Origin of the sequence: Sorangium sp. So ce295 (assembly GCF_051527405.1) — a bacterium.
In the GTDB taxonomy this organism is placed as follows: domain Bacteria; phylum Myxococcota_A; class Polyangia; order Polyangiales; family Polyangiaceae; genus Sorangium; species Sorangium cellulosum_B.
Genome location: NZ_CP150324.1, coordinates 7,161,204 through 7,217,795, shown reverse-complemented (window position 1 = coordinate 7,217,795; position 56,592 = coordinate 7,161,204). Strand labels below are relative to the sequence as shown.

General features: G+C 71.6%; 49 protein-coding genes (2 of these 49 running past the window's edge). 34 read left to right on the top strand and 15 right to left on the bottom strand.

Annotation, left to right across the window (positions count from 1 at the left end):
• The 4 genes from WMF11_RS27400 to WMF11_RS27385 all read right to left on the bottom strand — a co-directional run.
• Positions 1-685, bottom strand: the 5' end (the start) of a protein-coding gene (locus WMF11_RS27400; protein WP_437972808.1) for an RHS repeat-associated core domain-containing protein. It extends 5,051 nt beyond the left edge of the window; the window shows 685 of its 5,736 coding nt (coding positions 1-685); the start codon lies at positions 683-685; its stop codon lies off the left edge, out of view.
• A gap of 175 nt (positions 686-860) precedes the next feature.
• Positions 861-5,297 (bottom strand): hypothetical protein, encoded by a 4,437-nt coding sequence (locus WMF11_RS27395; protein ID WP_437972807.1) that lies wholly within the window; start codon positions 5,295-5,297, stop codon positions 861-863.
• 391 nt (positions 5,298-5,688) lie between these two features.
• A complete protein-coding gene (locus tag WMF11_RS27390; RefSeq protein ID WP_437972806.1) occupies positions 5,689-7,047 on the bottom strand; it encodes an ATP-binding protein in 1,359 nt (452 codons plus the stop codon).
• Between the two features lie 25 nt (positions 7,048-7,072).
• Complete coding sequence (locus WMF11_RS27385; protein WP_437902239.1) at positions 7,073-7,801, bottom strand: response regulator transcription factor; 729 nt, start codon at positions 7,799-7,801, stop codon at positions 7,073-7,075.
• A gap of 116 nt (positions 7,802-7,917) precedes the next feature.
• Here WMF11_RS27385 and WMF11_RS27380 point away from each other — a divergent pair, with 116 nt between their 5' ends.
• From WMF11_RS27380 to WMF11_RS27320, 13 genes are all read left to right on the top strand, one after another.
• Complete coding sequence (locus WMF11_RS27380; protein WP_437972805.1) at positions 7,918-9,435, top strand: TolC family protein; 1,518 nt, start codon at positions 7,918-7,920, stop codon at positions 9,433-9,435.
• A complete protein-coding gene (locus WMF11_RS27375; protein WP_437902237.1) occupies positions 9,432-10,688 on the top strand; it encodes an efflux RND transporter periplasmic adaptor subunit in 1,257 nt (418 codons plus the stop codon). Before WMF11_RS27380 ends, WMF11_RS27375 begins: the two co-directional genes overlap by 4 nt.
• A gap of 1 nt (position 10,689) precedes the next feature.
• Positions 10,690-11,421 (top strand): ABC transporter ATP-binding protein, encoded by a 732-nt coding sequence (locus WMF11_RS27370; protein ID WP_437972804.1) that lies wholly within the window; start codon positions 10,690-10,692, stop codon positions 11,419-11,421.
• Positions 11,415-12,617 (top strand): ABC transporter permease, encoded by a 1,203-nt coding sequence (locus WMF11_RS27365; RefSeq protein ID WP_437972803.1) that lies wholly within the window; start codon positions 11,415-11,417, stop codon positions 12,615-12,617. The genes WMF11_RS27370 and WMF11_RS27365 overlap by 7 nt, the downstream gene beginning before the upstream one ends.
• A gap of 327 nt (positions 12,618-12,944) precedes the next feature.
• On the top strand, positions 12,945-13,433 hold the full coding sequence (locus tag WMF11_RS27360; protein WP_437972802.1) for a hypothetical protein: 489 nt from the start codon (positions 12,945-12,947) through the stop codon (positions 13,431-13,433).
• Positions 13,434-13,536: 103 nt separating this feature from the next.
• A complete protein-coding gene (locus WMF11_RS27355) occupies positions 13,537-14,262 on the top strand; it encodes a zf-TFIIB domain-containing protein (RefSeq protein WP_437972801.1) in 726 nt (241 codons plus the stop codon).
• An 87-nt stretch (positions 14,263-14,349) separates the two neighbouring features.
• Positions 14,350-15,498 (top strand): PAS domain-containing protein, encoded by a 1,149-nt coding sequence (locus WMF11_RS27350; RefSeq protein WP_437972800.1) that lies wholly within the window; start codon positions 14,350-14,352, stop codon positions 15,496-15,498.
• Positions 15,499-15,606: 108 nt separating this feature from the next.
• Positions 15,607-16,314, top strand: a complete 708-nt coding sequence (locus tag WMF11_RS27345) for an SDR family NAD(P)-dependent oxidoreductase (protein ID WP_437541049.1) — start codon at positions 15,607-15,609, stop codon at positions 16,312-16,314.
• A gap of 111 nt (positions 16,315-16,425) precedes the next feature.
• Positions 16,426-17,073 carry a hypothetical protein gene (locus tag WMF11_RS27340; RefSeq protein ID WP_437972799.1) on the top strand — a complete coding sequence of 216 codons (648 nt, stop codon included), beginning with the start codon at positions 16,426-16,428 and terminating at the stop codon, positions 17,071-17,073.
• Between the two features lie 358 nt (positions 17,074-17,431).
• Positions 17,432-18,724 carry a pectate lyase family protein gene (locus WMF11_RS27335; RefSeq protein ID WP_437972798.1) on the top strand — a complete coding sequence of 431 codons (1,293 nt, stop codon included), beginning with the start codon at positions 17,432-17,434 and terminating at the stop codon, positions 18,722-18,724.
• 104 nt (positions 18,725-18,828) lie between these two features.
• Entirely contained in the window at positions 18,829-19,158 is a 330-nt protein-coding gene (locus tag WMF11_RS27330) for a hypothetical protein (RefSeq protein WP_437972797.1), read from the top strand.
• The gene (locus WMF11_RS27325) at positions 19,155-19,493 is read left to right on the top strand and encodes a hypothetical protein (protein ID WP_437972796.1); all 339 of its coding nucleotides are present in this window, start codon (positions 19,155-19,157) and stop codon (positions 19,491-19,493) included. Before WMF11_RS27330 ends, WMF11_RS27325 begins: the two co-directional genes overlap by 4 nt.
• A 161-nt stretch (positions 19,494-19,654) precedes the next feature.
• Complete coding sequence (locus WMF11_RS27320) at positions 19,655-20,143, top strand: FHA domain-containing protein (protein ID WP_437707369.1); 489 nt, start codon at positions 19,655-19,657, stop codon at positions 20,141-20,143.
• Positions 20,144-20,224: 81 nt separating this feature from the next.
• Here WMF11_RS27320 and WMF11_RS27315 read toward each other — a convergent pair whose 3' ends face one another.
• Complete coding sequence (locus WMF11_RS27315; RefSeq protein ID WP_437972795.1) at positions 20,225-21,268, bottom strand: hypothetical protein; 1,044 nt, start codon at positions 21,266-21,268, stop codon at positions 20,225-20,227.
• Between the two features lie 472 nt (positions 21,269-21,740).
• Here WMF11_RS27315 and WMF11_RS27310 point away from each other — a divergent pair, with 472 nt between their 5' ends.
• Both WMF11_RS27310 and WMF11_RS27305 read left to right on the top strand, forming a co-directional pair.
• The gene (locus WMF11_RS27310; protein ID WP_437972794.1) at positions 21,741-22,418 is read left to right on the top strand and encodes a hypothetical protein; all 678 of its coding nucleotides are present in this window, start codon (positions 21,741-21,743) and stop codon (positions 22,416-22,418) included.
• Between the two features lie 14 nt (positions 22,419-22,432).
• Positions 22,433-23,893: a hypothetical protein gene (locus WMF11_RS27305; protein WP_437972793.1), complete on the top strand. Its 1,461-nt coding sequence runs from the start codon at positions 22,433-22,435 to the stop codon at positions 23,891-23,893.
• Here WMF11_RS27305 and WMF11_RS27300 read toward each other — a convergent pair.
• Entirely contained in the window at positions 23,854-25,488 is a 1,635-nt protein-coding gene (locus WMF11_RS27300) for a ferritin-like domain-containing protein (protein ID WP_437972792.1), read from the bottom strand. The genes WMF11_RS27305 and WMF11_RS27300 overlap by 40 nt on opposite strands.
• Positions 25,489-25,589: 101 nt before the next feature.
• On the opposite strand from WMF11_RS27300, the gene WMF11_RS27295 reads away from it, so the two are divergent.
• The 3 genes from WMF11_RS27295 (at position 25,590) to WMF11_RS27285 (ending at position 29,915) form a co-directional block, all read left to right on the top strand.
• Positions 25,590-26,888, top strand: a complete 1,299-nt coding sequence (locus tag WMF11_RS27295; protein ID WP_437972791.1) for a flavin-dependent oxidoreductase — start codon at positions 25,590-25,592, stop codon at positions 26,886-26,888.
• A gap of 557 nt (positions 26,889-27,445) precedes the next feature.
• Complete coding sequence (locus WMF11_RS27290; RefSeq protein WP_437972790.1) at positions 27,446-28,624, top strand: cytochrome P450; 1,179 nt, start codon at positions 27,446-27,448, stop codon at positions 28,622-28,624.
• A gap of 370 nt (positions 28,625-28,994) precedes the next feature.
• Positions 28,995-29,915 (top strand): transposase, encoded by a 921-nt coding sequence (locus tag WMF11_RS27285; protein ID WP_437902223.1) that lies wholly within the window; start codon positions 28,995-28,997, stop codon positions 29,913-29,915.
• Positions 29,916-30,228: 313 nt separating this feature from the next.
• Here the strand turns inward: WMF11_RS27285 and WMF11_RS27280 are convergent, their stop codons facing one another.
• On the bottom strand, positions 30,229-31,461 hold the full coding sequence (locus WMF11_RS27280; RefSeq protein WP_437972789.1) for a hypothetical protein: 1,233 nt from the start codon (positions 31,459-31,461) through the stop codon (positions 30,229-30,231).
• Between the two features lie 184 nt (positions 31,462-31,645).
• Here WMF11_RS27280 and mazG point away from each other — a divergent pair, with 184 nt between their 5' ends.
• Both mazG and WMF11_RS27270 read left to right on the top strand, forming a co-directional pair.
• On the top strand, positions 31,646-32,500 hold the full coding sequence (mazG, locus tag WMF11_RS27275; protein WP_437972788.1) for a nucleoside triphosphate pyrophosphohydrolase: 855 nt from the start codon (positions 31,646-31,648) through the stop codon (positions 32,498-32,500).
• Between the two features lie 449 nt (positions 32,501-32,949).
• Complete coding sequence (locus WMF11_RS27270) at positions 32,950-33,345, top strand: hypothetical protein (protein WP_437972787.1); 396 nt, start codon at positions 32,950-32,952, stop codon at positions 33,343-33,345.
• A 135-nt stretch (positions 33,346-33,480) separates the two neighbouring features.
• Here WMF11_RS27270 and WMF11_RS27265 read toward each other — a convergent pair whose 3' ends face one another.
• Complete coding sequence (locus WMF11_RS27265; protein WP_437972786.1) at positions 33,481-34,161, bottom strand: hypothetical protein; 681 nt, start codon at positions 34,159-34,161, stop codon at positions 33,481-33,483.
• A 78-nt stretch (positions 34,162-34,239) separates the two neighbouring features.
• Complete coding sequence (locus tag WMF11_RS27260) at positions 34,240-36,012, bottom strand: phosphoenolpyruvate carboxykinase (GTP) (RefSeq protein WP_437972785.1); 1,773 nt, start codon at positions 36,010-36,012, stop codon at positions 34,240-34,242.
• On the opposite strand from WMF11_RS27260, the gene WMF11_RS27255 reads away from it, so the two are divergent.
• Both WMF11_RS27255 and WMF11_RS27250 read left to right on the top strand, forming a co-directional pair.
• A complete protein-coding gene (locus WMF11_RS27255; protein ID WP_437972784.1) occupies positions 36,011-36,244 on the top strand; it encodes a hypothetical protein in 234 nt (77 codons plus the stop codon). The two genes, WMF11_RS27260 and WMF11_RS27255, sit on opposite strands and share 2 nt — an antisense overlap.
• Positions 36,245-36,263: 19 nt before the next feature.
• Positions 36,264-37,256 (top strand): sigma-54 interaction domain-containing protein, encoded by a 993-nt coding sequence (locus tag WMF11_RS27250; RefSeq protein WP_437541006.1) that lies wholly within the window; start codon positions 36,264-36,266, stop codon positions 37,254-37,256.
• Between the two features lie 97 nt (positions 37,257-37,353).
• Here the strand turns inward: WMF11_RS27250 and WMF11_RS27245 are convergent, their stop codons facing one another.
• Complete coding sequence (locus tag WMF11_RS27245; protein ID WP_437972783.1) at positions 37,354-37,962, bottom strand: hypothetical protein; 609 nt, start codon at positions 37,960-37,962, stop codon at positions 37,354-37,356.
• Positions 37,959-38,546 (bottom strand): RNA polymerase sigma factor, encoded by a 588-nt coding sequence (locus tag WMF11_RS27240; protein WP_437972782.1) that lies wholly within the window; start codon positions 38,544-38,546, stop codon positions 37,959-37,961. The genes WMF11_RS27245 and WMF11_RS27240 overlap by 4 nt, the downstream gene beginning before the upstream one ends.
• Positions 38,547-38,833: 287 nt before the next feature.
• On the opposite strand from WMF11_RS27240, the gene WMF11_RS27235 reads away from it, so the two are divergent.
• The 4 genes from WMF11_RS27235 (at position 38,834) to WMF11_RS27220 (ending at position 46,579) form a co-directional block, all read left to right on the top strand.
• Positions 38,834-40,474 carry a SulP family inorganic anion transporter gene (locus tag WMF11_RS27235; RefSeq protein WP_437972781.1) on the top strand — a complete coding sequence of 547 codons (1,641 nt, stop codon included), beginning with the start codon at positions 38,834-38,836 and terminating at the stop codon, positions 40,472-40,474.
• A 78-nt stretch (positions 40,475-40,552) separates the two neighbouring features.
• Complete coding sequence (locus WMF11_RS27230; protein WP_437972780.1) at positions 40,553-43,612, top strand: YbcC family protein; 3,060 nt, start codon at positions 40,553-40,555, stop codon at positions 43,610-43,612.
• Positions 43,602-45,035: a proton-conducting transporter transmembrane domain-containing protein gene (locus WMF11_RS27225; RefSeq protein ID WP_437972779.1), complete on the top strand. Its 1,434-nt coding sequence runs from the start codon at positions 43,602-43,604 to the stop codon at positions 45,033-45,035. Before WMF11_RS27230 ends, WMF11_RS27225 begins: the two co-directional genes overlap by 11 nt.
• A complete protein-coding gene (locus WMF11_RS27220) occupies positions 45,032-46,579 on the top strand; it encodes a complex I subunit 4 family protein (RefSeq protein WP_437972778.1) in 1,548 nt (515 codons plus the stop codon). Before WMF11_RS27225 ends, WMF11_RS27220 begins: the two co-directional genes overlap by 4 nt.
• 50 nt (positions 46,580-46,629) lie before the next feature.
• On the opposite strand, the gene cysK is transcribed toward WMF11_RS27220, so the two are convergent.
• Together cysK and WMF11_RS27210 are read right to left on the bottom strand one after the other, a co-directional pair.
• The gene (gene cysK / locus WMF11_RS27215; RefSeq protein WP_437911032.1) at positions 46,630-47,520 is read right to left on the bottom strand and encodes a cysteine synthase A; all 891 of its coding nucleotides are present in this window, start codon (positions 47,518-47,520) and stop codon (positions 46,630-46,632) included.
• 184 nt (positions 47,521-47,704) lie between these two features.
• Positions 47,705-48,565 carry an endonuclease/exonuclease/phosphatase family protein gene (locus WMF11_RS27210; protein WP_437540995.1) on the bottom strand — a complete coding sequence of 287 codons (861 nt, stop codon included), beginning with the start codon at positions 48,563-48,565 and terminating at the stop codon, positions 47,705-47,707.
• Between the two features lie 179 nt (positions 48,566-48,744).
• On the opposite strand from WMF11_RS27210, the gene WMF11_RS27205 reads away from it, so the two are divergent.
• The 3 genes from WMF11_RS27205 to WMF11_RS27195 all read left to right on the top strand — a co-directional run bounded on the left by WMF11_RS27205 (position 48,745) and on the right by WMF11_RS27195 (position 51,501).
• Positions 48,745-49,107 carry a hypothetical protein gene (locus WMF11_RS27205; protein ID WP_437540993.1) on the top strand — a complete coding sequence of 121 codons (363 nt, stop codon included), beginning with the start codon at positions 48,745-48,747 and terminating at the stop codon, positions 49,105-49,107.
• A gap of 172 nt (positions 49,108-49,279) precedes the next feature.
• Positions 49,280-50,278, top strand: a complete 999-nt coding sequence (locus WMF11_RS27200) for an SDR family NAD(P)-dependent oxidoreductase (protein ID WP_437972777.1) — start codon at positions 49,280-49,282, stop codon at positions 50,276-50,278.
• Between the two features lie 77 nt (positions 50,279-50,355).
• The gene (locus tag WMF11_RS27195; protein WP_437902200.1) at positions 50,356-51,501 is read left to right on the top strand and encodes a DegT/DnrJ/EryC1/StrS family aminotransferase; all 1,146 of its coding nucleotides are present in this window, start codon (positions 50,356-50,358) and stop codon (positions 51,499-51,501) included.
• Here WMF11_RS27195 and WMF11_RS27190 read toward each other — a convergent pair.
• Positions 51,490-52,200, bottom strand: a complete 711-nt coding sequence (locus tag WMF11_RS27190) for a nucleotidyltransferase family protein (protein WP_437540988.1) — start codon at positions 52,198-52,200, stop codon at positions 51,490-51,492. The two genes, WMF11_RS27195 and WMF11_RS27190, sit on opposite strands and share 12 nt — an antisense overlap.
• A gap of 189 nt (positions 52,201-52,389) precedes the next feature.
• Here WMF11_RS27190 and WMF11_RS27185 point away from each other — a divergent pair, with 189 nt between their 5' ends.
• Together WMF11_RS27185 and WMF11_RS27180 are read left to right on the top strand one after the other, a co-directional pair.
• Positions 52,390-52,740, top strand: coding sequence for a hypothetical protein (locus WMF11_RS27185; protein ID WP_437902199.1), 351 nt, complete (start codon positions 52,390-52,392; stop codon positions 52,738-52,740).
• 10 nt (positions 52,741-52,750) lie between these two features.
• Positions 52,751-53,119 carry a hypothetical protein gene (locus tag WMF11_RS27180; RefSeq protein WP_437540984.1) on the top strand — a complete coding sequence of 123 codons (369 nt, stop codon included), beginning with the start codon at positions 52,751-52,753 and terminating at the stop codon, positions 53,117-53,119.
• Positions 53,120-53,146: 27 nt separating this feature from the next.
• On the opposite strand, the gene WMF11_RS27175 is transcribed toward WMF11_RS27180, so the two are convergent.
• The gene (locus WMF11_RS27175) at positions 53,147-53,884 is read right to left on the bottom strand and encodes a tetratricopeptide repeat protein (RefSeq protein WP_437972776.1); all 738 of its coding nucleotides are present in this window, start codon (positions 53,882-53,884) and stop codon (positions 53,147-53,149) included.
• Positions 53,885-54,056: 172 nt separating this feature from the next.
• Here WMF11_RS27175 and WMF11_RS27170 point away from each other — a divergent pair, with 172 nt between their 5' ends.
• From WMF11_RS27170 to WMF11_RS27160, 3 genes are all read left to right on the top strand, one after another.
• Complete coding sequence (locus WMF11_RS27170; protein ID WP_437972775.1) at positions 54,057-54,473, top strand: tellurite resistance TerB family protein; 417 nt, start codon at positions 54,057-54,059, stop codon at positions 54,471-54,473.
• Positions 54,474-54,594: 121 nt separating this feature from the next.
• Positions 54,595-55,452, top strand: coding sequence for a serine/threonine protein kinase (locus WMF11_RS27165; RefSeq protein ID WP_437540980.1), 858 nt, complete (start codon positions 54,595-54,597; stop codon positions 55,450-55,452).
• A gap of 48 nt (positions 55,453-55,500) precedes the next feature.
• Positions 55,501-56,592, top strand: the 5' portion of a protein-coding gene (locus tag WMF11_RS27160; protein ID WP_437972774.1) for a pyridoxal-phosphate-dependent aminotransferase family protein. The gene runs 24 nt beyond the window's last position; only the first 1,092 of its 1,116 coding nucleotides appear in the window; its start codon is at positions 55,501-55,503; its stop codon lies beyond the right edge, outside the window.

Below are 56,592 nucleotides of genomic sequence, written 5' to 3'. Positions count from 1 at the left end.
TCCGGTACTGGTTCCCGTCGAAGCGGCCGCCCCAGCGGACCTCGGAGAGGAACGCCCGCCCCGTATCGTTGTGAGTCCAGGTCAAGGTCGTCGAGTCGCCGAAGAGGGTCTCCACGCGGCTCAGGTTCCAGGAGTAGGTGCCGTCCGGCGTGACGCTGGCGTCCGCGGCGTCGAAGCGATGACGCGTGCCGTCCGAGGTCGTCGCCACCCACCCCTCGTCGCTGAGGCGGAGGCGCACCATGCTGCGCAGGCCGGCCGGGTAGTAGGCGCCGTCGTCGCCCTCGACCAGCCGGCCCCACGGGCTCGTGAAGGAGTCGCCCGCCGTGAAATCGATCTCGCCGACGACCCGGTGCCGCCGGATGGTCAGGTCGGTCTGCCAGCCGACGCCCCACTCGCCGACCCCGCCCTCGGCGGAATACGAGGGCACGACCGAGGCGAGGAGGCCGCCTCTCTCCGCCGGCGCGTCGATCGGCAAGGGCAGCGAATACGCGCCTCGCGCGAGCGCCGACGGTCCGAACGCCAGCCGCGAGAGGCTGCCGGCGATCGAGCCGCGCTCGGGCTGTGCGATGCTGGGCGGCTGCACCAGCTGGTCCTTGAACGGCCCCGCGGCCGCGGCCTCGTGGGCCCCGAGAGCGGCGGCGAGGCCCGCTGTCGCAGGCAAAGCATGACGTAACCAGTTCATCATGGGCTCCTGAAGGTGAGATGGAAAGGGTGTTGACGAACAACGCGTCCCCGCCGGAGGCGGGCGCAAAGGAGGACCGGTCGAGGGGCGCGCGCGCGCGGCCCGCGCGGGGGGGTCGCCCCGGGCGACCCAGCCACCGCGCGGTCCGCTCGCGCCCGCGCCCCCTCTGCGCTCGTGTCTAGAGCTCTTCCGGCGGCAGCTGCGGCGGCAGCTCTTCGATCAGGCCGCCTCCGGCGAGGTTCACGCTGTTCTGGCAGACGGCGGGCACGAAGCTGAGGCCGGTGTTCACGCGGCGTTCGACCTCGAGCACCAGCAGCACCGCGAGCGTCTCGTCGATGAAGGTCGCCGGCGGATCGGTGTAGAAGCTCGTGAAGTCGACCGAGAAGGTCGTGAACGGCGAGATGCCCGCGCCCGCGCCGAGCTCGTTGCTGGCCCCGAAGTCGCTGAGCACGTCGCCGCCTGGCCCGTTGATGACAGGCAGGCTGAGCGGGACGCCCGCCTCGGTGTCGGCCGTGAGCTCGAGGACGCCGCCGACGCGCGGGAACGAGAAGCGCGCGGCGCCCGCGCCTGCGACGGCGGGCAGCTCGCGGCCGAGCGCCGTGAAGTCGATCGACGTGTTCACGGGGTTCAGCATGTAGACCGACGCCCGGCGCACGACCGGCGCGACGTCGTGGCACGACAGGCGCGCGTTGCCGCCCGAGAACGCGTAGAGGTCAGCGGCCTGCACCGCGAGCTCGGCGACGTGCCCGTCCTGCTCGATGCCGCGCCACGCCCGCTCCGACGCCTGCTCCGAGGCGCTCCGGAACTCGTCGCACAGGCCCTGGCACGCCCCGGGATCGCGCGGAAACGCCACCACGACCGTCCGGCGCGCGTCGCTCGGCAGCTCGAACTGCGCCGCCACCAGGCTGTTGCGGGCGCGGACCGCGAAGCGGCGCAGATCGTCCGCGACCTCGTCGAGCGGGGCGGCGAAGCTCACGCCGAGCAGCGCCGCGAGCTGCCCGGCCGCGGAGGCGCGGAGGCCGCCGAGGCCCGCGGGATCGCGCAGCTGGAAGATCGGCGCCGCGTAGTCCGAGAGGATCTCCCGGAGCGACTCGATCGCGGGGCGGAGCTCCACGCCGGCGAGGTCGCGCAGGCGCCAGCGCGGGATGAGGCGCAAGAGGCGCGACTCGGCCTCCGTGTTGCTCAGCTCGTGCTCGAGCGCGAGCAGGTCGAGGCCGATGCGCACGATGTCGTGCTGGACGCGGTGGATCTCGCCGCGCCGGCCGAGGCTCGCGATCTCCTTCTCGATCCACGCTTCGTAGAGGTTCTTCAGCTCGACCGGCAGGCCTTGCAGGCCGTTGCCCTGCGCGGCGAGCAGGAGGGTGAGCCGGGACCACGCGTCCGCGCGCAGCGCGCCAGCGTCCTGGCTCGTCATGCCGCCCTGGGCGAGGATGTCCGAGGCCTGCGCCTCGATCGCGTCGATCGTCCGGGCCATCCCTGCGCCCAGCGAGCGCGCGACGAGCCCGACGGGCGTGATCACCCGCATGCTCAGCAGGAGGGAGTCGGCGGTCGGGCGCGCGCAGGCGCCCGTGACGTCGTTGACGAGGAAGTGGACGTCGATCTCCGTCTCCATGGCCGGGTCGACCGCCGGCGCCTGGATCGCGTCGCGCGGGTTGACGACGCGCACGTCGAGGATGACGTCCGGCTGGTCGTGCAGGGTCAGCACGGCAAGGAGGCTCCCGACCGGCGCCGCGGGCACCGGCACGATGGGCAGCCGCAGCCCGCCGTTGAAGCTGGCGCTCATGCGCGCGTCGGTGCCGAGCGTGTGCGAGGTCCCGTACGAATCGGTCGTACCCCAGCTCTCGCTCGTGCAGCGCCGCTCGGTGGTCGAGGCCACGAGGGGCGAGCTGGGCAGGTCCGGGATGCTCGGCGGCCAGGAGGCGCTGAAGCCGGTGCACCGCTCGAACATCTCCAGGCTCGATTCGATCTGCGTGTGGCTCTGGTTCACGCCGTCAGCCTCGTAGTGCGTGTTCGACCACGTGATGTAGTAGCCCTCGGGGCCGGCGACGGCGCCGAGCACGTCGATGTCCGCGGCGGCGCCGGTGGGCGAGGCGATCTGGGAGAGGTCGAGCGCGCACGTGGGCGTCCACGTCCGGTCGGGCATGTCGACGTCGAGGATCTCGCCGGGCAAGAGGGTCACCACGGCAGCGTGCATCGAGGGCAGGTCGAGCTCGCCGCCGACGGGGAAGCGCGCGTCGTCCGGGCTGATCTCGACGGGCGGCAGCGTGTCGACCTGGTAGGCGGTGTCGGCGTCGAAGGCGCCCGACGCGATCACGGCCTCGAACGCGCTCATGAAGTCGCCGATCGCGGCGTGCTCTGACGCCTCGCGGGAGCGCAGGCCGTCGAGCCGGCCGAGGAGCGCGCGGGCCTCGTGCACCTGCGACGCCACGCGGTCGAGGACGCTCCGGGTCTCGCCCGCCGCGCGCGTCTGCGCGAGCAGGTCGTTCGTCGTGGCGAGCCGGGCGGCGGCGAAGTCGTCGGCCGCGCCGTCGACCGCGCTGACGCCGTAGTCGATGTACCCGACGAGCTGCTCGCGCTTGAGCACGGCCGAGCTGAGGCGCGCGGGCGACGCGGCGATCAGGCCGGTGGCGGCGTAGCTCGTGGCGGCGCCGCGCGCGGCGCGCACGAGCGCGGCCAGGCCCTCGGCCTCGATCGGCACCTCGGCGTTCGGGTCGGCGAGCGCGGCCAGGGACGAGCCGCCGGCCCTGCTCCAGGCCTCGGCGAGCGCCGCGTGCTGCTGGACCAAGGCCGCGAGGGCGGCGACGAGCGCGGGCTGCTGGCTGCCGAGCGCGCCGGCGTGGGCGAGCACGTCGGCGAGCGCCCCCGCGTCGTCGATGGCGGCGAGGGCGCGCCACGCCTCGGAGGCCGGCGTCGCGAGCGGCGCGCCGCCCGGCGCTGTGGGCGCGCACCCGGCGAACCTGCAGGCGACGTCGTGGATCGGGCTCACCTGCTGGAGGCGATCGAGCGTGCCGCGCAGCGCGTCGCCGACGATGAACAGGAGCGGCGGCGAGGCGATCGGCTTCGAGGGGTGGAACGCGGCGCGGAGCATCGCCCAGTCGACGGCGAGGCCCGAGGCGGCGACGTCGGCGAGGAGCGCGGCCGCGGCGGCGTCGCTGCCGGCGTTCGCGGGCAAGGGCTCGGCCGCCTCGTGGGCTCGCTCCCAGATGCGGCCGGCGAGGGCGCCGCTCTGCGCGCGCACCCAGCCGGGATCCCCGATCGCGGCGACGGCGCTGTACCAGGCATCGAGGTGGCGGAGGCTCTCGAGCAGATCGTCCTCCAGTCCGCCCGCCGCGCTGTACGTCGACGTCGTGCGCTCGATCAGGGTCGCGACGATCTCCGCGCCGACAGCGAGCAACGTCTCGCGGCAGGCGCTCTCGGGCAGCTCGGGCAGCTCGGCGAGCACGTCGAGGCAATGGGGGAGCTCGGCGCGAACGGCCTCCACGGGGACGTGGGCGGCGTCGAGGTCGGCGCACAGCTGGAGCTGGCTGGCGATGTTCATGCCGCTCGGGCTCACAGCCGACGCGGCGCACGCCGGATCGAGCGCGAGCGGGAGCTGGCACGCGGGCGCGCCCGCGGAGGAGCTGTAGAGGAGCTCGATCTGAGCGCGCTCCGACGCGCTGAGCCGGTGGGCGGCGAGCTCGAGGACCAGCTTGAGCCGGGCGGCTTGAGCCTGCGCCACGTGGGCGGGCGCGCCCGCCATCTTGTCGACGAGGCAGGCGGCCATCGCGTGAGCGTCGCTGTCGGCGACGAAGTCGGGATCATCGCAGGTGAGGCAGACCGGCGGCGAGCTCGGGGGGAACGTCTGGCCGGGGCCGCTCGGCGCGGTCGGCGCCGGCGCGTTGGGTGAGGGCGTGGTCAGCGTGGTGCCCGTCTCGCAGGCGCACTCGTTGGGCCTGTAGTCGTGACAGCCGCATTCGGGGGCTGGCCCGGTGTTGGGCTGCGGGAAGCTCGTGATGTTGAGCTCGCACCTGTAGGTGATCGTCCGTATCCTCTCCAGCGGAAAGCCTCCGCTCTGGGTGGTCCTGTCGCTGAGGATGACGGTCCGCGGCTGCACGTTGAACCGCGAGAGCCACGTGCTGTAATTGGGGCCGGTCGTCGGTACGACGGAGCTCCTGATCTCGTTTTTTCGGTTCGTGGCGAGGTTGCTGCAGATCGTCGTCGTGTCCGGGGGGCAGGTCGTCAGACCGTCATTGGGACCTCCGTACGTCGTCTGGCATGTCGAGGTGTACTGGGTGCTCGGGCGTTCGACGATGTTCGACTCGTTGATCCCGGCGCCGTAGGTCTTGCAGCTGTTGTAATTCGCGCAGACGCCCGAGTAGCCGCAGATCGCCGGATCCTGGCAGAGGCGCCGCCAGCTGTAGCGCCACGGGCCATCACACGTGCCCGCGGGCGACTCGAGGCCGGCGTCGGCGCACTCCGGGCTCGCCCATGTGGCTTGCGCCCAGGCGACGTTGGTGAAGAGGAGTGTCGTGAAGGCCAGCGCCAGGAAGATTGTCCGGCGCAGGCGGGGTGGGGGCGAGGTGGCGATCGCCCTGCTCGGTCTGGGTCGCAGTCGCGGTTGCAGGCGCAAGTGCATGATGTGCGCCACGCTGCAATCCCCGATCCATCGATGGCTGTCTCGGCCGCGCTGCGCTTTCGTGAGGACGAGTCGCCGCGCGGCGCGCGAGCTCGGAGCGCTCTTGGCCGGGGCCGGGCGAGCCGGCGACGGCTGTTGCGCAGACCTCGCGCAAAGGAGCGAAGGCGGGGCCCGACAGATTGCGCAGACCTGGCGCAAAGGAGCGAAGGCGCGAAGGCGCGGCTCGGAGGAGCCATCTTCGCTCGACGGCCTGCAGGGAGGCTATCGAGCGCCCTGTCTCTCTGGAGGAGACACCTGTTCCTGCCGGGGAACAGCGCTCAATCGAACGGCCAGGGCGTCACCCGCATCGGGCGCGAAGCGGCGAGTCGCGCCCGATAACGCAGCCGGCGCGTCATGCGCCTGCCGCGCCGACCGGCAGCCGCAGCGCGACCTCGAGCCCGCCGCCGTCCGCGTTCCTCGCCTCGACCTCGCCGCCGTGGATCCGCACCGCCCGCTGCGTGATGGCCAGCCCGATCCCCGTGCCGCCCGCGCCGCGCGCCCTGTGGTCGTCGACCCGGTAGAACGGCCTCCAGATGTCCCCGAGCGCGCCCTCCGGGACGCCCGGGCCGCGATCGCGGACGCGCACCTCGGCCGTCCCGCCGGAGCGCTCGAGATCGACGCGGACCGCGGTGCCCGGCTCGGTGAAGCGCACCGCGTTGCGCACGACGTTCTCGATGGCGCGCCGGAGCAGCTCCTCGTTCCCGTCCAGCGAGCACGCGTCGCGCGCCCCGAGCTCGACCGAGCAACCCCGCTGCTCGGCCTCGAACGCGGCGTCCTCGACCAGCTGCTCCAGGAGCGCCGCGAGATCGACCCGCTCGGTGCGCTCCATGCCCCGGCCCGACTCCAGGCGGCTCAGCGTGAGCAGCTCGCCGATCATCCCGTTGAGCCGCTCGGTCTCCCGCTCGATCCGGTCGAACGCCGGCTCCACGTCCGGCGGCGAGCGCCGGCGGACGAGCTCGAGCGCGATGTTGAGCCGCGCGAGCGGCGACCGGAGCTCGTGAGAGACGTCGCGCAGGAGCCGGCGCTGCGTCTCCAGGAGCTCGTCGATGCGCTCGGCCATCCGGTCCATGTCGCGCCCGAGCGCCAGCGTCTCGCCGTCCGCGCCCGCGAGCTTCTGCGCGACGCGCACCGAGAGATCGCCCGCGGCCATCCGCTGCGTGGCGCCGCGCAGGATGCGGATCGGACGGGACAGGTACCGCGCGAGGAGCACCGCGACGAGCCCGGTGACGGCGACGATGGCGAGGAGCCGCTGCGGCAACGTCTCCGGCACGATGAAGAACATCCACGGCGACCGGACAGGGCCGGCCGCGACCGCGGCGAGGGCAGGGTCGCGGCGCAGGACGACCGCGACGAGCTCCCGCTCCTCGCCGACCTCGATGGCGATGCCGTCGGCCGAGCGCCGCGCCCTGTCCTCGGCGAGCGGCGCGCCGTCGATGGGCTCGCCCATCACGAGCGCGCCGGCCCGGTAGACCGCGACGCGCTGATCCCGCGGATCGAGCGGCGCGAGGCGCTGCTCGCAGCCGGGGAGCCCGTCCTGCGCGCAGGCGAGCGCGCCCTCCGCCCGGAGCTCGACGCTGCGCGTGTTCATGCGGCGGCGCAGCCCGCTCGGCTCGGCGGAGAACGCCCAGCCGTGGATCACCGCGAGCAGGCCGACGAGCAGCGCCATGGCGAGCCACAGCGAGACGAGGAGGCGCAAAAAGAGGCTCTTCACGGCCGCCCTCCGGGGAGAAAGCGCTTCACCCGCGCTCCCGCGCGAGGATGTAGCCCGCGTTGCGGACCGTCTTGATGCGCTCGCCGCCGCCCGGCCCAGGCCCGAGCTTGCGGCGGAGGTTCGAGACGTGCATGTCGATGCCGCGGTCGTACGCCGCGAGCCGGCGTCCGAGGACGCGCCGCGCGAGATCCTCGCGCGAGACCACCGTCCCCGCCTGCCGCGCCAGGACCTCGAGCAGGTCGAACTCGGCCGTGGTGAGCCGGACCTCCTCGCCGCGGACACGGACGCGCCGCGCGGCGGGGAGCACCTCGAGATCGTCGACCGTCAGCGCGCCCTGCGCCTCCGCGGCGGAAGGACCGGCCGCCGCGCCGGCGTGAGAGGCGCGCCGGTGGAGCGCCCGCACGCGGGCGACCAGCTCGCGCGGGTTGAACGGCTTCGGCAGGTAGTCGTCGGCGCCCATCTCGAGGCCGACGATGCGGTCGACGTCCTCGCCCCGCGCGGTGAGCATCAGGACAGGGACCCGCGAGCTCTGCCGCAGCCGCGTGAGGACCTCGAACCCGTTGAGCCCGGGCAGCATCACGTCGAGCACCACGAGCGTGAACGGCCTCTCCCTCTCCTCCTGCGCGCGCGCGAGGCCGGAGATCGCGTCGCGCGCGCTCTCCACCGCGTAACCTTCCTGACCGAGCAGCTCCGCCAGGAGCTCGCAGAGCTCGGCGTCGTCGTCGATGACCAGGATCTGGGGCGGATCCGTCATGTCGCGACTGTAGCGCGGCTGTCGCACCGCCGTGTAAGGCCTGGTCAAGAGGCGTCTTGACGAATCTTTACACGACCAGGACACCTCTTGAGACACTGCCCTCTAGGTTGCGGTGCATGACGTTCACTCGCTCCGTTCCCTTGCCGTGGCTGGCGGCTCTCGCCCTCGCCGCCACGTGCTCGCTGAGCGTCGCGGCGCGCGCCGAGACGCTCACCGCCGAGGAGGCGGTACGCCGCGCGGCCTCCCAGAACCCGTCCCTCCGCGCGGCGCTGCTCGAGGCCACCGCGGCGCGGCAGGCCGTCGCCGCCGAGGAGGGCGCCCGCAGGCCCACGCTCTCGGCCTCGGTGACCGGACAGTACCAGGAGTCCTACGGCAGGGTCGCCGACGCCAACGGAGGCGCGCCGGGCAATGGATCCGGCGCGCTCCAGCGCTCCGGCGGCACGTCCGTCGCGTCGAACGCGGCGCTGCGGTACACGACCGACGTCGGCACGAGCCTCGAGGTGGGCGCGTCGGCGCGCTCGCCCGCGGACGGGACCCCGGGGCCGAACTACGGCGCGCAGGCCTACGTCTCGGCGCGGCAGCCGCTCCTGCGGGGGGCCGGGACCGACGCGGTCCTCGCGCCGTACGCGCAGGCGCAGGCGTCGGCCGTCGCCGCGGAGCAGGAGCGCGAGCTCGCCGCGAGCCAGACAGCGCTCGACGTGCTCGGGGCGTACTGGGAGCTCTGGTACGCGGAGCAGGCGATCCTCGTGCAGGAGCAGGCGCTCGCGGCCGCAGAGCGGCTGCGAGCGGACGCGAAGGCGCGCGCCGAGACCCTCGGCACCGGCACGAAGGTGGACGTCCTGCGCTTCTCGACCTCGGCCGCGTCGATCGCGGACGCGCTGTCGCAGGCGCGGGCGACGCGCGCGGCGCGGGCCATCGCGCTCGGGCGCGCGCTCGGCATGGCCCCGGCGAGCGCGGCGTCGCTCGCCCCGACGGGCGCGCCGCCGTCGCTCGGGGCCCTGCCGCCGGCCGACGCGCTCGTGCGCGCGGCGAGCGAGCGGTCGCTGGAGCTCGCGGCCCTGCGCGCCGACCTCGACGCGCAGCGCGCGCGGGTGGGCGCGGCGGAGGACGCGGACCAGATCCGCCTCGACCTGTTCGCGACGGCCTCGATGGACGGGCAGTGGGTGCGCGACGGCCTGCCGGGGCTCTCGCTGCCGGGCGGCCGGCCCGCGTTCGGGGTGCTGGGCGGGATCGAGGTCGAGCTGCCGATCGGCGGCGGGCGGGCGTCCGCGGACGCGGCCCGCGCGCGCACGCAGCTCGCGGCCGCGGAGGCGCGGTACCAGGCGCGCGCCGAGGCGCTCGCGGCCGACGTGAGCTCGCTGCGCGCGAGCCTCGAGGCCGCGGCCGAGCAGGTCGCGCTGGCCACCGAGACGGCGCGCATGGCGGGCGAGCTGGCCGAGGCCGAGCGCCAGCGGCTCTCGCTCGGGACCGCGACGTCGGCGGACGTGGTGCAGGCGGAGCAGACGCGGAGGGAGGCGGAGCTCCGCAGGCTGCGGGCGGCGGTGACGGAGCTGACGTCGCGCCTCCAGCTCGATCACGAGACGGGCACGCTGCTCGTCCGCTTCGCGTCGGTGCTGCCCAGGAGGTCGTCATGAACAGGAACAAGAAGCGCTACCTGATGTCCGGCGTGGCCGCGTTGGCCGTGGCGAGCTTCGCGATCGGCGGGTACGCCTGGTACAAGCAGCCCGAGAAGACCCCCGCCGGCCCCACCGTCGAGATCCGCCGCGGGAGCCTGACCGAGACCGCGGCCGCGTCCGGGAAGATCGAGCCCGACGTCCAGGTCGAGGTGAAGTCGCGCGCCCCGGGGCAGGTCATCGAGGTGCTCGTGAAGGAGGGCGATACGGTCGAGGCGGGGCAGCTCCTCGTGCGCCTGGACCCGACGGACGCGGAGCGCGATCTCGCCGCGGCGCGCGTGGCGCGCGACCGCGTGAAGGCCGATCTCGCCGCGGCGAACGCGTCGGTCGCCGTCGCCGAGCTCGAGCGCAAGAACAGCCAGACGAGCCAGGAGGTCGCCGAGAAGAGCGCCGAGATGGGCCTCGGGCCAACCGACGCGGCCCGCACGGCGGCGCACTCGACGAAGGTCGCGGGCGCCAACATCACGCTGCGGCGGGCGCAGCTGAGCTCGACCCAGGCGCAGCTCAAGGCGGCCGAGCTGGCGGTGCAGGACGCCGAGACGCGGCTGAAGGAGACGCAGATCTACGCGCCGATCGCCGGGACGGTGCTCGACGTGGCCGTGGAGAAGGGGACGCTCGTCTCGTCGGCGCTCACCAACGTGAGCGGCGGCAGCGCCGTGATGACGCTCGCCGATCTGTCGAACCTGCGCATCGTCGGCGCGATCGACGAGGCGCAGATCGGGCGCGTCGCGCCGGGGCAGCGGGTCGACATCCGCGTCGACGCCTACGGGGACCGTGTGTTCCAGGGCGTTGTCGACCGGGTGAGCCCGCTCGGCAAGGAGGTGTCGAGCGTCGTGACCTTCGACGTCGAGATCGTCGTCAAGGACAAGGACGCGTCGCTGCTCCGGTCGGGGATGAGCGCGGACGTGGAGATCGTGACCGCGGAGCAGAAGGACGTGCTGCTCGTGCCGCTCCTGGCCGTGCAGTCGCAGGGCAAGCGGCGGTTCGTGCGGCTCGCGAACGGCGAGGAGCGGCCGATCCAGACCGGGGCGACGGACGGCTCGCAGATGGTCGTGACCGAGGGCCTGAGCGAGGGCGACGACGTGCTCGCGAGCGCGCCCGTCTCGAGCGCGGCGGGGCCGCAGGGGCAGGGGCAGGGGCAGCGGCAGGGCGGCGGCCAGAACCCGATGCGGGGGATGGGCATGGGGATGGGCGCCGGTCGAGGGGGGCGCTGAGATGGACGTCCCCGTCCTCGTGAGCGGGCTCTCGAAGGTGTACCACGCCGATCGCGAGGATCTCGCGGTGCGGGCGGTCGACCGGATCGGCTTCGAGGTGCGCCGGGGCGAGTCGGTGGCGATCATCGGGCCCTCCGGCTGCGGGAAGTCGAGCCTGCTGAACATCCTCGGGTGCCTGGATCGGCCGACGGAGGGCACGTACCGGCTCGGGGGGCGCAACGTGGCGGAGCTCGACGACGACGAGCTCGCGGCGCTCAGGAACCGCCACATCGGGTTCGTGTTCCAGAGCTTCAACCTGCTGCCGCGGATGACGGCGGCGGAGAACGTCGAGCTCCCGCTGCTCTACGGGGCGGTGAGGAACAGCCGCGCGCTCGCGGAGAGCGCGCTCGATCGCGTGGGGCTCGCGGCGCGCGCGCGGCACCTGCCGTCGGAGCTCTCCGGCGGGCAGCGGCAGCGCGTGGCGATCGCGCGGGCGATCGTGACGCGGCCGTCGATCCTGCTGTGCGACGAGCCGACGGGCGCGCTCGACAGCAAGACGGGGCGCGACGTGCTGGAGCTGCTCCTGTCGCTGAACGCGGACGGGACGACGCTGATCATGGTGACCCACGACCTCGCCGTGGCGCGGTCGCTCTCGCGCGCCATCCACATGAGGGACGGGCACATCGTGGCCGACGGGCCTTCGGCCGACGTGGTGTCGGCGTTCCACGCGGGCGAGATGGAGGCGGCATGCTGATCAAGGAGACGGCGAAGAGCGCGTGGCGCTCGCTCGCCTCGAACCGCCTGCGCACGCTGCTGACGATGCTCGGCATGATCATCGGGACCGCGGCGGTCGTGGCGGTGCTCGGGATCGGGGAGGGCGCGCGCAGCAGCGTCGAGGGGCGGATCCGGTCGCTCGGCGCGAACCTGCTGATGGTGCGCCCGGGGTCCGCGTCGGCGAGCGGGGTCCGGTCGGGCACGGTGAAGACGCTGACCGAGGACGACGCCGAGGCGCTGAAGGGGCTCGACGGCGTGGCGGCGGTCGCGCCGGAGCGGAGCGGCAGCGCGCAGCTGCGGTACATGGCGAGCAACCTGAACGCGTCCGTGACGGGGATCACGCCAGCGTACCTCGAGGTCCGCTCGCTGTCGGTGGCGAGCGGCGTCTCGTTCTCCGACCTGGACGAGCAGCAGCGGGCGCGCGTCGTCGTGCTCGGGGCAAATGTTGCGCGGCAGCTCTATCCGGGGGCGTCGCCGCTCGGGACGCGGCTCCAGATCAACGGGAATGCGTTCCGGGTGGTCGGGGTGCTGGCGGAGAAGGGGTCGGGCATGGGGTCGCCGGACGACGGGGCGTTCGTGCCGCTGTCGACGCACCGTTCGGTGCTGTTCGGGCAGGATCACCTGTCGACGATCTCGCTGCAGCTGGCGAGCGAGGATCGGTCCGACATGGTGATCGCGCAGCTGGAGCAGCTGCTGCGCCTGCGCCACCGGCTGCGCGCGGATCAGCCGAGCGATTTCGAGGTGCGGTCGCAGGCCGAGATGCTGGCGACGATGGGGCAGATCACGGGCACCTTCACGATGCTGCTCGGCAGCGTGGCGGCGGTGTCGCTGATCGTGGGGGGCATCGGGATCATGAACATCATGCTTGTCTCGGTGCGGGAGCGGACGCGCGAGATCGGCGTGCGGATGGCGGTCGGGGCGCGGCGCGGGGACATCCTGCGGCAGTTCCTTGTCGAGGCGGTCGTTGTGTCGCTCGCGGGCGGCGTGGCCGGGGTAGGCCTCGGGTACGGAGCGGCGGTGCTGCTGTCGCGGTTCGGGGAGTGGGCCACCATCGTGCCGACGTACGCGGTCGGGCTGGCGCTCGGCGTGTCGATCCTCATCGGGATCACGTTCGGCGTGGGGCCGGCGAGGCGCGCGTCGAGGCTCGATCCGGTGGAGGCGCTGCGGTTCGAGTGAGCGGTAATGGAGGAGGCACGGGTTGAAGGGGCGAGTCCTGGGCGTGCTGGACGATCAACCAACATGACCAAACCACATGACCGCCGGTCGTCGTCCCGAGATCCGAACTCGCTGGCCTGAAGGAGGCTCGTTCCCGCCGCCCGCGCCCATCGCGAGGGAATGCAGACGCCGCTGGTTCTGGGCCGCGCATCGCTTCACGCACACCCGAACCCACGCCTCGGTGCGGCGGTCCGTTCTGGCCGATCACGCAGCATTCGCCGGCGCAGCGCTGAGCTCGCCATTGCTTTTCAGTGCCGGCGCGCCGCCGGCTCGCTATCCTGTGGTGGGATGGATGTCCTGCTGCAGAACGACCACCTGACGGTCACGCTCGATCAGGAGATGTCGATCGTCCGCAGCACCCGCTCCGAGGTCCCCTATCCGTCTCCCGACGATTTCATCCGGGTCCACTCCGAAGCGCTCAAGGTCTACGAGTCGCTGGATCGCTGGTGCCTCGGCCACCTGCTCGACCTCCGTCGGGCTCCCATGAACAACGATCCGGCGTTCGAGGCCGCGACGATGCGCACGCGCAGCATGCTCGTCAGCGAGTTCGCCTGCGTCGCCATCGTCGTGCGGACGGCGGTCGGCGCCCTCCAGGTGAACCGGCTCCTGCGTGAGGAGAACAACGACCATGTCGTCGTGCTTCAGGACGATGACACCGCCGTAGGAGTTCTGCTCGAGGAGCTCGGAAAGCAGGTGCGCCGGTCCAGCGCGCCGCCGCACAGCCGCCCCCGGAGCTCCCATCCTCATTCCTGGATGCGCCCCGCCAGGCAGCGCTGAGCCCGATCATCCGTCCGGCGCTTTGAAGGTGGCGCCGGCGCCCGGAGCGAGGGCGCCTGTCATCGCGCTTCTCGTGAGCGCTCCGGGCCTCTAGACTCCCGGGGTGCGCGCCGATCGCAGCACATGCCCCCGATGTGGCCTCCTGATCAACGCCGAGGGGCGCTGTTACCCCGGGTGTCAGGGGCCGCTCGCCACCGTGCGCTGCGGCGGCTGCTACCTGCTGAACCTCCCCGACGCGGAGCGCTGCGACGGGTGCGGGCACGAGCTCGGCCTGGAGCCCATCCCCGAGCCCGACGCGCTCCTCTGCGCAGAGTGCGGCGTGCCCTTCTCGGCGTTTCGCGCCGCGGCCGGCCTCCTGCGCGACTGCGGCCGGTGCGGCGGCCAGCTCGTCGACCACGCGCTCTTGCGGGACCTCCTGGAGCGCCGGGAGAGCTATGGGACGAGCGCGCCGAGGCCGCCGCGGCGGCCGGAGCACGTCGACGTCCGCGTGCGCTACGTCCGGTGCCCGGCGTGCGGCCAGCCGATGAACCGCAAGAACTTCGCCGGCAAGAGCGGCATCATCGTCGACATCTGCAGGGAACACGGCACCTGGTTCGACCGGGGCGAGCTCCCGCAACTCCTCGCCTTCGCCGCGTCGGGCGGCACCGCGAGGGCGCGGCAGCAGCAGATCGACGATGAGGCGCGGTCGCGCCGGGAGGCCGAGATCGCCAGGGAGGCGGCGCGTCGGGCGAGCGCCGTCGTGGCTGCGTCGTCCTGGGAATCCCGCTGGAACGGCCGGCGGGCCGCCGTGCAGGAGCTGCTCGAGCTCTTATGGCAGATCACCCGCTGAGCGTCCGCGCGGGCCGGCCGCGCCCGTGAAGAGACGTTAAGGGGCGTGCAGGACGGACGGGGGCGTCGTATGACGTGCCGCCACGACATGACGTCCCTCGACCAGCGCCTGTCGGCGCTCGATCTGTCCGTCCTGCCGACCTGGGTCTACGACCACGGCCGGCACCGGTTCCCCTGGGTGAACGCGAAGGCCATCGAGTTCTGGCACGCGACGGATCGCGCCGAGCTGCTCTCCCGCGACCTCTCGGACCTGTCGCCGGCCGTCCGCGCGCGGCTCGACGGCTACCTCCGCGTCCTCGCGGAAGGGGGGACGGTGCTGGAGGACTGGACGCTCTACCCGCGCGGGACGCCCGCGACCGTGACGCTCCACGGGCAGCCGATCGACCTCGATGACGGGCGGCTCGCGATCCTGTTCCAGGCGCTCCCTCAGGCCGCCAGCGTCGGCGCCTCGATGGTGCGCGGCGTGGAGGCGGTCCGCCACTCGTCGGTGCTGGTCAGCCTCGTCGACCGGGAGGGGACGGTGCTCTTCCACAACCCCGCGGCGCTGCGCGCCCTTGGCGACGCGCCGACGATCGACGCGGCGTTCCCGGACGAGGGCGTGAGCGCGGCGGTCCGCGGCGCGATCGACGCCGAGGCGGCGTGGGCAGGGGAAGTGCGGGTCGTCACGACCGACGGCGAGCGGTGGCACCAGGTGGAGGCGCGCCCCACGACCGATCCCGTGACCGGCGCGCGCGCGGTGCTCGTGCAGCAGCTCGACGTCACGGCGCAACGGCGCGCCGAGGGGCAGGTCGAGGAGCAGGGCCGGCTCATCGACCGGCTGAACCGCTCGCTCGCCCTCGTCGAGGAGCAACGGCGGCAGATCCTCAACCTCTCGGCGCCGATCCTCGACGTCGGCCGGGGCACGCTCGCGGTGCCGCTCATCGGGCGGCTCGACGCGGAGCGCGGCGGCGAGCTCGGAGAGCGGCTCCTCCCCGCGATCGTGGCGCAGCGGGCGTCCCACGTGGTCCTCGACGTCACCGGCGCGGAGGCGCTCGATCCGGACGGCGCCGCGGCCCTGGAGCGGCTGGCGCACGCGATCCAGCTGCTCGGCTCCAGGCCGATCCTCACCGGCGTCCGCCCGGAGGTCGCGCGCGCGCTCGTCGACGTCGACCTCGGCGAGGAGCTGCTCGTCCTGCGCAGCCTCGGCCGCGGCCTGGAGGTCAGCCGGAAGCGCGCTGCGGCGCGGCGCCGGGCGTAGGCGCCGGCGCGCGTGGCGCTTCCCGGAGCGGCGGCCCCGCGGCGCCTGCGCCCGCCGCAGCATTTTTCGAGCTGCCAGGCCGGACGGCCTCTGCCATAAGAGGCCGCCATGACGCTTGAAATTAACGGAAAGTGGGCGCTTGTCACCGGCGCGAGCCGGGGTATCGGAAAGCGGATCGCGCGCGGCCTCGCGGACCTCGGCTGCAACGTCGTCCTGCACAGCCGCGACGCGGCGCACACGCGCGAGCTCGAAGGGGAGCTCGCCGGCAAGGGGATCCGGGTGAGCGCGGTCTCGGGCGAGCTGTCGGATCAGGCGGCGGTCGACCGCATGCTGGACGACGCCATCGCGGCGTCGGGCGGGATCGACCTCCTCTTCAACAACGCCGCCATCATGACGCCGTTCCGCGCCTCGCACCTGCAGACGCCGGCGGACGATTACCGGCTCAGCTTCGAGGTGAACGTCATCAGCCCGATACGGATCACGTACCGGCTGCTGCCGACGATGCTGGAGCGGCGGTTCGGGCGAATCGTGCAGGTGACCTCCGGGATCCAGGATCAGCCCGAGCTGATGGCCTACGCTGCGTCGAAGGCCGCGCTCGACAAGTTCGTGCGCGACATGGCGCCTTCGCTCCGCGGCACGGGCGTGCTGATGAACCTCCTCGACCCGGGGTGGCTGCGGACCGATCTCGGCGGGCCGAAGGCGCCGAACGACGTCGAGTCGGTGCTGCCCGGGGCGCTCGTCCCGGCGCTTGTCGACGGCGAGGTCCACGGGGTGCTCTTCCGCGCGCAGGACTACGCGCGTCCCGCCGCGCGCTGACACGCGCGGGGCGCGCGGTCGTCAGGAGCACGCCTCGCGCCCCGCGTGAATCGCGCCGGCTCGACAAGTTGTGCCGCGCCGCCGGTGCGCGCCTTGCTAGCGTCGTGGGAGATGAACGAGAGCTCGGGACCTGGGGCGGACACGGGACCTCGCGCGGGCTGCGGCGCGGGGGAGGCTCCCACGGCGCTCGCGACGGCGGCCGTCGCGCGTGCAGCGCGATGGGGGCGCTGGGGGGCGCTCCTGCCGGTGCTGGCCTGCGCGTGCTCGCTGGAGGGGTTGTCCGCCGCGTGGGACACCTCGCCGGCGGCCGCGGGAGGGGGGAGCAGCTCGTCCAGGATCAGGATCGAGGCCGAGGACTGCGAGCTCTCCGGCCGCTTCGAGCGCGTGGACGACCCGCTGGCGAGCGGCGGGACGTACGTGGCGGTCCCCGAGGAGGCGAATTGCCAGAGCGACCGGGTCGACTGCTCGTTCGAGGTCGGCGAGGCCGGCACGTTCCAGATCAGGGCCAGGGTCGCCACGGGGCCCGACGAGAGCACGGACAACTCGTTCCTGGTCCGCGTGGACCATGAGCCGGAGCTCGGAACCAGGTACGACTTCAACGGGACCGAGTTCCACGAGGATTACGTTCACGACTCGAAGGACGCGACAGGGCTGCTGCTCAAGTTCGCGCTCGATCCCGGGATGCATATCGTCTCGTTCGGGTGCCGCGAGGACGCGGCGAGGCTCGACTGGGTCGAGCTCGTTCGAATCGGCCCCTGATCCCCGGGAGGCGCCGCGGAGCCGAGCACGCGACCACGCCGCGGCGCTCGATATCGCGGGCATCGTACAGCGCCAGGGCCGATGACGCGGTGTTGCACGTGTCCACCGTGTCAACCGGTGGTTGACAGCCTCGGTCGCGGCGCCTGCCCGGGAGCTCCGGGGGAGACGAGCGGCGCTGCAGAGATCCGTGCGGAAAATGCGGTGGAACGGTGCGATCCAGACAGGGCCGGTCCGCCCTGAACTGATGGCATGTGCGTTGCTGTGGAGCTCCAGCGAACGGCTTGTGCGCTGTCCGGCGTCTCCGCCCGCGTCGCGCGAGCTGCTTGGCCTTGGCTCATCACGGAAAGGTGACTTGCTCATGAAGTGCGAATCTCGAGTCGCTTGGGCTGCGCTGATCGCGCTCGGCATCCTCGGCGTTTCGGTGGTCGGGTGCGGCTCGGAGACGTCAGAGCCGGAGGACGACGCGGGGCAGCCGACGAGCAGCGGGAGCGCAGGCTCCACGGCGAGCGTCGGCGCCGCCGGGACCGGTGGGACCGGCGCGGGCAGCGGCGCTGGCAGCTCCAGCGGCGGGACCGGGGGCTCCGGCAGCGGCGAGGGCGGCTCCGGCAGCGGCGAGGGCGGCTCGGACGAAGGCACCGGCGGCTCCAGCAGCGGCGCGGGCGGCTCGGACGAAGGCGCCGGCGGCTCCAGCAGCGGCGCGGGCGGCTCGGGCAGCGGCGCCGGCGGCGGCGACCCCGGCGCTGTCGACTTCAGGCTCTACGGCTACGCCACGACCGGCGACGGCACCACCGGCGGCAAGGGCGGACAGGTCGTCTCGGTGAGCTCGCTCGACGCCCTGAGGAGGGAGGCCGCGAGGGACGGCGCCGTCATCATCCAGATCACCGGCAAGATCAGCGGCAGCGGCGACGACGTGGACGTCACCTCCGACAAGACCCTCGTGGGCGTCGGGTCGAGCGGAGAGCTGGAGGGGATCGGGCTCAATCTGAGGAGGGCCTCCAACATCATCGTCCGCAACCTGAAGATCCACCACGTGCTGGCCAGCAGCGGCAACGGCGACGGCATCCACATGGACGAGAGCCACAACGTCTGGATCGACCACTGCGAGCTCTGGGCCGAGTCTCCCGCCGTGAACTCCGACAAGGACAAGTACGATGGCCTCATCGACGCGACCCACGAGTCCTCGAACATCACGATCTCGTGGAGCTACCTGCACGACCACTGGAAGGGCATGCTGGTCGGCTCGTCGGACAAGGACAACAGCGATCGCCGCATCACCTTCCATCACAACCGCTTCCGCAACGTGAACTCCCGCGTCCCGAGCTATCGCGGCGGCAACGGGCACGTCTTCAACAACTACTTCGAGGACGTCCCCGCGTCGGGGGTGAACTCGCGGGTCGGCGCCTGCCTGAGGGTGGAGGGCAATCACTTCTACAAGGTGAAGAACCCCATCACCACCCTGGACAGCCCTGCCGGCGGTACGCACCGCATCGACAACCTGTTCGAGCAGACCACCGGGACGCAGGAGTCGGGTCAAGACTGCTCCTGGACCGCGCCGTACGAGTACCCGCTCGACCGCGCGGCCGCCGTCAAGGCGCTCGTCCTGGAGCACGCGGGCGTCGGCAAGACGGACCCGCTGGCGAACCTGCCCTGAGCGCCGCCGCCGCGCTCCTCGTCCCGGCGGCTCCACGTGGGAGCGCGCCCGAGCTCGCGTCCGCCGGCTGAGCCATTCCCGACCCGCCGGGGTACATAGTGAGCATGAACCCCGAGCCGCCCCTCCGCGCCTGGGTGCGACCGCCCCTCACCCAGGGGAGCGTGGCGCGCCAGTGGCAGCGCATCGAGGAGCGGCTCGAGGCCCGGGGCGCTCACCCTGGCCGCCGGTGGCTCTGGGCCGGCTCCCTCGCAGGAGCGCTCGCCCTGGGGGCGGCCGCGCTGTGGGTGGGGGCGCGCGGCGGCCGGGCCCTCCGCGCCGAGCGCCGACGCCGCGCAGAAGCTCTTCGAGGCGGCCAACCAGGCGCGTCGCGCAGGGGATCTCGCGCGAGCGGCGTCCACGTCGCCGCCGTGAAGGCCGCCTGCGCGCCGCGGTGATGGCGGCGGGGCGCGGGCTCGTGCTCCCGCCCCTCTTCACCGCCACCGCCGGGGTCGCGCGCGCCGAGGGGGACGCCTGCGGCGGCGATGCGCCGCCCATCGCCGTGCTGTGGCTCAGGGAGGGGCGCCGCGCGGACGAGCGCCTCGCGGGGGTCGAGCGCGAAGTCGCCCGTCATGGGCTCGGCGCGGCCGGTGTTGTCGAGCTCGATCCGCGCGATGAGGGCCGGACAGCACCGCTGGGCGACCTCGGCGGCCGGCGGAGTGTGGCGAGCGCCGACGATGTAGTCCGTTCAGCGCCGGAGGTCGTCTCGATGGTGTCTCGTGGCGTCCAGTGATTCCGTCGTCTCCTGATGTATAAGGGCCTATCGGGCCCCGCTGAATTGGGCGATGCGCCGCTCGGGGAGCTCGGCTCTCTCGAACGGCCCGGAACCTGGGGGAAGATCTCGTCATGTTGACCTTCGCGGCGCTTTGTGCTCAGAGCCGGGCGATTTCACGGATGGCGTTCGATCGGAAGTACCCGCACGCCTGGCTGCTCCGGGAGCTCGGCCCCGATGACCAGCCTCCTCCGTCGTTCAAGACCCTCGTCGCCGGGACCGCGCCTGGCATGAGCGGCCAGCCGACCTCGTCCCGTCACCGGATCTCGTCGGGGATGATCGCCACGTCGCACGGCTGCGAGCTCCTGCCGGTGGCGAAGCGCCCCGAGAGCCCCTGGCAGGATCGCATCCTCATCGGGCGGGCGCTGAACAGCGACATCGTGCTCCGCGACGCGTCCGTCTCCAAGGTCCACGCCCACATCTCGGTGCTGGTCGCGGACACCCCGATGCTCCACGCGAGAAAGAGCACCAACGGGACCTTCCTGAACGACCGGCTCATGGCGCCGTCCGGGGACGGCGTGCCCCTCCGCAGCGGCGACATGCTCCAGCTCGGCAACGTCCTCTGCGAGTTCATCGTGAACGCCGATCTCTACCGGCTCGTCGCTCGCTGAGGGCGGGGCTTCCCCGCTGCTGCGCTCGCCCGTCGGATCGCCCGAGCCCTGATGACCGATTCGCCGGCGCTGCCGCCGGGATCAGCTCCGCTCCGGGTGGGGCGCGCGGAAGAGCACCTCCACCGGGCCCGCGTGCGTCTCCACGACGTAGCTCGCCTCCACCGGGGGGGCGCCGTCGCGGAACGCCTTCGTGATCTCCTTGCGCCGCTTCATCAGCTCGACAAGGCCGAGCGCGAGCGCCTCGGAGGCCGTGAGCTCCTTCGGCGTCGGCTTGCGGCCGATGAGGTCCTCGTCGACCATCGCGAGCGTGGGGTAGGCGTCCGGGTCGGCCAGCTCCCAGCGCTGCTCGGCGACCTCGGCGCGCAGCGCGGGGTGCAGGTCGCTCGCGCGATCGAAGCTCAGCGAGAAGAAGCTCGCCGGCAGCGACGCGGGCGGCGCGTCCGGGAGCTTGGCGGTCTCGGCCAGGTAGAGCTCGAACCCGTGCGCGCTCTCGAACAGGAGGACGCCGTGGCTCTGGCCAGCCTGCCCGACGACGCACAGCGCGAGATCGCGCGCGCCGAGCGACGGGATCGACAGCGCCATGATGTCGGCGTCGCTGGGCACCGCCTTCCAGGGCGTCGCGCGGTAGAGCGCGGCCGCCGCGCGGAAGAACGAGGCCATCGCCGGCGCCTCGATGCCGCCCCCGAGGAAGCTCGGCGTCAGGTGGCCGTCCCGCGCGCCGAGGTGGGCCTCCAGGTCCTCGGCCACGACGTCGATCTCCGGCGTGGGCGCGACGCGGACCTCGACCTCCGGGCCGAGCCGCGCCCGCAGGGCCTCCGCGAGCGCCGGCGAGGCCACGCGCACGCGCTGGGGCAGCCGCGGCTTGCCCTCCAGGGGACCTCTGGCGGCGGCCTCGAAGCTGTCGACCGCGCCCGTCACGACGTCGCCGGGGCGCAGCGCGGCGCAGCTCAGGACGAAGCCGCGCTCGGTCATCCAGACGACCGCCTCGGGGCGGTACGCATCGTCGCCCTCGTGCACGAACGCGCGCAGGGAGAAGAAGCCGCCGATCCACTCCTCGTCCTTGCGAGGCAGCGAGCGCGCGCTCTTCTTGGACCGCTTCTTCTTGGGGGCTGGCACGGAGGACATCAGGGCACCTGTTCGCGAGGGCGCTCCAGCCGGTACGCTCGACGACCTGGGAGCGAGGGGCGAGACCGGAACCGAGAGGAACCGAGAGGAACGAGAGAAACCGCGAGGAACGAGAGGAACCGAGAGCGGAACGCTAGCGCAAAGGCCGCGTGCGTCGAAGCGGGAACACGGCGCAAACGGTGCAAGGGGCGCGTAACGGGCGCGAAGGCGCGCGAAGGCGCGCGAAGGGGCGCGAAGGCGCGCCCAAGGCGCGCGGCGTGGCGGCTGGCGCGGGGGTCTTTCGTCTGGCGCTCGTCGCGGTGCCCTGTTATCGGTCGTCGTGGTCCAGCGCGGGGACCTGAAGCAGGTGTCGCTCGCCGACCTTCCAGGGGACTCGATGCCTGAAGCGATCAGCAGAGGCTCCCGGCGCTCCGCAAAGGGTGTGGGGCGCGCGGGGCGAAGGGGGCTTGGTCGGCCCGCGCTCGGTCTCCTCGTGACGCTGGCCGCCTGGGCGCAGGCGGGCGCGGCCCAGGCCGAGCCGAGCGCCGAGGAGGTGAAGGGGCTCGCGGTGACGCTCGACGGCGTGGCCGCGAAAGGCGCCGGCGCGGCGCGCCCTGTCGAGCCGGGGAAGCGCAAGGTCATCGCGGCTGTGCCCGCGAGGTACGCCCTCGCGCGCGACGTCGAGGTGACGCCGCCGGGAGAGGGCGTCGAGGTCCCCGTGAAGGCGGTCGCGCCCAGCGCGTCGGCGCAGGGGCCCGCGCCTTCCACCGGCGACATCGAGCCGCGCAGGCCGACTCCTTACGGCGTAAGGCCGGATCCGATCCACCGGAGCCTGATGTGGGTGACGGGCGGGCTCACGCTGGCGGGCATCGCGCTCGGAAGCACCTTCGGTGGCCTGGCGATCTCCACGTGGGACAAGGTCGACGACGCCGCGAAGACGGCGTGCGCGAATCCGAGGCGTTACCGGGACTGCGCGCAGCCGGTGCCCGATCTGTCCAGCAAGGCGATGTCGTATGCCACCGTGTCCGATTTCTCCTTCATCGCCGCGAGCGTGGCGCTCGCCGGCACGGCCGTCCTCTGGCTGACGCTGCCCTCGGACGGGCCGCGCGCGACCGCCCGCGTCCAGCTCGCTCCGGGCGTCGTCGGTGGCTCCGTCGTCGGGGCGTTCTGATGACGATGACGACGATGAGGCTCGAAAGGCGCGCTCGGCTGTGGCTGGCGAGCTCTCTCGTCGCGGCGAGCAGCGCGGGCTGCGCGGAGATCGTTGGCATTCAGCTCATCGACGAGCAGGGCGTCGGCGGAGGCTCGTTCAGCGAGCCCGGCTATACGTGCCAGTGGGTGATGTCTTTCGGTGACGCCGAGACCACGCTCGGCGGGATCGCGGCCGACGAGGACGGCACCCTGTGGCTGGCGGGCGGCTTCAAGGGAGACCTGACCGTTGCCGGCGGCGCCCCGCTCACGGCGGGCGGCGCCGGCAAGGACGTCTTCGTGGCGCACCTCGAGCCGGACGGGAACCACGTGTGGAGCGAGCGCTTCGGGAACGCGGAGAACGACACCGCGACGCACGTCCATCAGGCGACCGCGATCGCGCTGGACGGCGGCAGCGTCTACGTGGCGGGCGACTTCACGGGCAGCCTGTCGTTCGGCGCGGACTGCGGGCCGCCCGAGGGCGGCGGCGACGCGTTCGTGGCGCGGCTCGACAAGAGCGATCCCGGCGGGGTCGCGGCGTGCGTGACGCACGGGTCCAGCGGTCTTGACGAGGCGAAGGCGGTCGCGGCGGAGGGCGACCGCGTCTTCGTCCTGACGTCGCTCCAGGGCGGGCTGGACATCGGGTTCTCCAGCTACGATGCACAGACCCTCCTGAATCCGTGCAGCGGCGTCTTTGCGGGCCGTGAGGGCGCGCGTTCCTGGCCTCGCGATCTCCGTGTGGCCTCCGGCGACGCCTTCGTGATCGCCGATTTCGAGGGCCGGGTGAACGTGGGCTTCCCCGGCTCCGAGAGCGCGCTGCCGCCCGGCGGCGCGGCCTCGGACGGGATCGACGCGCTCCTGGCGTCGTTTCCGGCGTCGTGGATCTGCGATGGATGGAGCGCCGAGGGGGCGGACGTCTGGTATCGACACTACTCCGCTCTCCGCGGCGATCAGCGCACCAGCGCCGTGGCGATGCTCGAGGCGGGCGTCGTCCTGACGGGCTCGTTCGAGGGGCAGATCGATCTCGCCGGAGAGAGCATCTCCACCGGAGAGGACGGCTTCGCCGCGCACCTCGACCGGAGCGGCGCCGCCACGTGGGCCAAGCAGCTCGGGGGCAGCGGGGCTCAATCGGCGCAGGTCGTCGGCGTCGACGAGCTTGGAAAGATCGTCTTGGCCGGGCATTTCGATCAGCAGCTGAAGATCGATGACGTCGAGATCGGCGGGGAGGCGGGCGAGGGGGACGCCTTCCTCGCGCGGCTCCGGGCCACGGACGGCGAGGTCGAGTGGCTGGGCGCGCTCGGCGGCCCTGCGCTCCAGCGGATCCTGGCGCTCGCCGTCTCCGGAACGGACGTGTTCCTCGCAGGCACGTCCGGCGCCGACTTCGCGCTCCTGAACTGCCCTGTCGAGGCCGAGGACGGTCAGCTGTTCGTCGCCAAGCTGTCGGTCTCCTCGCGCTGACGGCCGTCCGCCGGGCGCGGGCGGCTGCGCTCGATGCTGCCGCCGCCGCGCGAGAGCAGCGCCCGCGCGCAGGGCGCGATGACCTGCGCGAGCGCGCGCTCCCGGATCGCGCGCCGGTGCTGCGGCGAGAGCACGCCGAAGCCGAGCAGCGGGCCGCCGTGGCTGGGCTCGCTCGGGGAGGGGAGCTCCGAGGAGGCCGCGGCGAGCTCGTCGACGATGGCGCTCGCGAGGGAAGGATCGCGGTCGAGGGCCCAGGCCGCGAACCGGAAGGCGAGCTCGGCGTGCCGCGTCTCGTCCTCGGCGATCTTCTCGAGCGCGCGCCGTACCGCGGGATCGGTCGCGTGGAGGGCGGCCTCTGCCGCCTCGATCGCGGCGATGGTCTCGCCGATGCACCCCTCGCGGAGGGTCGTCACGAGGATCTCGCGGGCGCCTTCGCCGCCGAGGGCGCCGCCGAGGGCGCCGTCGATGGCGAGCGGCCCTGGGCCGACGCCGCGTCCGGCGAACGCGCTGGCCAGCTCGAAGCACGTGCGCGCGTGGTCGGCCTCGTCGCCCATGGCCGCCTGCGCGGCACCGACGAGCTCCGGCGGCGCGCCGAGCGACAGGAGCTGCAGCGCGAAGCGCGCGAACGCGGCGATCGACGCGTGCTCGAGGAGGGCGGCGCGGGTCCAGTGCTCGGCGAGGGCCGCCCGTTGCTCGACGGACAGCTCTTCCAGGCGAGGCGGCGCGTCCGGAGCGGCGGTCCGCCAGTCGTCGCGCGCGGCGGGCTGCGCGGTGCGCACGACGCCTTCCACGAGGAACGGCCGGCCGATCGCGCAGATCTCCGCCGTGCAGGTGTGCCGCAGGGCCTCGAGCGAGCATTGCTCGTCCCCTGAGCAGTCCTGGTCGCTGGCGCACTCGTCGGCCGCCGTCTGGCACGCGAAGGCGGTCCCGCCGCATCCCGGGTGCAGGACATAGCTGGAGCAGAGCAGCCTTCCACAGTCCTGGTCGCTGGTGCACCGCGAGGGCACGCACTGCCCGACCGGATCGCCGCACAGGCAGATCTGCCCCTCGCCGCAGTCGGCGTCGGTCGTGCACCCGTACTGGCAGAAGCACCCCGGAGCCACCTCGCCTCCGGTCATGACGTCGCAGTAGCCGTGTGGCTGCTCGGTGCAGTCGGCGTCAGATTTGCAGTTCCCCGTCGCGCCGCTCGGGTCCGCGCAGGCCTTGGCACGCGGGAGCGGGCTGGGACAGGTGACGACCTCCGCGCGGTGGATCCAGCCGTCGGCGCAGCGCACGTACCCGGTGTCCTGGTCCGCGACGACGATGGGCTCCGGATCGTCGCAAGCGAACGGAAACCCTTCGGGCGGCAGGCCTCCTGTGCTGCTGGAGGTGCCTTCACCTGTGCTGCTGGAGGTGCCTTCACCGCTGCTGCTGGAGGCGCCTTCGCCTGTGCTGCTGGAGACGCCTTCGCCTGTGCTGCTGGAGGCGCCTTCGCCTGTGCCGCCGCCCGAGCCTTCACCGGACGTGATGTTTCCACCGCAGCTCAGCGCAGGCGCGATCGCCAGCACCGAGAGCAGCCTCGCACCCCAAGAGTCCATCGAGACGAGCAATCGCATGGTATGTCCCTCGTTCGAGGATCTTACCCGGGTTCGGCGCCGCGGTCGCGGGCGCCGCGGGCGTCGTTGCCGCGTCCGGCGCGCCGTGCGAGCGTCGCGTGATGCGGGCGTTGATCGCGGGCGGGGGGATCGGCGGGCTGACGGCGGCCCTGAGCCTGCACGCGGCCGGCATCGATGCGTGTGTCGTGGAGGCCGCGCGAGAGATCAGGCCGCTCGGAGTTGGCATCAACCTCCTCCCTCACGCCGTGCGAGAGCTGACGGAGCTGGGCCTCGCCGATGCGCTGGTGGAGACAGGGATCCCGACCGCCGAGCTCGTGCACCACGATCGGTTCGGGGGTCGGATCTGGGGCCATCCGCGGGGTATCTCCGCCGGGTATCGCTGGCCACAGGTGTCGATCCACCGTGGTGAGCTCCAGTTGATGTTGCTCGCGGCGGTGCAGCGGCGCCTGGGGGCCTCCAGCGTGCGCGTCGGGCTGGCGGTGGAGGGGTTCGAGCAGACGACGTCCGAGGTGCAGGTCACGGTGCGGGATCGGCGGACCGGTGAGCGCGACGTGGTCCCTGCGGACGTGCTTGTCGGGGCCGACGGCATCCACTCCGTGGTTCGCGCGCAGCTCCACCCGGCGGAGGGGCCGCCCAGGTGGAACGGCGTTCACATGTGGCGCGGCGTGACCGAGGGCGATCCGTTCCTGGGGGGGCGCAGCATGATCATGGCCGGCAGCAACATGGCCGCCAAGTTCGTCGCTTATCCCATCTCCCGCCGCGCGGAGCTCCGCGGCCGGGCCGCGATCAACTGGGTGGCGGAGGTGCGCCTGCACGAGGGGGCGGCGGTCGCGCCCGGGAGCTGGAACCGGCAAGGACGCCTGGAGGACGTGCTGCCCCACTTCGCGGTGTGGCGCTTCTCCTGGCTCGACATTCCGGCGCTCATCGCCGCGGCGCCCGTCATCTTCGAGTATCCGATGATCGATCGCGATCCGCTGCCGTGGTGGGGCGCTGGCCGGGTCACCCTGCTCGGCGACGCTGCACATCCCATGTACCCTGTCGGTTCCAACGGGGCCTCCCAGGCGATCCTCGATGCTCGCGTGCTGGCCCGGCACCTCGCCCAGGCGAGCGCCCCCGAAGAGGCGCTCGCCGCCTATGAAGCAGCGCGCCGTCCGCCGACGAGCTCCCTCGTCCTCGCGAACCGAGCGATGGGCGCCGACCGGGTCCTCTCGATGGTGGAGCAGCGAGCGCCGGCGGGCTTCGCCCGGATCGAGGACGTGCTGAGCAGCGACGAGCTCGAGGAGATGGGTCGCAGCTACACGGAGATGATTGGAACCGACGTTGAGGAGCTCAACGCCCGGCCGTCGTGGGGCGTCGGCGGGGGATGGGAGGCGCCGGGAGAGCGGAACGGCTCCAGCTGATCGGCGCGGTTCCGGCGACCCGGTGGCCGAAGGCCGCCAGGCTCCGCTGGCAGCGCTGCAAGCTACGACGCCACAACCGACAGGTGCACGTCTGTCGCTGTAGGGAAAGCATCTGAAATCAGGAAGGACGTCCTTGGCTCACCTCCTGCAAGAGACGCAAGCAGAGCGCCGGTGACGGTTTCCCCCACCGTCGAATGGGCGCTCTGTTGTTTTGTGCTCCTGCCATAGCGCCGGTGCGGGGCACGATGAGTCTCTGGCTCGGCTCATGGGGCCTGGCGACCGTCCATGGCGGATGCACTCGCGCCTGCTGGCCGCTTCCGGCCCTTTCTCAAGGCCAACAGCGACAGCGACAGCGACACAACCACGGTGCGTGCGTGACCACGTGACCACGGTGCGGGCGTGACCCAAGACCAGGCGGGGGGCACCTACAGGGCCCGCACGCGAAGCCGACGTGGGAGAAGCATCCGCAATAACCGCTCTTCCACACCTACGTCCCAGCCGAAGTCATGGCAAAGCGGCTTGATCCGCGTTTCGATATGGAATACTAGGTTTTATGTATGCTGCCTCGTAAGAATCTATTTTCTTTCACCTCGAAAGACCCTTCGGCGTTCGGGATCCATCTCGCCGCTGCGGCGAGGGAGCACTCCGTCTATTTCGACGAGGGACTCGGCGTGCCGGTCGTACTCCGCGGGGCCGATGTGGCCGCGGTGCTGCGCGACAGCGAGACCTTCAGCACCCGGGCCTACGACACCGGGATCATGAAAGGGACGCTCGTGACGCTTAACGGGGAGTCGCACACGCGCATGCGGCGGCTCTTCAACGCGGTCCTCTCCCCACGCGTGATCTCCCGCTACGAGGAGGCGACCGTGACCCCGGTGGCGCGCAGGGTCGTGGAACGGCTCGTGCGGAAGGAGCGGGCGGATCTTTTTGATGATTTTGCGATGTCGATGCCCATGGGCGTGACGAGCGCCCTCTTCGGACTCCCGGAGGAGCGGATCGCCGAGAATGACGTGCTGATTCGCAAGATGATCCGCAGCGTCGTGATGCCGCAGGATCCCGTCGTCGTGGCCGAAGGGCGGAGCGCCCACGCCGCGATGGAAGCGCAGCTCCGGGAGATCGCCGAGCGCGAGGTGGCGCACCCGAGCGATACGCTGCTCGGCGAGATCGCGCGGGCGATCGTCGCGGAGGGCCTGGGCGGAGTGGAGGCGTGCGAGGGGGTCGTGCTCACGTTGATCCTCGCCAGCTACGAGACGACCAGCTGGATGCTGGCCAACCTGCTCGTGGCGCTGCTCGCCCACCCCGACGCGATGAACCAGCTGCGTCAGCAACCTTCGCTCCTGCCGCAGGCCATCGAGGAGTCGACCCGCTGGTGCAACAGCGCGGCGGGCATCGTGCGGTTCGTCGAGCGTGAGGCGACGATCGGCGGCGAGACGCTGGCTGCGGGGACGATCCTCTACCTGTCGCTGATCGCTCGCCATTACGACGAGGAGATCTACCCGCGACCGGAGACCTTCGACATCCATCGACGACCCGTGGGGATGCTGAACTTCGGCGGCGGTCCGCACTACTGTGTCGGGGCGCCGCTTGCGCGGATGGAGGCGAGGATCGGCGTGTCGCTCCTGCTCGAGCGCTTTCCGGCGCTGCGGGCCGATCCGACCGTGCAACCGACGTTCTCAACGGCGCCGCGCGGCGCGGCCGCGTTCGGACCTGACCAGATTCCGGCGCTGCTCGTGTAATTTTCGCGTCCCGCGACCTTACCTTGCGACCCGACCCGCGGCGGCTCGACCGCGACCGCGCGACCCGACCCAGGTTGGCGGAGGCGGAGGCGCGCGACCCGACCCAGGTTGGCGGCGGCCCGACTCAGGTTGACGCCGACCCGCGCGCGATTCGACCCAGGTTGCGAGGCCGGCGGCGGCGGCGACCCGACCCACGTTGCGGACTTTGCGGACTTTATGGTGGACTTTACGAACTCTACCCGGGTCGGGCGATCCGAGTGGCATGGCGGCCGCCACCCCTGGCGTAGGAGCCGCCACCTGCGGGGCACGGCAATTTCTTGAAATGATTGACTGCGATCTCTGGCACAGCGTTTGTTGATGTGGACGGGCCATGAGCCACCCCCGCGAGATCGCGCCCGGCGCTACCTATATGATCACCCGTCGCGTCTTGCGTCGGCACCTGCTCTTTCGCCCCGACGCAGCCATCACCCAGCTCCTGGTCTACGCCCTCGCGGTCTCGGCCCCGCGCTTCGGGATCGCGGTTCACGCGTTCTGCGCAATGTCGACGCATCTGCACCTGGTCGTGACGGACGTGAATGGAGTCCTGCCGCGCTTCTTGCAGTTCTTTCATCGTATTGTGGCGCTCGGGACCAAGGTGCTTCGCGCGTGGGAAGGACCGGTATGGGACCACGAGGCCACGAGCGTCGTGCGACTCCTGACGCGCGCTGCCGTGGTGGAAAAAATAGCCTATGTACTCGCAAACCCTGTAGCCGCTGGCCTCGTCCGGCATGCGCGTGAGTGGCCGGGAGCGAAAGTCGATGTGGGAGAGCTCGGCTGTGGCGTGCTGCGAGCGGCGCGTCCCGTGGCGTATCTTGACCCGGAGAATCCACAGTGGCCCGAGGAAGTGACGTTACCTCTCGCGTTGCCACCGGCGGTAGAGCAGGACAGCGTCGATGACTTTCGCCACGAGGTCGCCGTCGAACTCAACGTACAAGAGGCGCAGGCCCATTCGGCGCTGCAGCAGCAGGGGCGTCGTTTTCTCGGTGCTGAGCGAGTCATCAAGATCTCTCCGTACGAGCGCGTAACGAGCTTTGAGGCGCTGGGTGAGCGCAATCCGACCTTTGCCGTCGGCCGCGAGCAGGGGGACGCACGACGAATCGCTGGCGCCGCTGTGCGGGCGTTTCGCGCGTCGTACCGCGCGGCGCTCGAACGGTGGCGCGCCGGCGTGCGCAGTGTGGTATTTCCGGCGGGGACCTGGTGGATGTGCACGTTCCACGGCGCCAGCACGAGCGATTTCGGGCTTACCGTGTAGATATCGGGTGGCGAGCTTCACAGCGGCGCAGAACAGGAAGGGGCGGCTCCGACGGGTCGTTGCTGTCTCGTGGGAGCATCCGTTTGGAGGAGCTGACGCGGGCGGGCGAAGTGTTCATAGGGCGCTGCGCGCACGCCCACGAACGGGGGATGCGGTGTCGATCGCGGATGGAACGGCCCGGGTGACGCTGATTGCGTTTGATCAGCGGACGCCGATAGTTCACCGGTTGTTGGGACGATCTGGAGCGGCTCGCCGTGCAGAAGGCATGCATGGCATCCGTTGAGCCGGGCCGTTGCGGACAATACTGTCGCGGTCAACCTGGGTCGCGCATCCGACTTGTTCCGACTGTGAGCCCCGAGAAGGCCGCCGCGAAGCGGCGCCGGAAATCCGTATCCACGATCAGCTTGTCGCGCAGGGTTCGGGACATCTCAACGTGGTAGAACGGTGCGCCCATCTGACGCGACCAGCGTGCTTGCACGTTCGTGGCACCGCCCAACCTATCGATCTCCGTGGGGTAGGCGAGGACCTTTCCATCGTTGATGAACGCCCGTAGAGGGGCGAGCAGCCGGTCCAGCGCGGCGCCCTGCCCCACCGCGCTGGCGATAATGGCGGCATTCGGAGCCGAACGGTCTTGAAAGCCGTGCAGCTGCACGGTGGGCGTGCCGGGGAAGCTCTGGAGCAGCGCCCGGTGCACGGACAGGAAGAACGAACGCTCGGCGTGGGCGACGTCGGCGAAGGCGAGCGACGCAATCAGCCGCTCTCTGGAAGCACGGTTATCTCCACGAGCGCTGCCGCCGGTGCCCTGGGCGCCGTCATTCGTGGTGTTGCCGTCGACGGCTTCATCACCGCCGTCCTCGCCACCAGCGCCTTCCGTGCTCTCGTCACCCTCCGCGGTGTGACCCGGGTTGCGCCCGCCCCCGACAGGGGCACCCAGGTTGGGGCGCCCGCCTCCGACAGCGGCACCCAGGTTGGGGCGCCCGCCTTCTGCGCCGTCTTCGTCCGCGCTGGCGTTGCGTGGGTTGGGACCCCCGCCGTACCGGTGCGACGTATTCACGATCAGCGCGCGCGCTCGTTGCGCCTCGAAGATGGCCAGCGCGACGGGCAGCGTTCCCTGATCGAAGAACGTGTGCGGCGCCTCGACGATCAGCGGGACGGCCGCTCCTACGCGCAGCACGACCGCGGCTGCCCCGCGGCGGCGCGTGCCGTCCTCGGACAACACCCACAGGTCGCGCCCGCGGACCGCCCGCAGCGCGAACCCCGGTGGCGCGGCCGGCGGCGGCTGCCTGTTCTGCGCGGCGAGCCCTGCCGCCGCGATCCATGCGGCGTACGTCACCTCCTCCGCGTCGTCCGGCGGCTCCGCGATGAGGTGGCGCCCGCCCTTGCGCAGCGGGGTGATCTCCTCGTCCAGCACCTCCTGCTCGCCGCTGTTGACCGGGGCCGCCGTCACGGGCTCCTCCGCCGCTGCTCCCGGGTTCGGCGCCGCGCCCGGCGCGCTCCCGATGCTCCGACACACCCCCTGCGAGCAGCCGGCGATCGCGAACAGCACCACACAGCCTGCGCTCTTCATGGTCGTCCTCGTCGTCGGAGCCGCGATGCCCTCCGTACTTTTCTCATGCTACGGCCTCGGAAGCCAGGATGACGCTCTGCGATAGCGCGCCCTGCATCGTCTCCTCTTCCTCTTCGTCTGCCTCCGCTTCCGGAGCGGGGGCGGTTTGCGCTAGTAGCACTGCATGCCTCGTTCCTTCGAGCCCGTGCAGGCACCGCCGCTCCCCGAGCAGGTCGGTCGTACGTTTCCGCGCATGGTCGAGCTGATGCAGCGGCTCCTCGCACCGGACGGATGTCCCTGGGATCGCGAGCAGAGCTTCGCGACGCTCAGGCGCTACGTGCTCGAGGAGGCGTGCGAGGTCATCGACGCCATCGACGGCGGCGACCGCAAGGAGCTGTGCGCCGAGCTCGGCGATCTCTTGCTCCAGGTCGTCTTCCAGGCCGAGCTCGCCCGGGCCGAGGGGGCGTTCGGGCCGGACGACGTGATCGCTGCGATCTGCGAGAAGCTCGTGCGGCGCCACCCCCACGTGTTCGCGGACGAGAGCGCCGAGAACGCCGACGAGGTGCTTCAGAACTGGGAGCGCATCAAGGCGGACGAGCGGGCGAGGCAGGGGAAGGACCGCGGCGTGCTCGGCGGCGTTCCCCGCAGCCTGCCGGCGCTGACCCGGGCGCAGCGGGTGGGCGAGAAGGTCGCGCGCGTGGGTTTCGATTGGCCGGACGCGCGGGGCTCGCGCGCGAAGGTGGACGAGGAGCTCGGGGAGCTCGATCGGGCCCTCGATAGCGGCGATTCCGCCGCGATCGAGGAGGAGCTCGGGGACGTGCTCTTCGCGCTCGGGAACCTGGCGCGCCACTCCGGCGTTGACGCAGAGGGGGCCCTGCGTCGGACGATCGACAAGTTCACCCGGCGCTTCGATCACGTCGAACGGCGGGTCATGGAGCGGCACGGGGGCTGGCCTGTCAAGGCGTCCCACGACACGCTCACGCTGGAGGAGCTCGACGGCTACTGGGACGAGGCCAAGCGCGCGGAGCGGCAGACCTGACCGCGGCGCGCGCACGGTCTTGGCGAGATGCGCGCCGGGGAGACGCCGGCAGCATCCGGCGTCACCTATGCGGCCTCTCCGAGCGGCCAATCCAGGGGGAGCGGCGCGCTCCGGCGGCGTAGCACGCGGCCAATCCAGGGCGAGCAGCGCGCTCCGACGGCATAACAAGCGGCCAACCCCGGGCGAGCGGCGCTCCGACGGCGCTGAGACCGACGCGACGCTGCCTCGCTGGCTGGCCTTCGGAGCGGTCAAGTAGGCGCCATCGCATCAAAATTCGGCTTGATCAAGACGAAATTCAGGTGATTAGCTCGAATTTGTCGCGTCAATCTGTCGTTTTGTGCCGTTCTTCTCCGAAAGGGTCGTCGGCTCTTCCATCGCGATAGGCGCGTCTTCAAGGTTCTTGCGCCTTTCACGAGGCGGCCCACGGCTTGCTAGACGCCCGGGCAGCCATGGCAAACCGCTCTTCCGCCAGGTTGCTCCACGTCGCCGTCGTCGCGGACAATCCGGAGACGATCGACGCGCTTCATGCCTACTTCAGCCAGGCCGGGGTCGCGTCGAACGGCAAGAGGACATTGAACGACGCGACCAGGATGGCGCCCGCGGCGACCGCCCTCGTTCTGTTTCCCGACGACTTCGAGCCCAGCGACATCGTGACGTTCATCACGTCGCTGCGGAGCGCGCGACCGAAGCTGCTCATTCTCCTCGTGACGGGCACACCACAGTCCTTTCGCTCCGCGCTGGGACCAGACGGCCACTCCTTGCCACCCATGGTGCTGCCGAAGCCGGCGTTTGGCTGGACCATCCTCGACGCTCTTCGTGCGCACGCTCATTCGGAGCCCCGATGACTGCTTCGATAATTCGCCGGGACTCACCTCCTGATGGCGCGATGTCCACCGCGCCCGCTCACCTTCGTGAACGCGATCCTCGATCGGCTCGGGATCGCGTGATACGCAACGGTGCGTCACGCGCCGTCGTGGTGATCAGAGCTCATCCGCGCGTAGACCCGGACCGGCAGCCACGAGGCGCGCCTTTCGCCACATCCGCAGGACGTTCGGGAGCTCCCGATCGACGCGGACCTCGTCATAGCTGTCCGGTACCCGCCCGCCGAACCCGTTGTACGTCAGGAGATAGGTCCCGAGCGGCGCCTCGTTGAGGAGCTCTTCGGCGGCCGCAGTGTCGCGCTGGTATCGATCGACGCCCAGCTCGACGTCTTCATCGAGGTGGTCTTCTCGTCCAAAGAGGTTCTCGCCGAACGGGTTGAAGAAGTAGTAGGCGTCCGCGCGAGGAACTTCCGCGCTCCCCAGGGCGGCTTCGACGAAGCGAACGCGGTCCTCGATCTCGTAGACCCGCGCGAGGCTGCGCGCCGCCATGACGAGCCGAGATCGCTGTTCGATCCCCGTGAAGTGGCTGCGTCCCGCCAGCGCCGCCGCCACGCAGAACTTGCCGGCGCCCGACCCGACATCGACGACGGTGCGAACGTCGAGCTCGTCCAGCCACCGGGCCGCGCGAACAGCGACCTCGATCGGCGTCCAGAACTGAGCGGAGACGCGGCGTAGCTCGTCAGGAAGGAAGCGGTCGAAGTCGTGATTTCTAGGGCTGCGCCCCGCTCGCAGCGCCGCCGCGACGGCACCTGCCAGCGGTCCGGCCGCGCGGCCATCCACGGAGGAATGGGTTCTGTCACGACAGACGTTCGCTGCCGAAGATTTGGTATGGTCTTCCACGCGTCCTCCCTGCTCAGCTCAATGCAGCGAATCGTGCAGCCGCTTGACGAGCGATCGGTGCTCGGCCAGCAGCGCCGTGGGGAGTCGATCCGCGAACTTGCGAAGGAACTCGAGGACACCGTCGGCCTCCCTCAACCACGCGCCGCTGTCGACCGCGAGCAGCTGGAAGAGCGCGTCTTTCGAGAGGTCCATCCCGGTCAGATCGATTCCTCGTTCATGCGGAAGGAGGCCAATTGCGGACTCGCGCGCGGCCGCCGTACCCTCGACACGCTCGAGGATCCACTTGAGGACGCGGATGTTGTCGCCGAACCCGGGCCACAGGACGCGCCCGTCGTCCCCCGTCCGGAACCAGTTGACATGAAAGATCTTCGGCGGACGACTGAGCCCTTTCCCGACGGCCATCCAGTGCGCAAAGTAATCGCCCATATTGTACCCGCAGAAGGGGAGCATCGCCATGGGATCGTTTCTGAGGACGCCGACGGCGCCGGTCGCCGCGGCGGTCGTCTCGCTCGCCATGGTCGCACCGACGTAGACGCCGTGACGAAAGCTCCGCGCTTCGTAGACGAGAGGGGCGAGCTTCGATCGGCGCCCCCCGAAGAGGATGGCCGAGATCGGCACCCCCGTGGCGAGGTCGAAGGCGCCTGCCGCGCTGGGACACTGCCGCAGCGGGACGGTGAAGCGCGAGTTCGGATGCGCGGCGGGAGACGTCGCGGCGCCTTTCGTCCACTTCGCGCCGCGCCAGTCTTCGATGACCTCACGCTCGTCGAGCGGGGACATCCCCTCCCACCATACGCGACGGCCCGCGCGCAGCGCGACGTTCGTGAAGATCACATCGTGCGTGAGCGACTGCATCGCGTTCGGGTTGGTCTTGAGGCTGGTCCCTGGCGCGACGCCGAACATGCCGTTCTCCGGGTTGATGGCCCAGAGCCGTCCGTCGCTGCCAGGGTGCATCCAGCAAATATCGTCACCGACCGTCTCGACCTTCCACCCGGGGAGCGAGGGGACGAGCATCGCCAGGTTGGTCTTGCCGCACGCGCTCGGGAAGGCAGCCGTGACGTAGTGCGTGCGCCCCTCGGGGCTCGTCAAGCCGAGGATGAGCATGTGCTCGGCGAGCCAGCCCTCCGCGCGCGCTTGCGCGCTCGCGATGCGCAGCGCATGGCACTTCTTGCTGAGCAATGCGTTGCCGCCATACCCCGAGCCGATGCTCCAGATCTCGAGGGTCTCGGGAAAATGGACGACGAAGCGCCTGTCCGGCGAGAGGTCCCCGAGGCTGTGGATGCCACGAACGAAGCTCTCCGCAGCGCCGAGGTGACCGAGCGCCGCGCGGCCCATGCGCGTCATGATCCGGAGGTTGAGAGCGACGTACGGGCTGTCGGTAAGCTCGACCCCGACGCGGCTGAAGGGCGACCCCGCGGGGCCCATCAGGTACGGCACCACGTACATCGTCCGGTCCTTCATCGCGCCTGCGAAGAGCGACCATACGCGCGTCTGCGCCTCCTCTCGGCTCATCCAGTGGTTCGTGGGCCCTGCGTCCTCCCTTCGTGGCGTCGAGATGAAGGTGAGGTGCTCCGTCCTCGCGACGTCCGTTGGATCCGATCGATGCAGGAATGAACGAGGGTGGGTCCGTGGATCCAGCTCGATGAACGAACCGGAGAGCGCCATGTCGCGCTCGAGGGTGGTCCGCTCCGCCTCGCTGCCGTCGCACCAACGGATGCGCGCGGGTCGCGTGTGTTCGGCGATCGCCTGGACCCAGGCGCGGAGCGCGCGGTTCGTCGTGGGAGCGTCGTTCATGGTCTTGGTCTTGGTCACAGCAGAATCCGTGCCGGAGCAGGGGCTGGCCGTGAACCGCGCCAGGAGCGCTCGAAGCGGGGCGCTTTCTCGGCATTTTCAGGGCGAACAGCCGACGAATTTCGCCAGTCGCGGGGCGACGTGGATCGCCGGAGCCGATCTCGTGGTCGGGCTTGCAGGTTGCGACAAGATCGCTCAGTATTTCTCGCGTGGGAGAGCGAAAACGACGACCTGACGTGGTATTTGAGCCGATCATGCGCTCCCACGCCATGAAGAAGGCGGACCAGATCCTTCGCGCCGTCGCCGCGAAGGACGTCACCCTGACGCTGATCGGCGAGAGCGGCTCCGGCAAGGAGGTGCTGGCGAGGCGCGCGCACGAGCTTTCGGAGCGCCGGCGGGGGCCTTTCGTGCCCATCAATTGCGCGGCCATCCCCGACGCGCTCTTTGAAAGCGAGCTCTTCGGTCACGAGCGCGGCGCGTTCACCGGGGCGAGCGAGCGAGCGAAGGGCAAGGTCGAAGCGGCCGAGCGGGGCACGCTCTTGCTCGATGAGATCGGTGATATGCCGATGCCGATGCAGGCGAAGCTCCTGCGATTCCTCGAGAACCGCCGGTACATGCGCGTCGGCGGCGCGACGAAGATCGAGGCGGATGTCCGGTTGATGTTTGCCACGCTACGACCCCTCGATCAGGAGGTGCGCGCGGGTCGTTTTCGCGCCGACCTGTTCTATCGAATCCAGGGCATCACGCTCAATGTCCCCGCTTTGCGTGAGCGACGCGCTGACATCGCGCCCCTGCTGAATCAGTTCACCGCGCAGCACTCGGCGCGACACGGGGTTCGCCCGCCGAGGTTCAGCCGGCAGGCCAAGGCGCTGCTGCTCCGTTACGACTGGCCTGGCAACGTGCGCGAGCTCCGGAACGTCGTGGAGACGCTCTGCTTGCTCCGGGATGGGCGGCAGGTGCGCGTGGCCGATCTGCCCGAGAGCGTCCGTTCGCTGGTCGTGCCCGAAGAAGCCGCCGCGGGCGTGTCGTGCGCCAGCACCTCGCCCGCGCTCGACCTCGACGACGGATTGGAGTCGCTCATCCAGCAGATCGTCCAGGCGGCGCTGGAGCGCGACGGGGGCGACAAGGTCAAGGCGGCGGCGCGACTTCGGATCAGCCTGAGGACGGTGCAACGCTACGTCGCAGCGGGGCGCGTGCGGGTGCCAAGCGGGCCAGTCCGTGGAGAGCAGAGGGCGGCGAAGAAATGAGCCGGGCCGGCCCGGCCGACTACCTGCGTTGGGGCTGCCCGCATGTCGCGGTGACGACCGGAGCCACCCAGGTTGCGGTAAACATGTCTCGCCGGGCTCACTCGCGTTCAGCTATCAGAACGAAGCGCTCGCGCACGCGCGCCTCGTTCGACTCGTGATGGACGTGGATCTCATACCGGCCCGGATGAGCCACGGCCACGCCGAGCGGCGCGTCGCCGCGGTAGCGCGTCAGCCTGTGCGAGCAGCGCTCCTGCCGGCAGTGCTGCTCCAGCGATCCACCTTCGCCGTCAGGCAACCGCACGCGCACGTGCTCCGGCACCTCGAGCTGGACCACCGCCGGCTCGTCCGCGTGGCGGTGGGTCCACAGATCGAGGAGCGTCCACGCGTGCCCTTCGTCAGGCAAGGCGACGGCGCGCTCCTCGGATCGCTCGATCGCCGGAGAGCACGCGCCCCTGTCGCCCGCCACGAAGACGGCGACCGCCAGGGCGGCGAGCGCCGGGGCCGCGATGAACGCCCTCCACCCCCAGCGGTCGCTCTCTCGCTGCGAGCGCGCGCCGCCGGCCGCCGCCGGGCGCTCCGGTCGCTCGGGGAGCTTGCTCAGCGCGCGCTCGACGAGCGCATCGGAGGGGCTCATCGAGCGCAGCGCCCGCATGTTCGCCGCCAGATCCTGCGGAATGGGAGGCAGATCGTCGTCGCGCTCGCTCACGTCGAACCCTCCCGCTCCGCGACGGCGCGCGGCGCTGCCAGACGCTCGTAGGCGTCGCGCAGCCGCGCGCGCCCTCGGGCGTGGCGGCTCTTCACCGTCCCCTTGGGGATCCCGAGGAGCTCGGCCACGCTGTCATACCCGACTTCCTCGATGTCGCATAGCACCACCACGGTGCGAAATTCCTCCGGCAACTCCTGGAGGCACGCAAGGAGCACTCCAGTGTCCTGGCTCAAGATCGCGGCCGCCTCCGGGCTCGAGACCTCGGAGCGAGGGAGGATGCCGAGCGCGTCGGTGCACACCTCGACGAGGCGATCGAGCAGGCTGCGGCGCCGCGCCTCGGTCCGGTAAGCCTCCAAGTACTCGTGCCGAGCGATCCCGCAGAGCCAGACGCCGAGGTCGGAGCGTCCCTCGAAGGACGCCGCGTGCAGGTATGCCTTGAGCAACGCGTTCTGGAACAGATCGTCCGCCTGGTCTCGCGCGCCGCAGAGCGAGGCGCAGAATCGATAGAGCCGAGGGAGCACCGGGCGCACCGCCGACTCGAACTCCGCGCGCGATTCGCCGAGGGGGGGTCGCGATTCGGTCATGAGGGCCGCTCGAGCATCTAGAGCGTCGAAGGCCGGAACTCTAGCGTGGAATGGACGGACGGGTAGCGCCCGCTGCTCGCGCCACGAGGGGGCGAGCGACGTCACCCCGAAGGAGGAAGAAATGTCCATCGGCTGCCCTGGGACGGAACGGATCCGCGCCGAGGTTCCTGGGCGCCGTACGAAATCGTCACCCCGAGCGGGAACCTCCGGCCGACTGGTCCCGTCCTGGGCCGTGTTCTGACGAACAGCGGGCCCACAGGGTGCCCCAACTCCAAGGCGAGCACCGCATGTCCAATCCGAACAGTTCGAGGGCGTCGACGTCCTCGGCGTCCACATGGAGGAACGACCTGGTTTCAGGGTTCCTCGTTTTCTTGATCGCCCTGCCGCTCTGCCTGGGCATCGCCATGGCGAGCGGGTTCCCTCCCATCGCGGGCGTGCTCACCGCCGTCGTCGGTGGTATGGTCGCCACCTGGCTCGGCAGCGCGCCGCTGACCATCAAGGGGCCCGCCGCGGGCCTCATCGTTATTGCGCTGGGTGCCGTTCAGGAGCTCGGCGGCGGGGACAACGCCGTGGGCTACCGCCGCGCGCTCGCCTGCATCGCCGTCGCCGCGGTGACACAGATCGTCTTCGCCCTGGCGCGCGCGGGCACGCTCGGCGACTTTTTCCCCTCCTCGGTGGTCCACGGCATGCTGGCGGCCATCGGGATCATCATCTGCTCGAAACAGGTCCACACGCTCGTCGGCGTCACGCCTGCGGCGAAGGACCCGCTCCACCTGATCCTGGAGATCCCGCGCAGCCTGTTGCGCCTGAACCCCGAGATCGCCTCGATCGGCATCCTCTCGATGATCCTCCTCTTCGGCTATCCAGTGATCGCCAAGAGAGCTCGCTGGATGCAGAAGATCCCCGCGCCCATGCTGGTGCTGGCGCTGTCCGTGCCGCTCGCTTATGTCTTCGATCTCGAGCACGAGCACACGTACACGCTCGCGGCGACCCACACGACGTACGCGATCGGGCCGAGCTTCCTCGTCAACCTGCCTGGCAACCTCGTCCAGGCGATCGTCTTCCCGGACTTCAGCCACGTCGGCACGCCCGCGTCCATCAAATATATCGTCATGTTCTCGCTGGTGGGCAGCATCGAGTCGCTCCTGTCCGCGAAGGCCGTCGACGCGCTCGATCCCGCGAAGAGCCGCTCCGACCTCGACAAGGATCTGCTCGCTACGGGCGTGGGCAACCTCATCGCGGGCCTGCTCGGCGGGCTGCCGATGATCTCCGAGATCGTTCGCAGCTCCGCGAACATCGGCTACGGCGCGAAGAGCCGGTTGTCGAACTTCTTTCACGGGACCTTCCTCCTCCTCTTCGTGGCCTTCGCGCCGGGCCTCATTCACCGGATCCCCCTCGCCGCGCTCGCCGCGATGCTCACCTTCACGGGCACCCGCCTCGCGTCACCCAAGGAGTTCGCGAAGACGCTCCGCATCGGCAGGGAGCAGCTCGTCATCTTCGCCACCACGGCCGCGATGTGCATCGTCTCCGATCTGCTCGTCGGCGTCGCGGCCGGCATCGCCGTGAAGCTGCTCATCCACCTGACGAACGGCGCGCCGCTGCGCGTCCTCTTCCGCTCCGATGTGGACGAGCGCGTCGAGGAGGGGCGGGTCGTGCTGCGCGTCAAGCACGCCGCCATCTTCAGCAATTACCTCAGCATCCAGCGGAAGATCGAGAGCCACGCGCACGTCTCGAACATCGAGATCGACTTCGCGAATGCCCGCCTTGTCGATCACACGGTCATGTCCAACCTGCATGAGCTCCAGGGCGTGATGGAGCGAAATGGGCGGACATTGACCCTCGCCGGCCTCGGCGATCATTTCCAGATGTCATCCCACCCGCTCTCGGCGAGGAAGCGGCCTGTCATCAGCCCCGTCGCCGAGCGCTGAATCGAGTCGAGACACCATGGCGCGAAAGGGGGGAGCGCGCGTGGGGCTCTCCAGGAACAACCGCCACTCGGGAACCCCATGAACAGCGAGCTCTCTCAGGATCTTCGCGCGAGCGCCGCCCGGCAGAGGCATCTGCGCGACGTTGTCGAGCACGCCGGACACCTCCTTCCGGCGCAGGGGCCTATCGGCGTGTTCGTCCACCACAACACGCTGCACGCGTTCCAGCACCTGCCGTTCCATGACGCGGTCGCCGCGGCGAGCGCGGTCTTCGAGGCCGAGCCGTATCTCTCCGAGGCAGACTACCGCGCGCACATCGCGTCGGGTCGGATCGGCGACGAGGACCTCGAGGCCGCGCTCGCGAGGCGGTTCGCCGCGCAGCCGGACGAGCGGAGAGGCCCGCTGTCCCGGCACGCGATCGAGCGGCTCGCGCTGCGCCATCCGATCGACGCCGAGACGGCGGCGGGCCTCCTGTGGCGTATCTCCGAGGCCGGGGAGACGCGCAGGCTCCGGGCCGACGTCCCCGACGAGCGACGCCGGCGCATCGTCTACAGCACGGAGCGCTGGCTCGAGGCGCGCCCGGAGATCGCGGCGCGCCTCCTCGACCGGGGGGGCCGCGAGCCGGAGGCGCGCGCCGCCCTCGCGCTCTGGGACGCGTGCCGCGCCGTGCCGCTGCCGCCCGCCCCGCCCCTGGAGCCGCCGCTCGTCGAGCGCGTGGGCGCCGATCGGTCGCACCGCGATCTGCTTGTCGAGCTGGCTGGCGAGGATCCGGCCGAGCTCGTCGATGCGCTCATGATCCGGTTCCTCGGCGCCTACCTCGACGAGGGCATTGCACACTGGACGATGCCCGATCGAGCGAAGGGGCTCTGGCGCTGCTTTTGCGGCATGGCGCTCGAGGGCTCCCGGCTGGCCGCCCCGGCCTTCGTCGGGCTCGACGCGGAGCTCCGTCGCTTCGACGCGGAGGCGCTGTCGCCGCCCGCCATCGCCGTCCGCGCCCTCGAGGAGCTCTCCGTCGCCCAGGACCACTGGGACGTGTACGTGACACGCGTGCTGCTCGAGCTGCCGGGCTGGGCCGGCATGATCCACCGCCTCGAGCACACGCCGAGCGACCGGCCTGCGGGATCACCGCCCGTGTCGCTGGTCGAGTACCTCGCCGTGCGCCTCACGCTCGCCCGGTACGCGCTGCGCGACGTCGCGCGCCGGCGGCTGGGATACCGAGGACCGCTCGCCGGCCTCGTCGAGCATGCCCGGCGCGCCGCGCGGCCGCCTGCGCCGCCGTCGAGCTCGCCTGATCATGCTCGGCCGTTCCGTCTGTTCCAGCTCGCTCAGCTCGCCGGCCTCTCGGCCGCCGACATCGAGCCACTGTCCAAGGCGGAGCGCGTCTGGGCGCTCGAGGCGCTCGAGGCGTTCGACGAGATCGCGCGGCGCCGCGTCCTGCATGAGGCCTACGAGCACCACCACCGGACCGAGGTGCTGCACGGGATCGCCGCGAACCTCCGGCGCCCCGAGGAGGAGCGCTCCGTGGAGGCGCCCCGCTTCCAGGTCGCGTTCTGCATCGACGACCGCTGCGAGGGCCTCCGGAGGCATTTCGAGGAGCTCTCGCCGCGGCACGATACCTTCGGCGTGGCCGGGTTCTTCGGCGTGCCGATCCGCTACCGCGGGCTCGACGACGCAGGCCACGTGAGCCTCTGCCCGGTCGGCGTGGAGCCGGCGCACGAGATCGTCGAGCGGCCGCACGAGGAAGAGGCGGGCTGGCGACGAAAGGCTCGCCGCAAGCGCTGGGCGCGGCTCCTGCACGCGCTGGGGCGCGGTACCCGCACCATGGCGCGCGGCGTGCTGCTCACCCCGACCCTGGGCCTGCTGTCCACCGTCCCGCTCGTGGGACGCACCCTCTTTCCGCGGGCGGTGGCGAGGCTGCGCCGCGCCCTCGAGCGGCGCCTGCTCCCGCCGGTGCCGACGCGGCTCCACAGCCCGCATGACGAGGGCTCCGCCGCGGGCGGCGAGGGGCAGCCGTTCACCGCCGCGGCCAAGGCGGGCCGCGTGGCCGCCACGCTGGAGAACATGGGGCTCACGCGCGGCTTCGCGCCGATCGTGGTCGTGCTCGGCCACGGGGCGACCAGCGTGAACAACCCGCACCAGTCGGCGTACGACTGCGGCGCGTGCGGCGGCCGCCACGGCGGCCCGAACGCGCGGTTGTTCGCGGCCATGGCGAACGATCCCGAGGTCCGCGCGCTGCTCGCCGCGCGCGGGATCGACATCCCGGACGAGACCTTCTTCCTCGGCGGCATGAACAACACGACGACGGACGAGATCGTCCTCTACGACCAGCACCTCGTGCCGGCGTCCCACCGCGGCGAGCTCTCGGCGCTGGTCGGAGCGCTCGACGCCGCGCGCCAGCAGCACGCGCACGAGCGCTGCCGGAGGTTCGCGTCGGCGCCGCGCGAGGGCGACGCCGCGCGGGCGCTGGCGCACGTCGAGGCGCGCGCCGCGGATCTCAGCGAGGCGCGGCCCGAGCTGGGGCACGTGACCAACGCGGTCTGCGTCGTCGGCCGCCGCTCGCTCACCCGCGGGCTGTTCCTCGACCGCAGGGCGTTCCTCGTCTCGTACGACCCGACCCAGGATCAGGACGGAGCGATCCTCGAGCGCATCCTGCTCGCGGTCGGCCCGGTCGGGGCAGGGATCAACCTCGAGTACTACTTCTCCTGCGTCGACAACCGCCGTTACGGCGCCGGCACCAAGCTGCCTCACAACCTCGCCTCGCTGCTCGGGGTCATGGAGGGTTCGCTGAGCGACCTGCGCACCGGGCTGCCCAAGCAGATGATCGAGATCCACGAGCCGGTGCGCCTGCTCGTCATCGTCGAGGCGAGCACGGACACGGCCGCCGCGCTGTACGCGCGGCAGCCGGCCCTCCGCGAGCTCATCGGCAACGGCTGGATCCAGCTCGCCTGCGTCGATCCGGCGACGCGCCGGATCGCGTGCTTCACGGGCGACGGCTTCGCGCCGTTCTCTCCGCCGGATCAACCCTTGCCCGCGGTCCAGCGCTCCGCCGACTGGTACGCCGGGAGGTCCGGCTTCGTTCCGCCTGCGCTCATTCGAGCCGCGTCCACGCGGCCACGTGAGGTCGTCGACCATGCTGTCTGATGTGCTCCTCGGCAGGCTCGCCGCGCTCGCCGTGCTCTCTCCGGCGGCGGCGTTCGCCGCGCTCGGCGCCTACCTGCTGCTCCTTCGCACGCCGAGCGAGCGCGTCGTGTCGCGCGTCGTGCTCTCCACGCTCGCGCTCTCGCTCGCGGCCTCGCTGGCGATATGGGTCTCGGCCGTCGCGGCGCCCTACGCGTTCGTCCCGGTGGCGCTCGGCCACTGGTTCGAGCTCGGCGATTATGCGTTCGAGGTCGTCCTGCTCGTCGATCGGCTGTCGGCGACGATGATGCTCCTCGTCTCGCTGATCGCGCTCCTGGTCGGCAGGTTCTCGGTGGCGTACCTGCACCGCGAGCCGGGCTTCGCGCGCTTCTTCCTGCTCCTCGCGCTGTTCTCGACGGGGATGCTGGGGCTCGTGTCGGCGGGCACCGTCGACCTCCTCTTCGCCGGCTGGGAGCTCGTCGGCGCGACGAGCGTCCTGCTCGTGGCCTTCTTCCACGACCGCGAGGCGCCGCCGCGGGCCGCGGTGCGGGTGTACATCACCTACCGGCTCTGCGACATCGGGCTGCTCGGGGGCGCGGTGCTCATGCACGACGTCGCCCGCTCCTCGCAGTGGGGCGAGGTGTTCGGCGGCTCGCCCTGGCCCGGGACCGCCGCGTCGCTCGGGCCCGGCGCGGCCACGGCGCTCGCGCTGTGCCTGTTCCTCGCCGCGATGGGCAAGAGCGCGCAGTTTCCTCTGGGCAGCTGGCTGCCGCGGGCCATGGAGGGGCCGACGCCATCGAGCGCGCTCTTCTACGGCGCCATCTCGGTGCACGCCGGGGTGTACCTCATGCTCCGCGCGGCCCCGCTGCTCCAGCGCTCGCTCGCCGCGAGCGTGGTGATCACCTGCGTCGGGGCGGCGACGGCCGTCTACGGCACGATGGTGGGGCGCGTGCAGGCGGACGTGAAGGGCGCGCTCGCGCACGCGACGATGACGCAGGTGGGGCTCATGTTCGTGGAGATCGGGCTCGGGCTCTACTGGCTCGCGCTCGTCCACATGTTCGCCCACGCCTGCCTGCGCTGCCTCCAGCTGCTGCGCGCCCCCTCGGCGCTCCGCGACGCGCAGGACATCCGGGCCGCGCACGCCGGCGAGCCGCTGCCGCACCTCGGGCTCGCGGGCCGGCTGCTGCCGGCGGCGCTCGTGCGGCGCGCGTACTGGCTGTCGCTCGACCGCTTCCACCTCGAGGGGCTGCAGGAGCGGCTCGTCGCCGCGCCGCTGATGCGCCTCGGGCGCCTGCTCGACCGGAGCGAGCGCCGCTGGGTGGCGGCGCTGAGCGGCTGGCCCGAGCGCGCCCCCGCGGCGCCCGGCGACGAGGGCGCGCGCGAAGAGACAGAGATCGCGGCGGCCTTCCAGCCCCGCGCGCGCGATACGAAGAGGGCTCGCACGTGAACGCCTTTCCGCTCCTCGGGACGCTCATCCTCACGCCCGCGATCGCGGCGCTGTTCGCCGCCCGGGCGCGCAGCGACGAGCGCGCCCGCCGCGTCGCCCTCGTCGGCGCGGCGCTCACCCTGATCCTCTCGCTGCTGCCGCTCGCGCTCTCGTACGCCGGCGTCGCGCTCACCGCCGGGGGGCCCGCCTTGCCGCTCCTCGGAGCGCGCCTCCGCCTCAGCCTCGACGGCTTCACCATCACGTTGCTCCCGCTGCTCGGCCTCGTCCTGCTCGCCCTGCTCGCCGCGAGCCCGCGCGCCGCGATCGATCCGCCCGGCGCCGCCGCGCTGCTCGCCACCGGCAGCGCCATCCTCGCCGTGTTCTGCGTGGTCGATCTCGCGGTGCTCGCGGCAGCGTGGGTCGCCGCCCTCGTGCCGGTGGATCGCCTGGTCGCCAGGAAGGGCGCCCAGGACCCGCTCCTCCGGCGCACCTGCCGCATCTTCCTGCTGGGGGGCACGGCGCCGCTCGTCGTGGCGATCGGCGCCATCGCCGTGCTCGCCGCGCGCCGGGGGGCCGCCCTGCCGTTCGACGTCGAGGAGATCGCCCGCGTCGGCGTCCCCGAAGCATGGCAGTCGCCGCTGTTCGCGCTCGTCGGCATCGCGGTGCTGATGCGCATGGCCGCCGTGCCGTTCCACGGCTGGCTGCCGGTGCTGCTGGAGCGGGGGCCGCTCGGCGTGACCATCCTGCTCGCCCAGATGCAGGTCGGCGTCTGCGTGCTCGTTCGCGTGGGGGTGACGCTCCTGCCCGTGGGCTCCGCCGACGGCATGCCGATCCTCGCCGTGCTGGGCCTGATCAGCGCGCTCCACGGCGCGGTGCTCGCGCTGGTCCAGACCGATCTGCGCCGGCTGCTCGGCTACCTCGTGGCGAGCCAGAAGGGGCTCGTGCTCCTCGGGGTCGCCTCGCTGAGCCCGCAGAGCGTGAGCGGCGCGCTCCTGCAGAGCGTCGCCCTGTCGATCGCGATCACGGGGCTCGCGATGGTCGTCGGCGCGATCGAGGCGCGCGCCGGCACGGCGGACACGCGGGAGCTCGGCGGCCTCGTCGCCCGGACGCCCCGCATGGCCGCCTTCTTCTTCCTGCTCGCGTGCGCCATGATCGGGATGCCGGGGGCGCTCTCGTTCGTGAGCGAGGACCTGCTCCTGCATGGGATGTTGCACGTCCATCCCGTGCTCGCGGTGCTGGCGCTGACGGCGGCGGCGCTCAACGGGATCACGCTGTTCCGGGCGTTCCAGCGGACCTTCCTGGGGCCGCTCCGGCGCCACCTGAAGGGCGCCGCGGTGGAGACGCTCGTGCTCCGCGAGCGCGGGTTCCTGCTCGCGCTGGTCGCGCTCACCGTCGTCCTGGGGGTGGCCCCGGCGCGGCTGATCGCGATCCATGCGCCGGTGGTCGAGCGGGTACTCCACGACGTGGCGCACGGCGCGCAGGCGCGCCTCGCGGCAGCGGCGAACCGCCGCTCCATCGACGCGGACGGCCGAGCGCCCCTTCGTGACGGACGACCGTCGCCCTGAGCCGCGTCCGGCGGATGGCGCGCGCCGCGCTCGCCGCCGCCGGAAGTGGCTCAGAGGAGGTAGCGCTCTCCCGAGTCGGGCAGCACGGTCACGATCGTCCCGCGCACCCTGCGCGCGATCTCCACGGCCGCGTGGACGTTGGCGCCGGAGCTCGGCCCGACGAGGAGCCCCTCCTCGCGGGCGAGCCGCCGCGCCATGCGCGAGGCGCCCGCCTCGGTCACCGTGAGGATCTCGTCGATGAGCGATCGCTCGAGGATCGCCGGGACGAAGCCGGGGCCGAGGCCCTGGATACCGTGGGGGCCGGGGCCTCGCCCCGAGAGCACGGCGCTCTTCGTCGGCTCGACGGCGCAGATGCGGACCGCGCCGCCGAGCTGATCCCGGAGCACGCGCCCGCAGCCGGTCAGCGTGCCGCCGGTGCCCACGCCGACGACGAAGGCCGCGATGTCGCCGCCGGTCTGCGCGAGGATCTCGAGGCCGGTGGCGCGCGCGTGGGCGCCGGGGTTCGCCGGGTTCTGGAACTGCTGGCTCATCCACCCGCCGGGGGTCGCTTCGCAGATCTCGATCGCGCGGGCGACCGCGCCGGCCATGCCCTGGCCCTCGGGCGTGAGGACGATCTCGGCGCCGTACGCGCGGAGGACGTGCCGGCGCTCGACGCTCATGTCCTCGGGCATGACCACCACGCAGCGGTAGCCGCGCACGGCGGCGATCATCGCGAGGCTGATCCCCGTGTTGCCGCTCGTGGCCTCGACGATGGTCGAGCCTCTCCTGAGGATCCCTTCGCGCTCGGCGCAGAGCACCATGCCGAGCGCCGCCCTGTCCTTGACGCTGCCGCCCGGGTTCATCGACTCGAGCTTGGCGTAGACGACGCCTCCGCCCTCGGGCGAGACCCGGGCAAGGCGGACGAGCGGCGTGCCGCCGATGAGCGACAGGGCGTCCGGCACGACCGGACCGACGCGGACCGCGCCGGCAGGCGGAGGAGCCGAGCTCTCACCAGGCACGTCGGGCGGACTCGGCGGTCCGTCGCCCGGTGCTCGAGGGGACGACATGCCGCCAGTGTACACGTGAACAGGGCATCCCCGGGCAACGTGCCGGAGCGCACGCCCCGTGAGGGGCGCCGGCCCCGCTTTACATCGCGATCTCCGAGAGAACCCCGTAATGATCCGAAGCGGCGACGCCGTTGCGGATCTCCTCGAAGACGACCCTCGACGAGAGCGGCTTGCCTCGCCCCTGCGCGTCCGGGCCGCGGACGAAGACATAATCGATGCGGCGCGGGTACTCGTTCGTGATGGCCGCGAACGGGTTCCGCACGGGATCGAAGGTGAATCCGGGGCCCTTGCCCGTCTGGTCGAAGGTGTCGGCGAAGTACACGCTCTTCTGGTTCAGGGCGTGCAGCCCCTTCATGAACCGGATCTCCGTGGCCTCGGGCTGCGCGTTGAAGTCGCCGACGACGATGGGCGGCAGGCCCTCCATGGGCGCCTCGCGCATGACGATGTCGGCCACGGCCGCGACCTGCGCCTCGCGCACGGCGCCGTGGTGGAACTTCCAGTTGAGGTGGGTGACGAAGAACGGGATCGCGCCGTGGGGCGACCCGAGCTCGGCGAGCAGGATCGAGCGCTTCTCGTCGGTCTCGCCCGTGGGCAGGGGGAACGCCTGGCTCCGCGCGATCGGCCAGCGCGACAGCACGGCGTTGCCGAAGAGCACGCCGCCGCCGAGGTCGTGCGCGGCGCCGAACGCGACCTCGTAGCCGAGCCCGTCCGCGATGCCGTCGGCCAGCGAGCGGCCCTCGTACGACAGCACCTCCTGGAGGCCGACCACGTCGGGATCGAGCTCGCGGAGGCCCTCCCGGATGACCTCGAGGCGCGCCTCCCACGGGTCGTGGCGGTTCCAGATGTTCAGGCTGAGCACCCGGAGGGAGCTGCGAACACGGATGCCGGATCCGCCGTGCGGGGAGCCGCTGATCCCGGAGCCTTCTCGAGGACGTTCCATGTCGACGGGCTACGCCAGCTGCGCGCCCGGATCCAGCCGTGATACGAAGGGCCCGGCGCAGGCCGCTGCCCCTCCGGCGCGGAAGGGCGGCCTTGACCGGGAGAACCTGAATGATCACGTGTGCTCGTCGACGCGGGCGGCCTGGATCGGCCGCCTTCCGACCTCGGACCTCGCTCAGCATGACCGCCAGCTTCCTCCTGCTCGCGCTGGTCGCCGGTTGCGAGAGCAAGATGGATCCCAAGGAGTGCGACAAAGTCCGCGGCGACGCCTTCGAGATGGTGAACAAGGCGCAGCACTGCAACACGGACCCCGACTGCCGTCAGAGCGAGTGGCCGGGCTGTGCGAAGCCCATCAGCAACGCGACCTTCGACAAGATCAAGCCCCTCTCGGAGAGCTACAAGACGGGCAAGTGCGAGGAGCCCAAGGTGGACTGCAAGGCCCCGCCGGACTCCTACTGCAAGCAGGGGCTCTGCGTGCACCGCGAGATCGGCACGCCGGAGGGGGCGGGCAACACGCCCACCGACCAGATCCAGATCCAGTGATCCCCGCCACGCCGCCCGCCAGCGAGCCCCGCGGGCCGCTGCGCGGCGGCGCTGGCCGCGCCCGGCGCCCGCCGGCCAGCGCCGCGCTCGGGACTGCGCTGCCGGGCGCAAACGGGCGCGCCGCCTCGGTACGCGCTTGACGCGCGAACCCGCAGGGGCCACGGACGCGGCCGTGAGCGAAGGCTTCTATCGCGGCAAGCGCGTCGTGGTGACCGGCGCCGGCGGGTTCATCGGCAGCCACCTCGTCGAGGCGCTGGTCCGGGAGGGCGCGCGCGTGAGGGCGCTCGTCCGGTACACCTCGGGCTCGCGGCGCGGGCACCTCGACCGGCTCCCCGAGGACGTCCTCGCGCAGGTCGAGGTCGTCCCCGGCAACGTGGAGGACGCGGGCGCGGTCCGGTCGCTCGTGCGCGGCGCCGACGTCGTGTTCCACCTCGCGGCCCTGATCGGGATCCCGTACTCGTACGTGGCCCCGCAGCAGTACGTGGCGACCAACGTGCAGGGCACGCTGAACGTCCTCGAGGCGGCGCGCGAGCACGGCGCGCGCGTGGTCCACACGTCGACGAGCGAGACCTACGGCACCGCGCGCTACACGCCGATCGACGAGGCGCACCCCCTGACCGGCCAGTCCCCGTACTCGGCCACGAAGATCGGCGCCGACAAGCTCGCCGAGAGCTATCACCTCTCGTTCGGCCTCGAGGTGGCGACCATCCGGCCGTTCAACACCTACGGCCCGCGGCAGTCGTCGCGCGCGATCATCCCGAGCGTGATGCAGCAGCTCGCCGCCGGCAGCGCCGCGCTCCGCATCGGCAGCACCACGCCGGTGCGGGACCTCAACTTCGTGACCGACACCGTCGCCGGCTTCCTCCTCGTCGGAGCGAGCGCGCGGGCCGTGGGGCAGACGCTCAACGTCGGGAGCGGGCGCGCCATCTCCATCGGCGATCTGGTCCGCCTCATCTTCGAGGTGACGGGCAAGCGCGCGGAGCTCGTGACGGACGAGGCCCGGGTGCGCCCCGACGCGAGCGAGGTCCTGGTGCTGCTCGCCGATTTCCGTCGCGCCGCGGAGCTCGTCGGCTACGCGCCCCGCGTGACGCTCGAGGAGGGGCTCGCGCGGACGTACGCCTACGTCGAGCGTCACCTCACCGATTACAGGCCGCGCGAGTACGCGATCTGACGCGCGCCGCCGCGCGGCCGGGGGCCAGCGCCTCGCGCGCCCTCTCCGCGAGGCGCCGGCTGGATGGATGGAAGACCATGTGGAAGATACCTCTCAGCGATCTCTCGTTCGGGCCTGAAGAAGCCGAGGCCGCGCGGCAGGTCGTCGCGTCGGGCTGGTTGACGATGGGGGAGCGGACGGCGCAGTTCGAGCGGGAGCTCGGCGAGGCGCTCGGCACCCCGAGGGTGCTCGCCGTGACGAACTGCACCGCCGCGCTGCACCTCGCGTACACCGCGCTCTCCGTGGGCCCCGGCGACGAGGTGATCTGCCCGAGCCTCACGTTCGTGGCGACCGCCAACGCCGCGCTCCTGTGCGGGGCCAACGTGGTGCTCGCCGACATTGTCGGCGACGACGACCTCGGCGTCGATCCCGCCGACATCGTCCGCAAGATCACCCCGAGGACGCGGGCGATCACGGTCGTCCATTACGCCGGCTACCCTTGCGACATGGACGCGATCTGCGCGATCGCGGCCGAGCGGGGGATCGCGGTGGTCGAGGACGCGGCGCACGCGCCGCTCGCGAGCTACCGGGGCAGGGCGCTCGGGACGCTGGGGGACGTCGGCTGCCTGAGCTTCTTCTCGAACAAGAACCTCGCGGTCGGCGAGGGGGGCGCCGTGATCGCGAGGGACGACGCGCTCCACGCGCGCATGCGGCTCCTCCGCGCGCACGGGATGACGACGCTCACCCTCGATCGGCACAAGGGGCACGCGTTCACCTATGACGTCGTGGACGCGGGCATGAACTACCGCATCGACGAGATCCGCAGCGCCATCGGCCTCGTGCAGCTCGGGCGGCTCGCGGCGGGCAACGCGCGTCGGCGCGCGCTCGTGGCGCGCTACCACGAGCGCCTCGCCGGGGTGCGGGGCCTCGGGCTGCCGTACAGCGACTTCTACGCGCGCGGGCTGGGGGAGAGCGCGCACCACCTCATGCCGGTGCTCCTGCCCGAGGGCACCTCGCGCGAGGCCGTGATGGAGGCCATGAAGGCGCGCGGGGTCCAGACGAGCGTGCACTACACGCCGATCCACCGCTTCTCGCACCACGGCGCCTCCGACCGGGTGCGCAAGGACGGGCTCGCGCGGACGGACGCGATCGCGGGCCGCCAGCTCACGCTGCCGCTCCACCCGCGCATGGCCGACGCCGACGTCGACGCCGTGTGCGAGGCGCTCGCCGCGTCAGTCCGGTAGGTACCGCTGCCGGTTCTTCTCGAACTCGTCCTGCGCCTCGGCGAAGTCGTCGCTCCTTCCGATGTCGAGCCAGTGGCCCCGGAAGGGGAAGGTGGCCACCGGCTCGCCGGCGCCGAGCAGCGCGTGCATCAGGTCGTCGAACCCGAACGGCCGGCCCTCGGGGATGAAGGGCAGCACGCCGCGGCTCATCGCGTAGATGCCCATGCTGACCCAGAACGTGTAGGTCGGCTTCTCGCGGAAGCTGACGACGCGCCCCTCGGGGCCGAGGTCGAGCACCCCCAGGTCGATCTTCGAGGCGCGCTCGCAGACGGCGACGGTGAGCGGCGATCCGGTCGACTCGGCCGTCCGGTGGAGCGCCGTGAAGTCGAGATCGCTGAGGATGTCGCCGTTCATCACGAGGAAGCGCTCCGGCAGATCCCGCTCGATGACCCGGAGCGGACCCACGGTCCCGAGCGGCGTGTCCTCGCGCTGGTAGGCGATGCGCAGCCCGTACCGGCTCCCCTCGCCGACGACCGCCTCGATGAGCGCGGCCTGGTGGCCGACGCACATCACGACGTCGGTGACCCCCGCCCGCGCCAGCTGCCGGAGGAGGATCTCGACGATCGTGTGATCCCCGATCGGCATGAGCGGCTTCGGGATAAGGGCGGTGTAGGGGCGGAGCCGGGAGCCTTTGCCGCCGGCAAGCACGACTGCCTTCATGCGATGACGTATACCCACGCGCTGCCCGGACGGGTGACCATTCCGCAGAATTTCACCCTCGCCCGGCCCGCGGCGTCCTCTCCGATTGACTCTCTTCGGGCTGCTCTATTACTGGTTGGAGAGCGTCCCGCGGCAGGTCAGCCCCGGCGTGGGGCGATTCACCCCTCACAGGCGACTTGGGCAGCAATCATGACGATGGTACCTCCGTCCCGTACCCCCGCCAGGAAGCGCCGGAAGCTCGGATATCGAGGCAGCGGCACCTTCGCCATGTGCAGCGCCGGCCCGCACCCGGGCGGTCCGCTCTTCCGGCAGCTGTGCACGCTCGCCGACCGCTTCAACGCGCGCGAGGACGATCCGGCCGCGGCGCAGATCGGGAGCGTGCTCTCGCTGCTCGCCCTCTACGCGACCCAGCCGAACGACCGGGATTTCCGGTTGCCGTTCGGCTCCTTCGTCATGGATCTCGCCCTCGCCGACGAGGCGCGCGCTCGGGCGCCGGGCGCCGGGCCCGTCCCGTACGGGCGCCCGCTGCTCGCTCGCTGACCTGGGCATCATGAGCACGCGAGAGCTACCGACACGACCAGCGGGGCGCAGCAAGCGGACGGCATCGGCCTCGGTGGTGCTCATCGTGAGCGCCAGCGAGCAGCTCGCGGAGCGTTGCCGGCGGCTGGTCTTCGTCGAAGGCGCCGACCTGCTCGCGTGCGATCTCGTGTCGCTGCGGGGCAGCGCGGCATGGCTGAACCCGCTGGCCATCGTGATGACCCAGGACGTGCGGGCGTTCGATCCGGAAGGGTTCATCGAGCTGTCGCGGCGCATCGGCGCCGAGCTCGTCGTGCTCCCCTCCGAGAACGTGTCGGACACACAGCTCACCGCGATGATCACGGCGGCTCTGGACATCGCCCAGCGCCGCCGGACCGACTGACGGCGAAGAGCGGCGGTCGAGGGCGCGTCAGTCGCGCGGCGGGAGGACGTCGCCGGACCGGCTCGCCCGCAGGCACCCCTCGTCGAGGCCCAGCTTGCACGCCTTCGTGAACAGCTCGACCGCCTTCCGGTCGTCGCGCTTCACGCCCTCGCCCTCCGCGTGGAGATGTCCGAGCTCGACGCAGGCGGGGGCGTTCCCGCGCTCGCAGACGCGCTGGAACAGCGCGGCCGCGCGCCCGGGATCGGCGCTCGCGCCCTGGCCGTGGAGGTAGGCCCTGCCTGCCGCGAGGCACCCGAGGTTCGCGCCCGCGTGGCATGCGCGCGCGTGCCAGTAGAGCGCCGCCTCGTCCGCCTCGCTCGCCCCGACGGCGCCGTCCGCGCGCGCGAGCCGCTCGTGGTAGGCGTCGCCGAGCCGCAAGCAGCCGCGCGCGCTCCCCTCCGCGCACGCCTTCTCGAACAGCGTCATCGCTCGCTCCACGTCGATCGAGACGATCGCTCCGCCCAGGTACATCGATCCCAGCGTCACGCAGTCTTCGATCTGGTGGTCGGCACAGCCGTTCGTACAGCCGACGAGGTCGTCCGCCTCGCAGGGCAGCCGCAGCGGCGGCGGGGCCGCCTCGGCGCTCGCCGTGGCTCGCGGCGTCGCCGCGCGCCCCTCGGGCGCAGGCCGGCCCGGATCCGCAGGGCGCCGCGCCGCGGTCGCGCTGCTGCAGCCGCAGAGGAAGAGCGCGCCGAGGAGCGACTGGGCGAGTTCGCGCACGTGCATGCTCGAACTCATGACACACAGGGAGCGCTCTCCCAACGCCGCCCCTCGGGCGCGTTCAACCCTGGCGCGTTTGCCCCAGGCGCGCGCGTTTGCCCCGGGCGCGCTGGGTACAGGGGACGCTCCAGGGCTGGTCCCGCGCCGGGCCTCGGTGTACACGGAGACGATGCCCCAGATGAGCCCTCCTCCGCTGCAAACGCTTGATGAGCCGAACCTCGAGGCGCTCGTCGAGCTGATGTTCCTCGCGGCGTTCGCCGACGGCGAGTTCAGCCCGGAGGAGAAGATCCATTTCGCCCGGAGCGTAGAGTCGCTCACGGATCGACGGATCCCGCAGAGCACGATGGACACGCTCCTCCAGACCGTGGTGGAGCAGCTCCACAAGGAGGGCCGCGCGGCCCGGCTCGCGTCGCTCAAGGAACGGCTCGCCAGCCCGCAGGCCCGGAAGGTCGCCTTCTTCCTGGTCGCTCAGGTCGTGGTCGCCGACGGGATCGTCAGGAGCAGCGAGCGCGAGCTCTTGCTCGACGTCGCCGCGGCGCTCGAGCTCGATCAGGCCGAGGCCGCGGAGATCGTGCGGAAGCTCGCCGCTTCATGAGCGGCCGGCCGCCCTCGGCGCGCCGCGTGCGGGGGGACAGGGGCGCCCCCCGCGTCGCGGACGCGGGCCGCGCGCGGCGGGGTGAACGGGCGCCGGCGTTTTCGGTTACGATGGGCTCGCCGTGACCTGGTCCTCCACTGGCAGTTTCCTGATCCCGTTTCCGGTGCCGGGCTCAGCGCTGACCTCCACCCGGGGGACGTACGTGATCGGGGCGCTCATCGGCGACGGGCAGTATGGCTCGGTGTACGAGTGCAGCGGGCCGTTCGATCAGGTGTACGCCCTGAAGATGCTGCGGCCGGCGAACAAGCCCTACCAGGTCGTCAAGGAAGAGTGGTCGCGCGAGATGCTCCGCCTGGAGAGCTTCCGCCACCCGAACATCGTCTACATCCACGACGCGTTCGAGGTGAACTACCTGTTCTACCTGGCGCTTGAGCGGTGCGACACGAGCCTCCGGGCGCTGCTCGGCGCCCCGTTCCAGCCGCCGCTGCTCCTGGAGCTCGCGCGTCAGCTGCTGATGACGCTGCAGTACCTGCACGACAACGGCGTCGTGCACGCCGACCTGCACGCGGGCAACGTGCTCATCTCCCAGCTCGACCACAGGCCGCTCGTCAAGCTCACCGACTTCGGCGTGGCGCACCAGCTCGACGGCGTCACCCGCTGGTTCCGCCCGCAGGTCGCGAACCCGAAGATCCTCGTGCCGGAGCTCGTGACGGCGGGCTACACGACGACGCAGAGCGACCTCTACCAGCTCGGCCTGCTCATGTACCAGATGCACACCGGGCAGCCGGCCATCGACGTGAACGTCGCCTACGAGGAGATCACGCGGCAGATCGCCGAGGGCACCCCCCGGCAGAAGGCCGAGGCGCTCGGCACGCCGCTCAGCCAGGTGATCGCCAAGCTGCTGCGCCGCCGCGACGCCTACCGCTACCACTGCGCGCGCGATGTCTGGGACGATCTGCGCCAGCTCCGCTGGGCGTAGCGCAATCTCCGCTGCGTCCCGCGCGCGTTCCGGGCTAGATCTCGCGGCATGATCGCCGCCGCAACGCCACGCGTCGTCTCGCTCACGCCCGCGGTCTTCCACCTGCCGGACGCGGTGAACCAGGTCTCGCGCACGTACGGGGAGAGCCCGATCGTCCCGCGTGGCCCCCGGCTCCGGCCGCTGCTCGACCGGGCACGGCACGGCATCGTCGAGGCCCTCGGCGCGCCCAGCTACGAGGCCATCCTCCTCACGGGCTCGGGATCGACCTCCATGGCCGCCGTGCTCGGCTCCTGCTTGCGGCGCGACGAGCGGCTCCTCGTCGTCCGGAACGGCGCCTACGGCGACCGGATCTTCGAGTACGCCGCCACGCTCGGCCAGCCGGTCGTCGACATGTGCCTGCCCTACGGCGAGAGGCCGGACCTCGCGAAGATCGAGGCCATCCTGGCGGCGGACGAGGTCGACGCGGTGGCCATGGTGTACGGGGGCACGTCGACGTGCACGTTGAACCCCTTGCCCGAGGTGGGCGCGCTTGCCCGGAAGTACGGCAAGAAGCTCCTCGTCGACGGCATCAGCGCGCTCTTCGTCGAGCCGCTGGCCCTCGAGGGCTCGGGCATCGCCGCGGTCATGGGCTCGTGCAACAAGGGCCTGCACAGCCACCCGAACCTGACAGTGTCGCTGGTCCGGAAGGACCTGCTCGCCGAGATGGAGCGGATCCCCGCCCGCGTCCCGAGCCTGGAGCTCCACAAGATCTGGCGCGCCCAGCAGGGCGGCGCGCACCCCTACACGATCGATCCGATGAGCCTCTGCCAGGTGATCGCGGCGCTCGATCACCTCGCCGCCACCGGCGGCGTCGCCGGGCGTCACGCCGTGTACCAGGCGCGCTGCGCGATCCTGCGCCCCGGCTACGAGCGCCTCGGGCTGACGATCGCGCGCTGGGAGAACATGCCGCTCCAGTCGATCGGGACGGCGCTGCACATCCCGGCCGGGCGGACCTACGACGAGATGGCGAGCCGGCTCGCCAGCGAGCCGGTCGATGGGCACGTGTTCGAGATCTACGCCGCCCAGGGGAAGCTCTCGGACCGGCTGTTCCGGATCTTCCACATGGGTGAGTACCCGCTCGAGGCCTACGAGATCTTCCTC

What these genes read in the sequence shown, in the direction of transcription:
- WMF11_RS27395 (WP_437972807.1), bottom strand. Translation starts at nt 5,297, where the DNA reads ATGCACTTGCGCCTGCAACCGCGACTGCGACCCAGACCGAGCAGGGCG.
- WMF11_RS27385 (WP_437902239.1), bottom strand. Translation starts at nt 7,801, where the DNA reads ATGACGGATCCGCCCCAGATCCTGGTCATCGACGACGACGCCGAGCTC.
- WMF11_RS27380 (WP_437972805.1), top strand. Translation starts at nt 7,918, where the DNA reads ATGACGTTCACTCGCTCCGTTCCCTTGCCGTGGCTGGCGGCTCTCGCC.
- WMF11_RS27375 (WP_437902237.1), top strand. Translation starts at nt 9,432, where the DNA reads ATGAACAGGAACAAGAAGCGCTACCTGATGTCCGGCGTGGCCGCGTTG.
- WMF11_RS27370 (WP_437972804.1), top strand. Translation starts at nt 10,690, where the DNA reads ATGGACGTCCCCGTCCTCGTGAGCGGGCTCTCGAAGGTGTACCACGCC.
- WMF11_RS27365 (WP_437972803.1), top strand. Translation starts at nt 11,415, where the DNA reads ATGCTGATCAAGGAGACGGCGAAGAGCGCGTGGCGCTCGCTCGCCTCG.
- WMF11_RS27360 (WP_437972802.1), top strand. Translation starts at nt 12,945, where the DNA reads ATGGATGTCCTGCTGCAGAACGACCACCTGACGGTCACGCTCGATCAG.
- WMF11_RS27350 (WP_437972800.1), top strand. Translation starts at nt 14,350, where the DNA reads ATGACGTCCCTCGACCAGCGCCTGTCGGCGCTCGATCTGTCCGTCCTG.
- WMF11_RS27345 (WP_437541049.1), top strand. Translation starts at nt 15,607, where the DNA reads ATGACGCTTGAAATTAACGGAAAGTGGGCGCTTGTCACCGGCGCGAGC.
- WMF11_RS27340 (WP_437972799.1), top strand. Translation starts at nt 16,426, where the DNA reads ATGAACGAGAGCTCGGGACCTGGGGCGGACACGGGACCTCGCGCGGGC.
- WMF11_RS27335 (WP_437972798.1), top strand. Translation starts at nt 17,432, where the DNA reads ATGAAGTGCGAATCTCGAGTCGCTTGGGCTGCGCTGATCGCGCTCGGC.
- WMF11_RS27330 (WP_437972797.1), top strand. Translation starts at nt 18,829, where the DNA reads ATGAACCCCGAGCCGCCCCTCCGCGCCTGGGTGCGACCGCCCCTCACC.
- WMF11_RS27320 (WP_437707369.1), top strand. Translation starts at nt 19,655, where the DNA reads ATGGCGTTCGATCGGAAGTACCCGCACGCCTGGCTGCTCCGGGAGCTC.
- WMF11_RS27315 (WP_437972795.1), bottom strand. Translation starts at nt 21,268, where the DNA reads ATGTCCTCCGTGCCAGCCCCCAAGAAGAAGCGGTCCAAGAAGAGCGCG.
- WMF11_RS27305 (WP_437972793.1), top strand. Translation starts at nt 22,433, where the DNA reads ATGAGGCTCGAAAGGCGCGCTCGGCTGTGGCTGGCGAGCTCTCTCGTC.
- WMF11_RS27300 (WP_437972792.1), bottom strand. Translation starts at nt 25,488, where the DNA reads ATGCGATTGCTCGTCTCGATGGACTCTTGGGGTGCGAGGCTGCTCTCG.
- WMF11_RS27295 (WP_437972791.1), top strand. Translation starts at nt 25,590, where the DNA reads ATGCGGGCGTTGATCGCGGGCGGGGGGATCGGCGGGCTGACGGCGGCC.
- WMF11_RS27290 (WP_437972790.1), top strand. Translation starts at nt 27,446, where the DNA reads ATGCTGCCTCGTAAGAATCTATTTTCTTTCACCTCGAAAGACCCTTCG.
- WMF11_RS27285 (WP_437902223.1), top strand. Translation starts at nt 28,995, where the DNA reads ATGAGCCACCCCCGCGAGATCGCGCCCGGCGCTACCTATATGATCACC.
- mazG (WP_437972788.1), top strand. Translation starts at nt 31,646, where the DNA reads ATGCCTCGTTCCTTCGAGCCCGTGCAGGCACCGCCGCTCCCCGAGCAG.
- WMF11_RS27270 (WP_437972787.1), top strand. Translation starts at nt 32,950, where the DNA reads ATGGCAAACCGCTCTTCCGCCAGGTTGCTCCACGTCGCCGTCGTCGCG.
- WMF11_RS27255 (WP_437972784.1), top strand. Translation starts at nt 36,011, where the DNA reads ATGGTCTTGGTCTTGGTCACAGCAGAATCCGTGCCGGAGCAGGGGCTG.
- WMF11_RS27260 (WP_437972785.1), bottom strand. Translation starts at nt 36,012, where the DNA reads ATGAACGACGCTCCCACGACGAACCGCGCGCTCCGCGCCTGGGTCCAG.
- WMF11_RS27250 (WP_437541006.1), top strand. Translation starts at nt 36,264, where the DNA reads ATGCGCTCCCACGCCATGAAGAAGGCGGACCAGATCCTTCGCGCCGTC.
- WMF11_RS27240 (WP_437972782.1), bottom strand. Translation starts at nt 38,546, where the DNA reads ATGACCGAATCGCGACCCCCCCTCGGCGAATCGCGCGCGGAGTTCGAG.
- WMF11_RS27235 (WP_437972781.1), top strand. Translation starts at nt 38,834, where the DNA reads ATGTCCAATCCGAACAGTTCGAGGGCGTCGACGTCCTCGGCGTCCACA.
- WMF11_RS27230 (WP_437972780.1), top strand. Translation starts at nt 40,553, where the DNA reads ATGAACAGCGAGCTCTCTCAGGATCTTCGCGCGAGCGCCGCCCGGCAG.
- WMF11_RS27225 (WP_437972779.1), top strand. Translation starts at nt 43,602, where the DNA reads ATGCTGTCTGATGTGCTCCTCGGCAGGCTCGCCGCGCTCGCCGTGCTC.
- WMF11_RS27210 (WP_437540995.1), bottom strand. Translation starts at nt 48,565, where the DNA reads ATGGAACGTCCTCGAGAAGGCTCCGGGATCAGCGGCTCCCCGCACGGC.
- WMF11_RS27205 (WP_437540993.1), top strand. Translation starts at nt 48,745, where the DNA reads ATGACCGCCAGCTTCCTCCTGCTCGCGCTGGTCGCCGGTTGCGAGAGC.
- WMF11_RS27195 (WP_437902200.1), top strand. Translation starts at nt 50,356, where the DNA reads ATGTGGAAGATACCTCTCAGCGATCTCTCGTTCGGGCCTGAAGAAGCC.
- WMF11_RS27190 (WP_437540988.1), bottom strand. Translation starts at nt 52,200, where the DNA reads ATGAAGGCAGTCGTGCTTGCCGGCGGCAAAGGCTCCCGGCTCCGCCCC.
- WMF11_RS27185 (WP_437902199.1), top strand. Translation starts at nt 52,390, where the DNA reads ATGACGATGGTACCTCCGTCCCGTACCCCCGCCAGGAAGCGCCGGAAG.
- WMF11_RS27180 (WP_437540984.1), top strand. Translation starts at nt 52,751, where the DNA reads ATGAGCACGCGAGAGCTACCGACACGACCAGCGGGGCGCAGCAAGCGG.
- WMF11_RS27175 (WP_437972776.1), bottom strand. Translation starts at nt 53,884, where the DNA reads ATGCACGTGCGCGAACTCGCCCAGTCGCTCCTCGGCGCGCTCTTCCTC.
- WMF11_RS27170 (WP_437972775.1), top strand. Translation starts at nt 54,057, where the DNA reads ATGAGCCCTCCTCCGCTGCAAACGCTTGATGAGCCGAACCTCGAGGCG.